Source organism: Amycolatopsis sp. NPDC104819 (assembly GCF_055583145.1).
The window spans coordinates 587,252-640,178 of the sequence record NZ_JBVJON010000007.1 but is presented as its reverse complement, the minus strand read 5'-3'; the positions used below and the strand labels follow the sequence as shown (position 1 = coordinate 640,178).

The window sequence follows — 52,927 nt, the reverse complement described above, 5'->3', positions numbered from 1 at the left end:
CGCCCGGTCCCATTCCGAACCCGGAAGCTAAGCTTGACAGCGCCGATGGTACTGCAACCGAAGGGTTGTGGGAGAGTAGGACACCGCCGAACTTAACGAACAGGTAGGCCCCGGTTGAGGACCAGTGATGGTTCTCCCGGGGCCTTTCTGTATGCCCAAAACCCGTGTCGTCCCCCCACGTACGCGTGTCGTCCACTCGGGTACGCGGGCCGGCCATCCAGGTACGCGTGTCGTCCGCCCAGGTATGGGAGCCGGCCGTGCAGGTCGGGTGTCGTCCGCTCAGGTACGCGTGTCGGCTTTCTAGGTCCGCGTGTTGACCGTCTGATCACGCGTGTCGACCCTGCAATCACGCGTGTCGACTCCCCAATCACGCGTGTCGGCGCTGCAGTCACGCGAGTTCCGCCTTCAATCACGCGAGTTCCGGCTCCAGTCACGCGAGTTCGGTCCCTGATCACGCAAGTTCCGGCTCGGATCACGCCGGCGCCGATCCGCGGCCCCAGCCTGATGCCCGCCCAATCACGCGTGATGCCCCGCCAGACACACCCGATACCCCTCGGATCACGCGTGAAGCCTCAAACCGACCCCGGCCGAGCCGGCGGCCGCCGGCGCAACGGCGATGACAACACCAACGACGTTGTCGTCTCCCCGTACCGCTGCACCTTCTCGACCAACCCCTCCAGCTCCGCCGTATCCCGGCACAGCACCCGCAGGATCCAGCACTCGTCCCCCGTGACGTGGTCCGCCGCGACGACCTGGGGGAGCGGGAGCACCGCCGTCCTGAACCTCGGGGTGTCCAAGCTCCGCACCCGGGCCCGCACCAGCGCCTCGATCGGCAGGCCCAGCTTCGTCGTGTCGACGCTCGCCGCATAACCGGTGATCACGCCGCGCTCCTCGAGGCGGCGGACGCGCTCCGTCACCGCCGAACCGGACAGCGACACCCGGCGGCCGAGCTCGGTGAAGCTCAGGCGGCCGTCGGCCTGGAGGAGCTCCAGCAGGTGCCAGTCGACGTCGTCGAGAGCGTCCACCGCGGTTCTCCAAGGTGAGCAGGGTCAACACCGGGAAATCCCCGGCCGGGCCGGGCTTCCACCCCGATTCTGCCCTGTGTCCCCGGGCCCGCCGCCAGCAGGATTTACCTCATGACCCGCATCCTCACCGTCCCCGCCCCGATGCCGGACGCCGCCCTGGAGTACTTCGGCGCCGAACTCGCCTTCGAGGTCGATCCCGACGATCTCGTCCGGGACCTCGAAGCCGGTCTCACCGACGGTTACGTCGTAGTCGAGACCCGCGCGCCCGAAGCCTTCCAGCTGGCCCGCATCCCCGGCGCGATCAACCTCCCGTACCGCGACATGACGGCCGAGAGCACTGCTCACCTCGACCGGAACCTCGTCTACGTCTGCTACTGCGAGAGCACCAACTGCAACGCCGCCACCAAGGGCGCGCTCAAACTCGCCGGGCTCGGCTTCCGCGTGAAACGGCTTTCCGGCGGCATCACCGGCTGGGCCGCGGCCGGCTACCCGGTCGAAGGCGAGACCGAAGGCGACACCGAAGGCGAAACAGCAAGCGGACCAGCCGGAATCCGCTGCGCCTGCTGACGCACCTACCCTGGAAGACGTGACACGACTGCTCATCATCCAGCCGGACGCCTCGGACCCGCTCGGCACCCTCGGCGACTGGCTGACCGACGCCGGCGCGGAGCTCGACGTCCGGCTGCTCCCCGACGCCGGCCTGCCCGCGGACCTCGACGGCTACCACGGCGTTGTCTGCCTCGGCGGCGGAATGTCGGCGGAGGACGACACGAAGCACCCGTGGCTCGCCGACGTCCGGCGGCTGCTTTCGAAGGCCGCGGCGAAGCGGCTCCCCACCCTCGGGGTCTGCCTCGGCGCGCAGCTGCTGGCCGTCGCGACCGGCGGCCGCGTCGAGGTGGGCCAGGACGGGCCCGAGGCCGGCCCTCAGCTCGTCTCGAAGAAGGATGCCGCCTGGACCGATCCGCTCTTCGCCGACCTGCCGCTCATGCAGGACGTCCTCCAGTTCCACAAGGACGTGATCACCCGGCTCCCGCCCGGCGCCGAGCTGCTCGCGTCCGCGCCGCGCTACCCGAACCAGGCCTTCCGGATCAGCCGTTGTGTCTACGGTGTCCAGTTCCACATCGAGACGACGCCCGCCGTCGTCGCGAGCTGGGCGGCCGACGAGCCCGAGATGGCGGAATTCGCCCGTCCGGGCTCACTGGAGCACGACGCGCTGGTCGCCGTGCACACCGACATCGAGGAAATCTGGCGTCCGTTCGCGCAGCGGTTCGTCCGGTTGGCCGCCGGTGAGCTCACACCCGCTGCCGACAGTCAACGGACGTTACCGCTGGCTTAACGGCGGATGTCACAAACAGCTACGGGCTCTTAACGACAAGGATCGATCTTCAGGTACCTTGCGGGAGAAGTCCCCCACAAGGGTGTTCGGAGGTCGGGGTGGATCCCTCGTTGCTGGTCGTGCTCGTCGTCGTCACCGCCCTGGTTTTCGACTTCACGAACGGGTTCCACGACACCGCGAACTCGATGGCGACGTCGATCGCCACCGGAGCCCTCAAGCCCCGGGTGGCCGTCGCGATTTCCGCGATCTTGAACCTGATCGGCGCGTTCCTGTCGGTGGAGGTCGCCAAGACGATCTCCAGCGGCCTGGTGGACGACACGAAGATCGGCCCGTCGATCGTCTTCGGCGGGCTGATCGGCGCGATCGTCTGGAACCTCGTGACGTGGTTCGTCGGCCTGCCGTCGAGCTCGTCGCACGCGCTGTTCGGCGGCCTGATCGGCGCCACCTGGGTGTCGGCAGGCGCCGACTCGGTCCACTTCGGAAAGATCGTCGAGAAGGTGCTGGTGCCGGCGGCCGCGTCCCCGGTCATCGCCGGCCTCGTGGCGATGGTCGCGACGTACCTGGTCTACCGCTTCCTCGTCCGCGAACGGCCGGCCACGCGCGGGTTCAAGGCCGGACAGATCGTCTCGGCGTCCCTGGTCTCGCTGGCCCACGGCACGAACGACGCGCAGAAGACGATGGGCGTGATCACACTCACGTTGGTCACCGCCGGTAGTCTTCCGCCGGGCGCCGCCCCGCCCGTCTGGGTGATCATCAGCGCCGCCTGCGCCCTCGCCGCGGGCACCTACCTCGGCGGCTGGCGCATCACGCACACCCTCGGCAAGGGCCTGACCGACATCGAAGGCCCACAGGGCTTCGCCGCCCAGACGAGCTCGGCGCTGGTCATCCTGGTCTCGTCGCGGCTGGGCTTCCCGCTGTCGACGACACACGTCTGCTCCGGTGGGATCGTCGGCTCCGGTGTCGGACGGCGGGAGGCGCCGGTCCGCTGGCGGATGGCGGGCCGGATGGTCGTCGCGTGGCTGTTCACGCTGCCCGCGGCCGCGATCGTCGGCGCCGTCTCCGGCAAGATCGCCTCGCTCGGCACCGCGGGCACCGTTACCGTCGGGGTGGTCGGGATCGGCGTCGGCCTCGGCATCTACCTCCTCTCGCGGCGCCACCCCGTCACCGCGCACAGCTTCCAGGTGCCCGAGCCGACGCCCGCCGACAGCGAACCGGGCCGGCTCGCCGCCTGACCGGAGCCCGCCGGGTTAAGTTGTTCGTGATGGCAGACCGCGCGCGAACGACCGCTTCGGCGGCGAGGTACGGCTTCACCGATTCCCGTGCCGAGGGTCAGCTGCGCGCGGCCGGCTGGTGGGACGACGCGGGCCCGGTCGCCGCCGCCACCGATGTCCTGACGGCGTTGTCCCGCGCCGCCGACCCGGATCTCGCGCTGCGCGGGCTCGACCGGATCCGTGAAGCCGACGACTCGGAATGGACGGCGCTCGAAGCACAACTGCGCGAAAACCGGACCTTCCGCGGGCGCTTCCTCGGCGTGCTGGGGACGTCGAGCGCGCTCGCCGACTTCGTCGCCGCGAACCCCGCGCAGTGGCGGTCGCTCACCGGCGACAAGTGCACCGACGCCGCCTGCTACCGGGAAAACCTGAGCAGCTCGCTCGTGGGGGACGACGGTTCGGTGCTCACCGGGCTCGAAGCCGAGCAGGCGCTCAAGATCGCCTACCGCGGCCAGCTGCTCGGCATCGCCGCCGCGGACCTGGGACACCTCGTCGAGGCCGGCCTGGAGCACCCGCACTACGCCGAGGTCGCGGCGCAGCTGACCGAGCTGGCCGAGGCCGCGCTCGCCGCCGGGCTCGTCGTTGCCGAAGCCGAGGTCGGCGCGTCCGCCGAGGGCACCCTCTCGATCATCGCCATGGGCAAGTGCGGCGGCCGGGAGCTCAACTACGTCAGCGACGTCGACGTCATCTTCGTCGGCGCCGAAGACCTCGGGGTCGCCACGCGGCTCGCGAGCACGATGATGCGGGTGACCGGCAAGGCGTGTTTCGACGTCGATGCGGCGCTGCGCCCGGAGGGCAAGGCCGGCGCGCTGGTCCGCACGCTGGAAAGCCACCAGGGTTACTACCGGAAGTGGGCCAAGACCTGGGAGTTCCAGGCGCTGCTCAAGGCGCGTCCGGTCGCCGGTGACGCCGAGCTCGGCCGGCAGTACGCCGAGATGGTCGCGCCGCTGGTGTGGTCGGCGGCCGACCGGGACAACTTCGTCGACGAGGTGCAGCAGATGCGCCGCCGGGTCGAAGGGCACGTGCCGTCCGAACACGCCGAGCGTGAGCTCAAGCTCGGCCGCGGTGGCCTGCGTGACGTCGAGTTCGCGGTGCAGCTGCTGCAGCTCGTCCACGGCCGGGTCGACGACAAGCTGCGGTCACCGTCCACGATGGACGCGCTTGCGGCGCTCGGCGAGGGAGGTTACGTCGGCCGTCAGGACGCCGCCGAGCTCGGGGCGTCGTACGAGTTCCTGCGGATGATCGAGCACCGGCTGCAGCTGCGCCGGCTGCGCCGCACCCACCTGTTCCCGGCGACGTCGGAGACCGCCGAGCTGCGGATCCTCGCCCGGGCGAGCGGCATCAAGGCGGCCGGCGGCAAGAGCCAGGGTGACGCGCTGCTGGCCGAGTTCCGCAAGCACGCCAAGGGCATCCGGCGGCTGCACGAGAAGATCTTCTACCGGCCGCTGCTGCAGTCCGTCGCGAACGTGCCGACCGAAGCGCTGCGCCTGACGACCAAACAGGCCGCCAGCCGGCTGGCCGCGCTCGGGTACACCGCCCCCGACGGCGCGCTGCAGCACATCAAGGCCCTCACCGCGGGCGTCTCGCGGCGCGCGGCGATCCAGCAGGCGCTGCTGCCGGTGCTGCTCGACCTGCTCGCCGACACCCCCGACCCCGACGGCGGGCTGCTGTCGTACCGGAAGGTGTCCGAGGCGCTCGAAGACACCCCGTGGTACCTGCGGGTGCTGCGCGACGAAGGCACGGTCGTCGAGAACCTGGCGGTGTTGCTCGGGACGTCCCGGCTGGTCCCCGACCTGCTGGTCCGCGCGCCGGAAGTGTTGCAGCTGCTCGGTGATCCGGCCCGGCTGCTGGGCCGCACGCCCGCCGACGTGGCGACGTCGCTGCGGGCCGCCGTCCGGCGTCAGCCCGGGTTGAACGCGGCGGTCACGGCCGCGCGTTCGCTGCGGCGGCACGAGATGCTGCGGGTCGCGTGCGCGGATCTGCTCGGCCTGCTCGACGTCCCCGCGGTGTGCGCGGCGCTGTCGAGTGTGTGGGTGGCCGTGCTCCAGGGCGCGCTGGCCTCAGCCTTCCGCCAGCGGCAGGCGGAGCTGGGCCGCACGCCGGCGCGCATCGCCGTCATCGGGATGGGCCGGCTCGGCGGCGCCGAACTGGGGTACGGCTCGGACGCCGACGTGCTCTTCGTGTGCGAGCCCGCCGAAGGCGTTTCGGACGCCGACGCGGTGAAGTTCGCTTCGTCGGTCGCGGAGACCGTCCGGAAGATGCTGGGCGCGCCGAGCTCGGACCCGGCCCTGGTGGTCGACGCCGACCTGCGGCCGGAGGGCCGGAGCGGGCCGCTCGTGCGGACACTCGAGTCGTACCGCGCGTACTACGCGCGCTGGGGCGAGGTGTGGGAGGCCCAGGCGCTGCTGCGGGCCCGGTTCATCGCGGGCGACGACGAGCTCGGCGAGCGGTTCATCACGATGATCAACCCGGTCCGCTACCCCGAGGGCGGCCTGGAGCCGACCAAGGCCCGGGAGATCCGTCGCATCAAGGCCCGCGTCGAAACCGAGCGGATGCCCCGCGGCGCGGACCCGACCCGCCACACGAAGCTCGGCCGCGGCGGCCTCGCCGACGTCGAGTGGACGGTGCAGCTGCTGCAGCTCCAGCACGCGTGTTCGGTGCCGGGCCTGCGGACGACGTCGACGCTCGACGCGCTGGCGTGCCTGCCGGAAGCGGGCCTGGCCACGGAGTCCGAAGCGGAGTCGCTGCGGGAGGCGTGGCTGCTGGCGACGCGGGTGCGCAACGCGGGGATGCTGGTGCGCGGCAAGGCCGTCGACGAGGTGCCCGGCTCGGGCCGCGACCTGGTCGCGGTGGCCCGGGTGCTCGGCCAGTCGGCGGCGGACGACCCGGGCGAGTTCCTCGACACCTACCGCCGCATCACCAGGCGGGCGCACACGGTGGTGGAGCACCTGTTCTACGAGGCCTGATTACAGTGGGCGGGTGACTGCACGAGAGCCGTTCCGGACCCGGATCAAGGTCCGCCACTACGAGCTGGACACCCTGGGCCACCTCAACCACGCCGTGTACCACTCGTACGGCGAGGTGTCCCGCCTGGAGCTCCTGGAGAAGGCGGGCGCGCTCGAAGGCCTCCCGGGCGTGGCGTCGGTGCTGCTGGAGACGCACGTGGTGTTCCGCCGCGAGCTGCGCGCGGGCGACGAGGTCGACGTGACGTGCGACGTCAAGTTCGGCAGCGGCAAGACGTTCTCGATGGACTCGAACATCTACAAGGCGGACGGCACGCTGGCCGCGGAGATCACCTGCACGCTGGGGTTGATGGACCTTTCGCTCCGGAAGCTGGTGGCAGACCCGAGGGGGGCTTTCGAGGCCGCTGGCGCGGACCTGAAGGTGCTGTCGACTTCGGAGGGCTGAGGACGGTAACACCGGTCATGATCGCCGCGTCTCCGACCGTAAACGGACACGGAGGCGGTCGACATGGCCAAGAAGAATCCCAGCGGCAGGTCGCAGCCCAGTCAGTTGCCTAATAAAGGCATCCAGAAGAGGGGCCGCGGCGACAAGGATCCCGGTTCTCCGCCGGTCAAGGGCGGGCCCACCAAGTAGCCGCCGGTGGTTCCGCAGACGATCGGTGCGGTGGTCGCGTTTCTCGCTCTCGTCGCGCCAGGCGTGGTGTATGAGCTGAACCGCGAGCACAAGCGGTCGCCGATCACCGAGTCGGGCTTTCGTGAGGCGTCGCGCGCTGCGTTGGCCAGCTTCGCGTTCACAGCGGTTTCGTGCCTGGTGATGTGGACCGTGTGGCTCACCTGGCCGTCCGGCGCGGTGGACCTCCGCGGCTGGCTGGCGCAAGGGACGCAGTACCTCCAGGGCAACCTGCTGAGAATCTTCCTCACCACACTGGGCGAGGTGGCGCTGGCGTGCCTGCTGGCGGCCGTGGTCGCCCGGGTCGTGGCGGTGCTGGCGGACGAAGGATCCTCGATCTCGAACGACACCGCCTGGCAGGTGGCGTTGCGCCGGGATCGGCCGGACCGGAAGAGCAAGGTCTGGGTGCACGTCCGGCTGCGGGACGAGACGGAGTTCTACGGCTACCTCGAGTGGTACACGGTCGGCGAGAAACCGGACGACCGGGAGATCCTGCTCGAGGGGACCGCACTGGCGCGAAGTGTGCCGGTGAAGTCCGGAGAGCCGCAGGAAGCCGAGACGATCGGCGAGACGTGGGAGAAGGTCCTGATCGCGGGGTCCCAGATCACGTACCTGCGCGTCTGCTACCAGGACGAGTTCGGCGAGCCGGTCCGGTCGAAACGGCGGCTGGGTGAGAAGACGCCCCCGCCGGCGGCAGTGGAGCAGTGACGAGAAACGCCGGCGGCGAGGGCGTTTCCGCTCCTCACCGCCGGCGTGCCCAAGGGACGCGTCAGCCGATCACACGTCGTAGTACAGGGCGAACTCGTACGGGTGCGGGCGCAGCCGCAGGGGGTCGATCTCGTTCTCGCGCTTGTACGAGATCCACGTGTCGATCACGTCCGGCGTGAACACGCCACCCTCGAGCAGGTAGTCGTGGTCGGCTTCCAGCGTGTCCAGCACCGTGCCCAGGTCGCCCGGGACCAGCTTGACGTTCTTCGCCTCTTCCGGGGGAAGCTCGTACAGGTCCTTGTCGATCGGGTCGGCCGGCTCGATCTTGTTCTTGATGCCGTCGAGGCCGGCCATCATCATCGCCGAGAACGCCAGGTACGGGTTGCCCGAGGAGTCCGGGCAGCGGAACTCGGCGCGCTTGGCCTTCGGGTTGTTGCCCGTGATCGGGATGCGGACGCACGCCGAGCGGTTGCGCTGCGAGTACACCAGCGAAACCGGGGCCTCGAAGCCCGGGACCAGGCGGTGGTAGGAGTTCACCGTCGGGTTCGTGAAGGCCAGCAGGCTCGGGGCGTGCTTGAGCAGGCCGCCGATGTAGTGGCGCGCCGTATCGGACAGGCCCGCGTAGCCGGACTCATCGTGGAACAGCGGCGTGCCGTCCTTCCACAGCGACTGGTGGCAGTGCATGCCCGAGCCGTTGTCGCCCGCGAGCGGCTTCGGCATGAACGTCGCCGTCTTGCCCGCCGCGAACACCGTGTTCTTCACGATGTACTTGAACAGCTGCAGGTCGTCGGCCGCGTGCAGCAGCGTGTTGAACTTGTAGTTGATCTCGGTCTGGCCGGCGGTGCCCACCTCGTGGTGCGCGCGCTCGATCTCGAAACCGGAGCCCGTCAGGTTGCGGACGATCTCGTCGCGCAGGTCGGCGAAGTGGTCGACCGGCGGGACGGGGAAGTAGCCGCCCTTGAACTTCGTCTTGTAACCCTGGTTGCCGCCGACCTCGTCGGCGCCGGTGTTCCACCAGCCCTCGACGGAGTCGATCTCGTGGAACGAGGCGTGCTCGGCGGAGTCGAAGCGGACCGAGTCGAAGATGTAGAACTCGGCTTCGGGGCCGAAGAACACGTTGTCGGCGACGCCGTACTCCGCGATGTACTGCTCGGCCTTGCGCGCGATGTTGCGCGGGTCGCGGCTGTACGCCTCACGGGTGAACGGGTCGTGCACGAAGAAGTTCAGCGAGAGCGTCTTCGCCTTGCGGAACGGGTCGATGCGCGCCGTCTCGGGGTCCGGGAGCAGCAGCATGTCCGATTCGTGGATCGACTGGAAGCCGCGCACCGAGGAGCCGTCGAACGCGAGTCCCTCTTCGTAGGCCTCTTCGGTGAAGGCCTTCGCGGGGACTGTGAAGTGCTGCATGACGCCCGGAAGGTCGCAGAACCTGACGTCGACGACCTCGACGTTTTCGTCGGCGATGAGGCGCTGGATGTCGTCTGGAGTAGTGGGCACCCTCGGTGACTCCTTCTCGTTCGGGCTCGTGCGGCAGTGCTCTCTTCGGCTCACGCTAAAAGCGCGGTGTTGCCCGACCGTCACCCGTATGTTTCGCCGGTGTTAACGGGTGGCCGGATGACCGGTATCCGACCAGGTGGGATGTGGTCCGCGCCACCGGCATACCCTGGACGGGTGGCGAGATGGACCGGCGAATGGCTGCCCGGCACCGGTGACGGTGGCCAGGGTACCGACCAGGAGGCCCCGCGCTGGCCGGGGGAAAGGTTCGGGTTGCCCGAATCGGGTGTCGGCTCGGCGGCGAGCGGGGGCTCGCGGCTGCTCGGGCTGGTCGTCGACCTCGTGGTCGCGGCCCTGGTCACGGCCATTTTCCTGCACCCGAGCCTGCAGGACCCGGTCGCGATGCAGAACTTCAACCTGTGGTCCGGCGGGGTGTGGGCCGTCATCTCCGTCGTGTCCGCCGGCTTCTTCGGCTTCACCCCGGGCATGGGTGCCGTGGGCATCCGCGTCGCCCGGCTCGACGGCGCCGCGCTCGTCGGCCCGCTGCGCGCGCTGGTCCGGGCGGTGCTGACATTCGTCATCATCCCGGCCGCGGTCCGCAACGCCGACGGCCGCAGCTGGCTCGACCGGCTGACCGGCACCGTCGTCGTCCGGCTGCGCTGAGCCCCCGTACGAGAAAGGCCCCGTCCACCCGGACGGGGCCTTTTTTCGTGCGAGCGTCAGCGGCGGCGGATCGTGCGCTGGACGTTGCGCATCTTCGCGCCGGCGGGCATCGGGCCCTTCGGCATCGCCGCGCCGCGGTTGCCGAGCGCGGCCAGCTTCGCCTCGAGCGCGTCGACCTGGGCCGGCTTGAGGTTGCGCGGCAGCTTCATCAGGAAGCCCTGGAGCTTCTTCAGCGGGATCTGGCCCTCTTCGTGGCCGATCGTCACGTCGTAGATCGGGGTGTCGCCGATCAGGCGGGAGACGCGCTTCTTCTCCTGGGCGAGCAGCGTCTTGACGCGGTGCGGCGCGCCTTCGGCGACCAGCACCACGCCCGGGCCGCCGAGCACCCGGTGCACGGCGTCGAGCTGGGTCGTCGCGGCGACGGTCGGGGTCACCTTCCACTTGCCGCGCAGGTTCTCCAGCGCCCACGCCGCGGCGCCGGGCTGGCCGTCGGCCTTCGAGTAGACGGTCTTCTGGACGCGCCGGCCGAAGATGATCATGGCGAGCAGCGCGCCGAGGACGATCCCGAGCGGCAGCAGTGCCCACTGCGCGTCGAAGAAGAACCCGATCCCGAACGCCACACCGGCGACGACGATGACCGAGCCGGCCATCCACGGGATGAGCCAGGGGTCTTCCTTGCGCTGCATCTTGAAGGCTTCGAAGAGCTGGCCACGGCGGGCCTTGCTCGCCGCGCGCTTCTCCTTCTTGGCCTGCTTGGCCGCTTCCTTGTCCTGCTGTCCCGCCATATGACCAGGATACGGCCGCGTGCCCCTGCCCCGATTCCCCGTCCCCCTCTGCGAGGATGCGGGACGTGACTGGCGTACTTTCCCCGAAGAGCCGCACCCGTCTGCTCGATGGTCTCGACCCCGAGCAGCGCGCCGCCGCCAGTGCCCCGCGGGGGCCGGTCTGCGTCCTCGCCGGCGCCGGCACGGGCAAGACCCGCACGATCACCCACCGCATCGCCCACCTCGTCATGTCCGGGCACGTTTCCGCTGGTCAGGTGCTTGCCGTCACGTTCACGACGCGCGCCGCGGGCGAGATGCGGACGCGGCTGCGCGGCCTCGGCGTCGAGGCCGCGCAGGCCCTGACGTTCCACGCCGCGGCCCGCCGTCAGCTGCGGTACTTCTGGCCTCGCGTGGTCGGCGACCGGCCGTGGGACCTGCTGGAGAACAAGCTGCGCTACGTCGGCCAGGCCGCGAACCGGAACAAGCTGGGCACCGAGGTCGAGGTGCTGCGCGACCTGGCGAGCGAGATCGAGTGGGCGAAGGCGTCGCTGATCAGCCCGGACGACTACCCGGCCGTCACCGCACGCGCCCAGCGGGACATCCCGGCGCCGGCCGCGCAGATCGCCGACGTCTACCGCACCTACGAAGAGCTGAAGAACGCCGCGCAGGTGCTCGACTTCGACGACCTCCTCCTGCACACGACGGCGGTGCTCGAGGAACACGGTGTCGTCGCCGAGGAGTTCCGCGACCGCTACCGCTGCTTCGTCGTCGACGAGTACCAGGACGTCACGCCGCTGCAGCAGCGCCTGCTCGGCGCGTGGCTCGGCGGCCGTGACGACCTGACCGTCGTCGGCGACGCGAACCAGACCATCTACTCCTTCGGCGGCGCGTCGCCGCGGCCGCTGCTGGAGTTCACCCGGCGCTACCCGGAGGCCACCGTCGTCCGGCTCGAGCGCGACTACCGGTCGACCCCCGAGGTCGTCTCGCTGGCGAACCGCGTCATCGGCGCCGCGCGGGGCCGGCCGGCGGGCTCACGGCTGAAGCTGATCGGCCAGCGGCCGCCCGGCCCGGAGCCGCGCTTCGCCGAGTTCGACGACGAAGCGGTCGAGGCCGGCGCTGTCGCGCGGCGCGTGCGTGAACTGCTCGACGGTGGGGTCGCGGCGAGCGAGATCGCGGTGCTCTACCGCGTCAACGCCCAGTCCGAGGCCTACGAGTCGGCGCTGGCCGAGGCCGGCATCCCGTACCTGGTCCGCGGCGGCGAGCGGTTCTTCAACCGGACGGAGGTCCGGCAGGCGATGTCCGCGCTGCGGGCCGCGAGCGACGACGTCAGCTCCGACCTGGTCACGACGGTGCGTTCGGTGCTCGCCCGGGTCGGCCTCACCGAGTCGCCGCCCGCCGGCGGCGCGGCCAAGGAGCGGTGGGACGCGCTCCTGGCGATCGTCGAGCTCGCCGAAGAGCTCGCGTCGACGGTCGCGGACGCGGACCTGCCGCGCTTCAACAGCGAGCTGGACCAGCGCGCGTCGGCCCAGCACCCGCCGACCGTCGAGGGCGTGACGCTCGCGTCGCTGCACGCGGCGAAGGGCCTTGAGTGGGACGCGGTGTTCCTCGTCGGCCTGGCCGAGGGGACGATGCCGATCCTGCACGCCGGCGACGACGAAGCGGCGATCGAGGAGGAGCGGCGGCTGTTCTATGTGGGCGTCACCCGGGCCCGGGAGCACCTGTGGCTGTCGTGGGCGCTGGCCCGCACGCCGGGCGCGCGGCGCAACCGCCGTCGCAGCCGGTTCCTCTACGGCTTGGTCCCGGAGGACCATCCGGCCGCCCGGGCGGCGCGGACGCAGAAGCCGTCGGCGCCGGTCAAGACGCGCTGCCGCGTCTGCGGCGGCCCGCTGCTGGAGACCATCGAGGTCAAGCTGGGCCGCTGCGGGCGATGCCCGTCCACAGTGGATGAGGGCCTGCTCGAGCGGCTGAAGACGTGGCGCGGCGACCGGGCGCGGGAGCTGAAGGTGCCGGCGTTCGTCGTGTTCACCGACGCGACGCTGATGGCTATCGCGGAGCAGCGCCCGGTCGACGAAGCGGCGCTGGTGTCGATCTCCGGGATCGGCGCGACCAAGCTCGAGCGGTTCGGCACGGAGATCCTCGGCGTCGTCCGCGCGTCGGCGGAGTCCTGACGCCGGACGATCTTGATGTGGCCTTGACCGCGTCGGGACCATGATCCACGCGGCGAACCCGCTGCTCAGGGGCGATCTTCGTAACTTCGAGGATTTTCCCGTAATTAAGTTGCCCCGGTGTGGTGGGGGGCAATAACCTGCCAGTACCGAGCCGGAACGGCTCGGCTGGGGATCCACGAGATGCGCCGCGCAACGCGGCCACGTGTGCAGAGTACAGACGAGGAGGTGCCGGTGAAATGACCATCTACCTGACGCTCACGAACCCGGGCACCCGTCTGTCCTGCGCCGCGGAAGTTGCGGCTGCTCAGCGCCCGGGCACCGGTGTGTCCGTGAGCGCGCACGGGATCCGTGGCATGCGGCGCGTCGAGCGTCGTGCCACTGGTGCTGTCGTCTTCGGGACCGAGGGTGTTCTCAACGCCGTCCCGCAGGCCGATCTGCCGACCATCAAGCAGTTCCGTGTTCCGTTGTCGATACGGGAGCGAAGTTCCTGACCTAGTCAGGACACGAGGCTCACGAAGGCCGCGGAACCGGTAACCCGGATCCGCGGCCTTCGTGTTTTTGGCTGCACAACCCAAGAGGAACAGCGTTGCCCAGCTCTATCTCCCAACCGAAAACCCGTACGACACAAGGAGGAACCACCATGTCTTCGGCCGTCGCCTACACCTCGGGTGAGGCAATATTCGCCGACCTGCTCGACCCCGTCGCGGTACCGGACGTGGCGCTGCCCTGCCGTTCGGGCGACGCGGACCTCTGGTTCGCGGAGTCCCCGGCCGAGCTCGAGCGCGCCAAGGCGCAGTGCGCCGACTGCCCGGTGCGTGAGGCCTGCCTGGCCGGCGCACTGGCCCGGCGCGAGCCGTGGGGCGTCTGGGGTGGCGAGATCTTCGAGCGCGGTGTGGTCATCGCGCGCAAGCGGCCCCGTGGCCGTCCGCGCAAGAACGCCGCCGTCGAGCCGGCCAAGGCCGCCGGCGATCACCGGAGCGCCGCCGCATGAGCGTCGAACCGGTTACCGCACAGGACTACGAAGCGCGGATGTGCCGTCCGCAACTGCAGTTGACGAAGACCGAGATCGAGGAGATCAGCGAGATGTTGCTTTACGAAGAACTGTCCCGGGCCCGAATACGTGACCTGGAGGAAGGGGTCCGCGCCCAGCGGGCCCGAGGTAGCGCGCGTGCCGAGCGCCGCTGGACGCGAGTAGCCCGATGGGCCACCCGCCGGGCGGCGCGGTACCAGGACCAGAGCTGAGCGCAGGGCCCCTGCCACCCCGTTTCGGGGCGGCGGGGGCCTTTGTGCTTGGCCTGTTGTGTCGCGCCGGCTGGTGTTGAATGGGGTGATGCCCGGACACACCCACGACGACATCGACTGGGCGGACCGCTTGGCCCAGCTCCGCATGGCCGACACTCTCGACGCCGAAGCGCTGACGCCCGTCGCGGCGCGCTTGGCCGCCCGGCTGCCGGAGCGACCGGTGGTGGTCGACGTCGGGTGCGGCGCCGGCGGGATGAGCGTGCTTTTCGCGCGCGAGCTCCCCCGCCGCGGCGGGGGCACGATCGTGCTCGTCGACGCCACGCCTGCCTTGCTCGCCGAAGCGCGGCGGGCGGTTTCCGAGGCCGCCACCGAGACGGTCGACGTCGTGGGTCAGCCCGGCGACCTCGCCGACCCGTCCTTGGGCGGCGCGGTGCCCGCCGCCGACCTGGTGTGGGCGTCAGGCGTCGTCCACCACGTCGGTGATCAGCAGGCCGCGCTGCGCACGTTGGCCGGGTTGCTGCGGCCGGGCGGGGTACTGGCCATCGGTGAAGGTGGGCTCGAGATGCGGTGCCTCCCTTGGGATCTTGGGGTAGGACGACCCGGGCTGGAGCAACGGCTGCTCGCCGCGCGGGGCGAGTGGTTCGCCCGGATGCGGGCCGGCATCCCGGGCAGCGTCGCCATGCCGTACGGCTGGCCGAACGCGCTTCGCACGGCGGGGCTCTCGGAGATCGAGTCGTTCGGCGCGCTCATCGACCACCCGATGCCGGGCTCGGACCTCCTCCGTGAGTACGCGGTGCACCGGGTCGGCTGGCTCGCGGAGTCGGTCGGGGAGTGGCTCGGCGCGTCCGACCGCGAGACCGTCGCGGCGTTGATCGATCCGGACGGCCCGGACTACCTCGGCAAACGCGACGACCTGTACCTGTTCGGCGCCAAGGCGATCCACTGTGGATGGTCACGGTGAGCGCGCCGGAGCCAGTGGTGTGCTCCCGCTGCGGGCGCACCCGGAGTGCTGACGACGACCCTGTTGCGGCGCTCGCCTGGGTGTCGAGCCGCGAGCGGGGTGGGGTGCGGTGGCTGTGCCCGTCCTGCGCGCGGCAGCACGTTCGGGACATCGAGGGCAAGCTGCCGGACGAGTACTGGTGATCAATCGGCGCTCCTGGGGGAGGGGTGGCGGTTGGGGTTGGACCGCAGGTTGACCTGCTGATTTGGTGCGGCCGTGGCTTGCCCGGATTGGTGGGACTCGACTCGGCCGGCTGGCCCGGGATCGGGTGCGGGTTGCCGCTCGGACTGGCGAGCCGGGCCTGGCCGGGCCGGGTCCCGGCGCGACCTGCCTGGCTTGGTTCAGATCAGCCCAGGTCGGCCCGGCTCGGCCTGACCGCCGGCTCGACTGGCCAGGCGCGGCGGATCTGCCGATCGGCCCTGATCCGGTTCCGGCTCAATCTGCCCCGGCCCGGCCCAGCCGTGCCTCGGCTGGCCCGGCCCGGTCTGTTCTGCGCGGCCGGACTCGGCGGGCCGGACCTGGTTCAGTTGGGCGTTCGGGCATAGCCGGAACCAGCCAGACCGGCTCGGCCTGGCCTGACCCTGGCCTGGCCTGAGGGAGTCGCCTCGGTCTGGCCGTCGGTGGTCGGTCATGCGTCTCTGTTCCGGCCTGGTGGGCCCTTGGGGTTGGTAGCTGTCATGCCGCGTCTCCGATTGGGGTCATCGGGACCGCTCGGACCCGGGGGCGGGGTGTGCGGGATGCGTCGCCGAACGCCAGGGCCAGCTCTTGGGCCACTTCGTCGGGGACCTGGCGTAGCTGGCGGACCGTGCAGCGGACCAGGACTATGCCCGTTGCCGCCAGGGCTAGGTGGGTGAAGCCGCCTGGTTGGCTTGGGCCGCAGCGGTACTGCCAGGCCAAGCCCAGCTCGTCCCACCATGCGTCGGCCTCGCCGATTCTGCGGCCTCGGCGGTCGCAGATCGTCACGTCCCAGCTGGGGGGTGGGAGGTGCGCCGTGTCGAGGATTCGGGTGGCCAGGCCGTGGGCCTGGATCGGGCCTTCGTCCAGTTCGCGGAGCACCTTCCGGACCGCCGACGTGCCGCGCTGGGGGCCGGCGTCCAGCTCCGTCAGCAGCTCCTGCCGATCACACAAACCCCAGTAAAGCGGCAGCGTCAGCAGATGGCGGATGCGCGCCGGGTTGGGTTCGGTGCGGGCCAGGTCGAGCGTTGCGCGGGCCGGCGGGGCGAACGGCAGTCCGTCGATCATCGCCGGCGCCGGCATCCGGGCCGTGCGTGCCGCGCGGACGCCCTCGCACGCCGTCACCCGGCAGTAGTCCGGCACCAGCAGCTGGATCTCGTCGGTCGCCGGGCACTTGACGCCGTGGGCCCGCAGCGCGTCGGCGCCGGTGATCACCACCCGGGGCCCGTACCGCACCAGCGCGGCGTGCATCAGCTGCGACCGCGTCGGGGCCGCGTTGCGCAGCAGGACAACACCGGGGTGCAGGCGGCGCCACGGCCCGCCGGGGCCGCAGAGCCGCCGGGTTCTTCGGTCGGACACTCCGGCCCTGCGTAACTGTTCGAGGTTCATCACCTCACAGCTGCCGGGATTACTGAGGGACAGCGGGTCGGTGCACTGAGTAGCAGTCATGCCTCGAGCATGACGGCTCGGCCAACCGGGTGGAACCCCGTTCCCCGCAGCTGTGGACAACTCGCCCGGATCACACCGTTCGCGGGCCGTCCTGTGGACAACTCAGGCCGCGAAACCGGGCTGCCAGCGCTCCACGATGTCGCGGGCCGGGATCTCCGCGTCGAGCTGGCAGAGGATGCCCGTCGACCCCGCCGTCACCCGGTGGATCATCAGGTACTCGGGCGGCAGGTTCAGCGAGCGGCCGACGCGGAAGTCGTTGCCGCGGCTGTCGCCGACGCGCCCCGCCTGCCGCTGCATCCACTTGCGCGTGAAGTGGAACGTCGGCTCGGCCAGCGGCTCGGTGAACGGCGCCAGGTACGCGAGCACCTCGTCCGCGGTCAGGTCGCTGTCCGGCCGGATGAACCGGTTCTCCCGCAGCAGGCGCATCAGGTCGGCGGACTCGCCGTCGAGGGCCAGCCGCGTCATCTCGCCCAGGTGACGGGGGATGCCTTCGGGCAGCCGCGCGACGCCGCCGAAGTCGATGACGCACAGCCTGTCGTCGGCCGTGATCATGAAGTTGCCCGGGTGCGGGTCCGAATGCAGCAGGTGGACGCGCTCGGGGGAGGAGTAGTGGAATTCCGTCAGCAGCCGGCCCGCCAGGTTCCGGGTCTCGCGATCGCCGTCCGCGATCACCTTCGACAACGGGGTGCCGGTCACCCACTCCGTCACGACGACCTTCGGCGCGCTGGCGACCACCCGCGGCACCAGGATGCCGGGATCACCGTCGAACGCCTTCGCGAACGCCCGCTGGTGCTGGGCCTCGGCCTGGTAATCGAGCTCCTCGTTCATCCGCTCGGCGAGCTCCGCCAGCAGCGGTTTGACCTCGGTGCCGGGCACGAACGCCTGGAACAGCCGGCTGAACCGCTGCAGCTGCCGCAGGTCGCTGCGCAGCGCCTCGTCGGCGCCCGGGTACTGCACCTTGACCGCGACCTCGCGGCCGTCGTGCCAGACCGCGCGGTGCACCTGGCCGATGCTCGCGGCCGCCGACGGCTCGTCTTCGAACGAGGTGAACCGGCCGGCCCAGGTGCGGCCCAGCTGCTCGGCGAGCACCCGGTGGGTCTGCCGGGCCGACATCGGCGGCGCGGCGGCCTGCAGCTTCGTCAGCGCCTCCCGGTACGGCTTCGCCATGTCGTCGGGCACCGCCGCCTCGAAGACGCTCAGCGCCTGGCCGAACTTCATCGCCCCGCCCTTGAGCGTGCCGAGCACCTCGAACAGCTGCTCGGCGGCCTTCGCCGAGAGCGTCGCGCTCACCTGCTCCGCGCTCTGGCCCGCTAGCCGCTTGCCCCACCCGCCGACCGCCCGCCCGGCGATCCCGAGCGGGAGACTGGCGAGCTTGGCGGTACGGGCGGCACCCTTGCGCGGCATCGCGGTGTCACGATCGGCTGGGTCGCGGAAGTCGGTCACACCGGCGATTCTGCCTTGCATCGCCGGAGCCGCGCAGCCTGCTCGCGACGTCTTAGTGGCCTACGTCTCCTGGAGTACGGCCCGCGGACCGCACCCGCAGCGCGGATGAGGTGGCCAGCCGCGGTGGCGGATGCGGCCGTCGAAGGCGTCGATTTCGAGGGTGGTGTTCCACGCCGGTGGCGCCGGTTCGGCCGGCGACAGCAGCCGCATGGCCTGGGCCACGGCCAGCGACGCGCAGGCGTGGACGGCGCCGAGGTCGGGCCGCTGGTGCCGCCCGGCGAGCTGGCCGGCGACGCGGGGCCAGCACGGGTCGAGGTCGGTCCGGTGCAGGTCGGCGCAGCGCAGGCACGAGCTGCGGCCCGGCAGCACCAGCGGCCCGACGATGCCCGTGCCGTCGCGGACGCGCGCCATCAGGTGCGGGACGCCGTCCTCCATCAGCTCGGCGACCGTCTCGGGCGCCGGCACGACGGCGTCGGTGAGCAGCGCCAGGTCCGGGTACCGATCGTGCAGCCGGGTGACGCGGACGTCCGGATCGACGCGGCGGAGCAGGTCGCCCAGCGCCTGGCGCCGGGGCCGGCCCAGGTCCGCGTCGGTGAAGCCGGAGCCGAGGTCGTGTTCGGTGACCGTGCCGGACAGCTGCAGCTCGACGTGCCCGATCCCGGCGTTCGCCAGCAGCACGGCGGCCGCGACCGCGATCCGGCCGTCACCGTGCACCGTGACGGCGGCGGCGCGCCGCCGGTCCGACAGCGCTGCGTGGTGATGATGCGCCCGCAGTGACCAGAGACCGGTTTCGCCGCGGAAACCCGGCCCGTCGGGGCGGCCGGCGTCGGTGACCAGGCCGAGCGCGGTCAGCTGCCGCAGGAGTGTCCGGAGCTGCTCGCGGTGTTCGCTCTCCGCGAGCAGGATCCGCTCCACGTGCCTGCTTCCGTCGAGCGTGCGCAGGTGCGCGACGAGGTCGGGTGGGAGGCCTTCGACGATCACGCCGTGGCGCGGGTCGAGCCCGATCTGGATCTCGCGCGAGCCGCGTTCGAGCACGGTGAGGCCCGGGAGCAGGGCGGGGTGGGCCGGCAGGAGCACCGGTGGCATGTCCGCGGTGGAGAGGATCATGTCCGCAGGATGGCACCCGGTGGACGCCGGACGGCCCCGGAAGACGCCGGATCGGTCGAGTTGTCCACAAGTGGAACCGCCTGTGGACAACTCGGGTCCGTGACCTCGACGGACTCGGAGTTGTCGGTGGTTGGCCTTACCGTTGTCGAGTGGTCGAAGCACGGATGCCCTCACTGAGAGGCCGGGGGGACACGAGCCCCCTGTCGGACACACCCGGACACAAGGTCGAAGTGCGGCGCAGCCAGCGCCGGCACCGGACGGTCACCGCGTATTGGAACGACGACACGCTCGTCGTGCTCATCCCCGCGCGGATGACCAGGGCGGAGGAGAAACACTGGGTCGCTGAGATGGAGCGCAAGCTCCAGCGCTCGGAACCACGACGCCCGGCGTCCCCGAAGACGTCGGACGAAGCCCTGCTGGCGCGCTGTGCGCTGCTGTCGGGCAAGTACCTGGGCGGCACCGCGACGCCGGCGAGCGTCCGCTGGGTGCCGCCGATGCGCACGCGGTGGGCGTCCTGCACGCCGGTCGACGCGACCATCCGCGTCAGCGACCGGCTGCGGAAGGTCCCGCCGTGGGTGCTGGACTACGTCCTGGTGCACGAGCTGGCGCACCTGCGCGAGCCCGGCCACGACGCGGCGTTCTGGGCGCTGGTGCGGAAGTACCCGAAGGCGGAACGGGCGATCGGCTACCTGGAGGGCCTGTCGGCCGCTGCCGGGTGGGGGATCTCCGAGGACGACTGATCGGGTTCCGGATGGGGCCGGGGTGATTCGCCGGGTGCGGATCACTCCGGCTGCGTTCGGGGCGGGTTGATGCGCGGGCCGGTGAGGGGTTGCTGGTCGGGCGGTGGATGCCCTGCGTGCTGGTCACGGTCGCTGCGGGTAGGCGGGCGGAGTCCGGTCGGGCTGGTTGGAGAGGTCACCGGTCGGGAGCGGCGGGTGGGCTGGCAGAGCCTGGTCGGGCGGGCTTGTGAGTTCGTCGCTCGGCTGTGGCGGGTGGGCCAGGGGCCGGGTCATGATGATCGGTGAGCTCGCCGGTCGGCTGCGACGGCAACTCGGCAAGGCGAGGTCAGCCCGGCTGAGGACCGTCGGTCGCCGTGGGCTGGACCTCGGCGGCCGCGCAAACAGAACCGGGCGCCTCGCGGATTGCGAGACGCCCGGCTTCGTACCAACTCAACTCTTACTGTCGCCGTCCTCAGGTGTCTCCTCCGAGGACGAAGACTTCTCCCGCTCTTCGCGCTCCGAACGCTCAGTGCGCTCCAGCTCGGCGATCGGGTCCAGACCTTCGAGCGAGTCCGTCTCGCCCACTCGCTGGACGAAGTCGATCGGCTCGTCCAAGTCCTCGGCCGTGGGCATCAGGTCCGGGTGGGACCAGAGGCCGTCGCGCTTCTCGACTCCGTGGCGGTCGCCCAGGAGCTTCCACAGCGATGACGCCGCTCGCATGCGGCGGGGGCGCAGCTCCAGGCCCACCAACGTTGCGAACGTCTGCTCGGCCGGGCCGCCCGTCGCGCGGCGGCGGCGCAGCGTTTCGCGCAGGGCGTCCGCTCCGGGCAGACGGTCGCCGACCGCCTCGGCCACCACCACGTCCACCCACCCCTCGACCAGGGCGAGCAGTGTCTCCAGGCGGTTCAGCGCGCCCTTCTGCTCCTCTGTCGTCTGGGGCTCCAGGAGCCCGGACGACATCGCCTCTTCGATGCTCGCGGGGTTGGCCGGGTCGATGCGGCCGGCCAGGGACTCCAGCGCCGACGTGTCCACCGAGATGCCGTGCGCGAACTCCTCGACCGTTGCCAGCAGGCGCTGCCGCAGCCACGGCACGTGCGTGAAGAGGCGCTGGTGCGCGGCCTCGCGCGCGGCCAGGAAAACCAGGATCTCGCTGCTCGGCAGCTCGAGGCCCTCGGCGAACTTCTCGATGTTCGCCGGCAGCAGCGCCGACGTCCCGGCCGGGGCCAGCGGCAGGCCGATCTCGGACGCCGTCAGCATCTCCGACGCGAGCTGGGCCAGCGCGTTGCCGAGCTGGGAGCCGAAGGCCATCCCGCCCATCTGCCCCATCATCTGGAGCAGCGGGCCGGCCGCCTCCTTGGCCTCCGCCGGCAGCGCCTCCATCCACGCGCCCGAGATCTGCCGGGCGACCGGGTCGCACAGCCGCTGCCAGGTCGGCAGGGTCCTCTCCACCCAGGTGCGCGGCGACCAGGCCACCGCGGACGTCGCGCCGGCCGGGAACTGGGTGGCCGCGTCGAGCCACAGCTCGGCCAGGTGGGCGGCGTCGCGGACGGCGGCGTTCGAGTCGTCACCACCGGAGAAACCGAGGCGGCTCTCGCCGGTGTTGCCGGCGCTGCCCAGGGTCTGGAGGGCGATCTGCTTGGCGAGGTCGTAGTTCACCGGCCCGCTGGAAGTACCGGCCTGGCTGAGCATCTGGCCCAGCTGGCTCAGCATCTGCCCGAGCTGGTTGAAGGCCTCGGCGCCCGACGGCTCCGAGGGGTCGTTCTCACCTCGTTTGTCGGGATCGGAAGGTCCGAAGCCGAACGGGGGTTTGCTCATGTGTCCACCGTACGCGGGTCGGGAAGCCTCCAGCGCGTCATGTGCGTGGCCTTCACCGAGAAGCGAACACGGTCACCGTACGCTGTCGGGCGTGACCAAGTCCTCCGAGCAGACCGCGCCCGCGAAGAGCAGCCCGGAACCCGGCGCCGAGCCCGCCGGGGAGGCCCGGCGGATGACCCGCCGCGGCTGGACGCTCGTGGTCAGCGGCTCGCTGTTCCTGATCTTCGTGGTGCTCGGCTCGGTCGTGCCGGTGCCGTTCGTGGCGATCAGCCCGGGCCCGACCTACGACACGCTGGGTCGCGACGCCGCGGGCAGCCCGGTCATCCAGGTGGCCGGTCACCAGACCTTCCCGACCACCGGCGAGCTGCGGATGACGACCGTCTCCCTGCACGACGGCGTCACGCTCTTCCAGGGCCTCGGCTTCTGGGCCAGCGGCCGCTTCGCGCTCGCGCCGCGCGAGGAGTACTTCAAGCCGGGCGAGACGAACGAGCAGGTCAAGCAGGAGAACATCCAGCAGCTGCAGGACTCGCAGTCCAACGCCCAGGTCGCCGCCCTGCGCAAGCTCGGCTACCCGATCAAGGTGCTGGCGAAGCAGATCGTCTCCGGCAGCCCGGCCGACCACGTGCTCGCCCCCGGCGACAAGCTGATCACGGTGAACGGCAAGAAGATCGTCGAAGCCGCGGACGTCCGCGCCGCGCTGGCCGGCACCCTGCCCGGCCAGACCGTGCAGATCACCTTCCAGTCCGAGGGCCAGCCCGAGCGGACCGTCCCGCTCACGCTCGCCTCGCGGCCGGACCGCAAGGAAGGCTTCATCGGCCTCACCGCGGCCGACCGCGCCGAGGCGCCCTTCACCGTGAACATCTCGCTGCAGGACGTCGGCGGCCCGTCGGCCGGGCTGATGTTCACCCTGGCGATCATCGACCGGCTCAAGGGTGAGGACATCGCGGGCGGCCGTCACATCGCCGGCACCGGCGAGATCAGCGAAACGGGCGAGGTCGGCCCGATCGGCGGGATCTCGTTCAAGGTCGTCGGCGCACGCGAGGCCGGCGCCACCGACTTCCTGGTGCCCGAGCACAACTGCGCCGAGGCCAAGACGACCGCGCCCGACGGGCTGAACCTGATCAAGGTGTCCACACTGGACGACGCGCTCGCCCAGCTGGGCAACCTGAAGGCGGGCCGGCCGACGGCGTCCTGCTAGGGCAGCAGCGTGGCCTTCAACGCCTCGAGCAGGTTCGGGGCCAGGTCGGGGCTTTCCACGAGCTCGTCCACGGTTTCGTCGGTGCCCTCGGCGGTGCCGATCCCGCGCAGCCGCATCACGCAGCCGCCTTCGCCGTCGCGCAGCACCGCGGCCACCAGCCGGGCCTCGGTCCGCCGCGGGTGGTCCGCGGCCGCGCGGCGCAGGCTGTCCGCGTCCGCCTCGGCGACGTCCGGCAGCTCCGACTCCGCGCCCGGCGGGAGCACGATGATCTCCTGGGCCAGCGCGCACCCGATCACCAGATCGGGCCACGCGATCCGGCCCAGCGCCTCGGCGAGGTCGCCTTCGGGCAGCGCTTCCTGCGCCACCGGCGTCAGCGGGTTCGCGCGGTCCAGCTGCCCGGCCAGCTCCGGCTGCTCGTCCAGCAGCGCCGCCGTCGGCACCAGCGCGAACAGCTGCGGGGGCTGGTTCCAGCCGCCCGCGGCCATGAACTCCTCGATTTCGCGGGCGAGAGCGGCCACGCCGGCCTGCTGCGGTTCCATGCGCACATCGTGTCAGGCCGGTCTCCGCGACACCGCCGCGAGTCCGGTTTGGGCGGGTCCCGGGAACTTCACCCGGCATCCGTAGAGTTAGGGAATCAGGGGGCGCACGCGCCCCTGCTCGAGTGTTGAACTAAGACAGGAGCGTGTGCCGTGGCGACTCGGCCCCCGGTGAGCCTGCCGAAGCTGTCCCGGCGGAGCCGGATCCTCCTCATCATCGCCGCGGTGATCGTGCTGGCGCTCCTGCTCGGAGCCCGCTTGCTCGACACGTACGTCGACTGGTTGTGGTTCGGGGAGGTCGGGGCGCGTTCGGTGTTCACCACCCAGGTGGTGACGCGGATCATCCTCTTCTTCGCCGTCGGGTTGCTCGTCGGCGGCGCGCTCGCGGTCAGCCTGATGATCGCCTACCGGACCCGCCCGGTGTTCGTGCCGATCTCCGGCGCCGACGACCCGCTGGCCCGCTACCGGTCCGCGATCGTCGCCCGGATCCGCCTCTTCGGCATCGGCATCCCGGTGCTGACCGGCCTGATCGCCGGGTTGTCCGCGCAGGGTGACTGGCAGGTCGTGCAGCTGTTCCTCAACGGCACCACGTTCGGCCAGACCGATCCCGAGTTCGGCAACGACGTCGGCTTCTACGCCTTCAGCCTGCCGTTCTACAACTGGCTGCTGGGCTGGCTGTTCATCACGGTCGTCATCTCCTTCTTCGGCGCGCTGATCTCGCACTACGTCTTCGGCGGCATCCGGCTGGCCGGCAAGGGCGGTCAGCTCGCCGGCCCGACCCGCGCGCAGCTCGCGATCACCGTCGGCATCTTCGTGCTGCTGAAGGCCGCGGAGTACTTCTTCGACCGGTACAACCTGCTGCTGTCCGACCGGAACATGCCGCTGTTCGTCGGCGCCACCTACACCGACCTGAACGCGGTCCTGCCCGCGAAGCTGATCCTGTTGTGCATCTCGGTGATCTGCGCGATCGCGTTCTTCGCCGGCGCCTTCCTGCGCAACCTGCAGCTGCCGGCGATCGCGCTGGTGCTGCTGATCCTGTCGAGCATCCTGGTCGGCGTCGCGTGGCCGGCCATCCTCGACCAGTTCTCGGTCAAGCCCAACGCGAACGAGAAGGAAGCGACGTCCATCCAGCGCAACATGGACGCCACGCGCAAGGCGTTCGGCCTCACCGACGTCCAGTACCAGCCGTACACCGGCAAGACCGACGCGACGCCGGCCCAGATCAAGGCCGACACCGGGACGATGTCGAACATCCGGCTGCTCGACCCGAACATCCTCTCCGACACCTTCACCCAGCGCGTCGGCCGTGAGAACTTCTACGGCTTCCCGGCCAAGCTGGACATCGACCGCTACACGGTCAACGGCGTGACGCAGGACTACATCGTCGCGGCCAAGGAGATCAAGACCGAGGGCCTCACCGGCAACCAGACCAGCTGGATCAACAAGCACCTCGTCTACACACACGGCAACGGCTTCGTGGCCGCGCCCGCGAACACGATCGACCGCGCGGTCAAGGACGCCAACTCCGACGGCGGCTACCCGATCGCGACGACCAGCGACACGCAGAACCCGACCGGCGCCGGCTCCACCGGCGGCGCCCCCGGCATCGAGGTCAAGCAGCCCCGCATCTACTACGGCGAGCTGTCCGCCGCGGACTCCGACTACGCCATCGTCGGCGGCCAGGGCGCGCCCGGCGAGTACGACACCGCCACCGACCGCTACAACTACAACGGCAGCGGCGGCGTCTCGGTCGACAACTGGTTCAACCGCCTGGCCTTCGCCGCGGAGTACGGCGAACGCAACATCCTGTTCTCCGACGCCATCGGCGACAACTCGAAGATCATGTACAACCGCGACCCGCGCGACCGCGTCAGCAAGATCGCGCCGTGGCTGACCCTCGACGGCGACCCGTACCCCGCGGTCGTCGACGGCAAGATCCAGTGGATCATCGACGGCTACACGACGATCAACAACTTCCCGTACTCGCAGCAGACGCAGCTCAACGCGGCCACGAACGACTCCCTCAACGGTGTCGCCCGGCAGGCCAACAGCTCCATCAACTACATCCGGAACTCGGTCAAGGCCACCGTCGACGCCTTCGACGGCACGGTGAACCTGTACTCGATCGACGACAAGGAACCGGTCCTCAACGCCTGGGAGAAGGTCTTCCCCGGGCTCGTGAAGCCCAGCTCCGAGATCTCCCCGGACCTGCGGGCGCACTTCCGCTACCCCGAGGACCTCTTCAAGATCCAGCGTGAGCTGCTGTCGCGCTACCACGTCAGCAACCCGCAGGAGTTCTACTCCCAGCAGGCGTTCTGGAGCGTCCCGCAGGACCCGACCGCCGAGGGCGGCGCCAACCCGGCCGCCGCCGGCGCCGCCAACCAGCCCGGTTACTACGTCCTCGCGGACACCCCGGGCCAGAGCAAACCGACGTTCCAGCTGACGAGCTCCCTCACCGGTCTCCAGCGCCAGTACCTCGCGTCCTGGATGTCGGTGTCCTCGGACCCGGCCGACTACGGCAAGATCCGCGTCCTCCAGCTACCCAGCGCGGCGACCGGGGCCACCCAGGTCGACGGCCCGGTCCAAGTCCAGAACCGGTTCCAAAGTGATCCACGCGTCGCGCAGGACCGGACGTTGTTCAACAACCCCAACGTCATCCCCATCTACGGCAACCTGATCACGCTGCCGGTCGCCGACGGGTTCCTCTACGTCGAACCCGTCTACATCCGGCAGCGCAACCAGAACAGCTACCCGCAGCTGGCCCGCGTCCTCGTCTCCTACGGACCCAAGGTCGGCTACGGCGCCACCCTCCAGGAAGCCCTCGACCAGGTCTTCGGCGCCGGCACCGGCGAAGCCACGACCACACCGCCCCAAGCCGGGCAGCCGACGACCACACCGCCCACCACCACACCCACGACCACGCCGACCACCACCCCGCCGCCCAACACCGGCGGTGGCAACACGGCGCTCGACAAGGCGGTGACGGACCTCGACGCGGCCCTCGCCAAGCTCAAGGCGGCGCAGCAGTCGGGCAACTTCACCGACCAGGGTGCGGCGCTCACCGCGCTGCAAGCAGCCGTCCAGGAGTACCAGACGGCCAAGTCCCAATCGGCCACGACCAGCAACCCACCCAGCAGCCAGCCGGGAAGGTGACCTCGGCAACGCTCATGGCACCTGCTTTGCACCCCCGCGAAACCAGGGCGTAAGGTAGGTGTCACGACGCGGGGTGGAGCAGCTCGGTAGCTCGCTGGGCTCATAACCCAGAGGTCGCAGGTTCAAATCCTGTCCCCGCTACAGAGGTTGGGAGGGGTGTGCGGACGGAATGCGTCCGCCGCCCCTCCTTCGCATTTGTCCCGGGGGTCGAACCCCCGGACCCCCGCCAGGGGGGCTTCGCCGCCCCTGGACCCCCCGGTGGGTGGTTGCGTCAGGTGGTGAGCCAGCTTTTTGTGGATCCTGTTGTGTTTGCCACGTAGCCGTCTGGGCGGACCAGGACTCTTGTTAAATCGGGCCAGGGGAGGGTTGGTACCTCGGCTACTACTACCTCTGGGTGTGGGGATTGTTCTTGCGTTTTTGTCAGTAGGACGAACTTTCCACTGTGGAACAAGGTGCTTGCGAATCCCTTGCTCAGTTTGAAGTCTGGGAGGCGGGCGCCTGCTGCTGGGTGGTTTTCGCTGCTCTTGTAGTGGATGTTGAGGCCGGAGACCATGCCTGACAGCTTGTGCTGGACCTCGGGGAGCGTTGTCAGGTCTCGGAACAGGGCTCGTAGGGCCAGTTGGTCTGGGGTCAGGGGGATCAGGGCGTTTTGGGCCGCTACGTTCTGGAGTACGTCTGATGCGACTGCGCGGCGCTCCGTTTCGTACGTGTCCAGCAGTTTTGGTGGGGCGTGGCCGTTTAGCTCTGCTGACAGTTTCCAGCCCAGGTTCATTGCGTCCTGGATGCCCAGGTTCAGGCCCTGGCCTCCGGCTGGGAAGTGGGTGTGGGCCGCGTCGCCTGCCAGGAGGACTCGGCCCACTCGGTACTTTGCCGCCAGGCGGCTGTCGTCCGAGAAGCGGGAGATCCAGCGGATCTCCTTGATCTTTGCTTCTGGGCCGAAGCGTTCTGCGATTGCTGCGTGGACTTCTTCTTCGGGGACTGGGGCTCGGAGGTTGGCTGGGCGGTTCAGGCGGTCGCCGTAGCTCAGGCGGTAGAGGTTTGGTTCGGCCAGGGGGATCAGGCCGATGAACTTGCCGGGGCTCAGGGACGTCACGATGTTGCCCATCGAGCGCCACTCCGTCGGCGCGCCTGGTGGTGTTTGGTGGAAGAGGACGTCGGCCGAGACGCCGTGGCCTCGGCCGTCGATTCCTTCGAACGGCAGGTTCAGGGCCTTGCGGACCGTGCTGCGGCCGCCGTCGCAGCCCACCAGATACGCCGCTCGGATCCGGACGTCGCCCGCCGTGACCGTCACCCCGGTGGCGTCCTGCTCGAAGCCGGTCAGTTCGTGGCCGCGCAGCACCTTCACCCCCTGCTCGGCCAGGCGCTCCTCCAGCGCCGCTTCGACCTGCGCCTGCGGGATGCCCACCTGGTACGGGTGCCGCGTGTCCCAGCCGGCGTAGCTCACCGGGATCACCGAGAAGTGTCCGTCCGCGACAGTCGCGAACGAGCGCTCCTCCGCCCGGCCGAGCAGACCGCGCAGATCCAGCATCTCCGCCGTCCGCGGCTGCAGGTTCAACGCCTTGGACAGCCCGGTGCGGCCGGGCAGCCGCTCCAGGACCACGACGTCCACCCCGGCCAGCGCCAGCTCGTTCGCCAGCATCAGCCCGGTCGGCCCCGCCCCCGCGACGACCACTCCGGCGTTCAGGTTGTCCATCCCCAGCTCCTTAACAACGTTAAATTGACCTGTCCCGAGGATGCCCTTAACATCGTTAAACTGTCAAGCGAGCACCACGAGGAGATCCGGGAACATGGCCCTGACCAGGCAGGACATCGCGCGTTCGGGGCTGAAGCTGCTCAACGAGGCCGGCCTCAACGGCCTCACGCTGCGGCTGATCGCCGCCGATCTCGGGGTCAAGGCGCCGGCGCTGTACTGGCACCTGAAGAACAAGCAGGAGCTGCTCGACGAAATGGCGACGCAGATGTACGCCGACTCCTTCGAGGACCGGCGGCCGCCGGATGCACTGGGGGAGTGGGAGGCCGTCGCGTACCGCGCGCGGGCGCTGCGCGCGATGATGCTGGCCTACCGGGACGGCGGGAAGGTCTTCGCCGGGACCTTCCTGGGCGACACAGGCCTGGTCGAGGAGAGCCCGCTGCGGCGGAGCATCGACGCCGGCCTCGACGCGCGCCGGGCGGCCCAGGCCCTGTTCACCGTGTACAGCTACGTCGTCGGCTTCACGATCGAAGAGCAGGCCGTCTACCCGGTGCCCGGGCGGCTGGACGAGCGCTACCGCACGGAGGCGGCCGGTGATCTCCTCGCCGACGTCGGGTCGCGGTTCGAGGACGGCCTGGTGATGGTCCTCAGTGGAGCGCGTCAGTGGCTCGAAGTGGGGTAATGCCTGGTCAGGGCACTATGAGACCCCCGTGTAAACCGCGTTGCCACCCCATGTAATCTATTCGAGTACCACAACGGCGCGGGGTGGAGCAGCTCGGTAGCTCGCTGGGCTCATAACCCAGAGGTCGCAGGTTCAAATCCTGTCCCCGCTACCACGAAGAGGCACGTTCTCGGAAATCCGGGAACGTGCCTCTTTTGTCATGTTCGCACGAGTTTTGCTGCCGACTTTCCCGCGAAACTGTCGAATGACCGCAGATTCCACGATGTGGACCCCGGGCCGGTGCGGTTGCGGTGCGTGTCCGGAGTCGGCCAAGCCGGGGAGGGCCGCCCGGCGAACTCACCTGCCTGGTGGTTGCCGGAGCCGTTCGCATGCGGCTGGTCGGACCAATGCGTGGCCCCGGTGGTTGCACAGCGTGTCCGCGGTCCACTGTGGACCTGCTCGCATTGGGCCGAACGAGGGGATCTCACTAGCCACAATGGACAGATCCGCTGACCACTGTGGACACAGCGGCCGATAAGTGGGAATCTAGGGGACGTGTCCGAATTGAATGCAACAGCCGCCGCCCTGCTCGGTCTGCTCCACGACGGTCCCGCCACCGGCGGGCAGCTCGTCGCGGGGGCCGGTGAGCGGTTCGGTGCCTTCTTCAGCGTCACCCGCAGCCAGGTGTACCGGGAGCTCCCGGCGCTGTCCAAGGAAGGCCTCGTCCGGCTCGGCAAGCAGGGCCCGCGCTCCAGCCAGCAGTACCTGATCACCGCGGCCGGGAAGAAGGCCTTCAAGGCCTGGCTGACCTCCGAGGCCGGCCCCGACCACCTCCGCAGCCCGCTCATCCTGCGGCTCGTGCACGCGGGGTCGCTGACTGCGAAGCAGCGTCAGACGCTGCTCGAGTCGGCGCGGACGAGCTACAGCCAGCAGCTCGACGACGCGAAGACGGCCACCAAGGCCGCCGACGGGCCGTACGAGAAGGCTGTCGCCGAGTTCGCCCAGGCGCAGGCGAAGGCCGCGCTGAAGCTGCTCGACGCCATCCCCGCGGCCTGAGGTTCGCACTCCCACGACCGGTCCTCGCAACCGGTCGTGGGTTTTGCCGTAACCTTGACAAACGTGAGTGATGAGTTCGACGCGGCACTGAAGGACCTGACCGGCAAGCTGACGCAGATCGAGTCGGTGATGGACCTGGATGCGCTGCGTGCCCAGGTGGCCGACTTGGAGCAGCAGGCTTCGAGCCCGACCCTGTGGGACGACCCGGAGGCGGCCCAGAAGGTCACCAGCCAGCTGTCCCACCGGCAGGGCGAGCTGCGGCGGGTCAGCGACCTGCGCCAGCGGCTCGACGACCTCGGCGTGCTGTACGAACTCGCCGAGGCCGAGGGTGACGCCGGCAGCATGGGCGAGGCCGAGACCGAGCTCGCCGACCTCGGCAAGGCCGTCGACGGCCTCGAGGTCCGCACCCTGCTCTCCGGGGAGTACGACGACCGCAACGCCGTCGTCACGATCCGTTCCGAGGCCGGCGGTGTCGACGCGGCCGACTTCGCCGAGATGCTCCTGCGCATGTACCTGCGCTGGGCCGAGCGCCACGGCTACCCGACCGACGTCTACGACATCTCCTACGCCGAAGAGGCGGGCATCAAGTCGGCGACGTTCAAGGTCACCGCCCCCTACGTCTACGGCACCCTCTCGGTCGAACAGGGCACCCACCGGCTCGTCCGGATCTCGCCGTTCGACAACCAGAGCCGCCGCCAGACGTCGTTCGCGCACGTCGAGGTGCTGCCGGAGGTCGAAGAGGTCGACCACGTCGACATCGCGGAGAAGGACATCCGCGTCGACGTCTACCGCTCGTCCGGCCCGGGTGGACAGAGCGTCAACACGACCGACTCCGCGGTGCGCATCACGCACCTGCCGACCGGCATCGTCGTCTCCTGCCAGAACGAGAAGTCGCAGCTGCAGAACAAGGCCGCCGCGCTGAAGGTCCTCCAGGCCCGGCTGATGCTGCGCAAGAAGGAAGAGGAGCGCGCCGAGATGGACGCGCTCAAGGACGGCGGCTCCAGCTGGGGCAACCAGATGCGCTCCTACGTCCTGCACCCGTACCAGATGGTCAAGGACCTCCGGACCGACTTCGAGGTCGGCAACCCGTCGGCGGTGCTCGACGGCGAGATCGACGGTTTCCTCGACGCCGGCATCCGCTGGCGGAAGCAGTCGGCGGCCGTTTAACGGCGCGAGGGGTGTTCGCGCGACCGCTCACCGTGCGCAAACGCCCCTTGCTCCACCCGGGTGGCCCGGGCAACCGGGGCTTCACGAGACCGGTGGGTAGTATGCCGAATCGTGATCCGGCTCGAAGAGGTTTCCAAGGTCTACAAGACCTCGACGCGGCCCGCGCTCGAGCGGGTGTCCGTCGACATCGAAAAGGGTGAGTTCGTCTTCCTCATCGGTCCCTCGGGATCGGGGAAGTCGACCTTCCTCCGGCTGCTGCTGCGCGAAGAGACGCCGAGCAAGGGCCGCGTGATGGTGTCCAACTTCGACGTCGCCAAGCTGGCCCGCCGCCGGGTCCCCCGCCTGCGGCAGACCATCGGCTGCGTCTTCCAGGACTTCCGCCTGCTGGCCAACAAGACCGTCGCCGAGAACGTGGCGTTCGCCCTCGAGGTCATCGGCAAGCCCGGCCCGACCATCAAGAAGGTCGTGCCCGAGGTGCTGGAGCTCGTCGGCCTCGACGGCAAGGCCGACCGGCTCCCCAACGAGCTCTCCGGTGGTGAGCAGCAGCGCGTCGCGATCGCGCGCGCGTTCGTGAACCGGCCGCTGGTGCTGCTCGCCGATGAGCCGACCGGGAACCTGGACCCCGACACCAGCCAGGACATCATGTTGCTGCTGGAGCGGATCAACCGCACCGGCACCACCGTCCTGATGGCGACCCACGACCACGGCATCGTGGACTCCATGCGGCGCCGCGTGGTCGAGCTGCAGCTCGGCCGGGTGATCCGCGACGACGCCCGCGGCGTCTACGGCATCGGTCGCTGACCGCCCACCTCCGCCCAGCCCCCGACCCCAAGGACCAGTCCCCGACATGCGCGCCAGTTTCGTCTTCAGCGAGGTCATCACCGGCCTGCGCCGCAACATCACGATGACCATCGCGATGATGCTGACCACGGCCGTGTCGCTCGCCATGCTCGGCGGCGGCCTCCTGGCCGTGCGAACGATCGACAAGATGAAGTCCAACTTCCTCGCCGACGTCGAGGTTTCGGTCTACCTCACCGACGACATCAGCTCGACGGACAAGAACTGCACCCAGGCGCTCTGCCAGTCGCTGCGCTCGGACCTGCAGGGCAACGACGGTGTCGAGTCCGTCGTGTTCGAGAACCGCGACCAGGCTTTCGAGCGCTTCAAGAAGATCTTCGAAAGCCAGCCCGAACTGGTCCAGCTGACCGGACCGGAGTCGCTGCCCGCGTCACTGCACGTGAAGCTGAAGGACCCGGACCGCAGCGAGTCGATCGTGCAGGAGTACTCGACCAAGCCGGGTGTGCGGAAGGTCGACGACCAGAAGAAGTTCCTCGACCGCGTCTTCAACGCCTTCAACGGTGTCCGCAACATGGCGTTCGGCGCCGCGCTCATCATGGCCATCGCGGCGCTGCTGCTGATCGCCAACACGATCCAGGTGTCGGCGTTCACGCGGCGCACCGAGGTCGGCATCATGCGGCTCGTCGGCGCGACGCGGTGGTACACGCAGCTGCCGTTCCTCCTGGAGGCGGTGGTCGCCGGCGTGGTCGGCGCGGTCCTCGGGATCATCATGCTGGTGCTGACCAAGGCGAGCTTCCTCGACTCGGTGTTCACCGGTGACGTCTTCCCGAAGATCACCATGCTGGAGCTGCTGTTCCCGGTCGCGCCGATCCTGCTGGGCGTCTCCGTGGTGATCTCCGCCATCACCGGTTACGTCACGCTGCGGCTGTACGTCCGGCACTAGGTTTAACCAGCTGCTCGTCGCTTCGAGAATCACGTAGAGTGGTCGTATGCCCAAGGAACGTGGCCAGAAGGTGATCGTGTCGAACCGCAAGGCGCGGCACGATTACTCCATTCTCGACACCTACGAGTGCGGTCTCGTGCTCGTCGGCACCGAGGTGAAGAGCCTGCGCGAGGGCAAGGCGTCCCTGGCGGACGCGTTCGCGACCGTCGACGACGGCGAAGTGTGGCTGCGCAACGTGCACATCCCGGAGTACACGCAGGGCACGTGGACCAACCACATGCCGCGGCGCACCCGGAAGCTGCTGCTGCACCGGCGCGAGATCGAGAAGCTCATCGGCAAGACCAAGGAGAGCGGGCTCTCCCTGGTGCCGCTGTCGATGTACTTCAAGGACGGCAAGGTCAAGGTCGAGATCGCGCTGGCGCAGGGCAAGAAGGCCTACGACAAGCGGCAGACGCTCGCCAAGCGCGACGCGGAGCGGGACATCAGGAAGGCCATGGGCCGCGCGCTGAAGGGCCGGTTCACGGAGTGACGGCGGGCCCGGCTTCCGACGCCGACGTCGCGCGCTGGACGGCGTCGCTGGGCCTGCCGGGCCTGGTCGACCTGCACGTCCATTTCCTGCCGAAGCCGGTGATGGACAAGGTCTGGGCGTACTTCGACCAGGCCTCGACGCACTACGGCACCGACTGGCCGGTGCACTACCGGACGTCCGAAGAGGAGCGTCTGGCGACCCTGCGCTCGCTCGGGGTGACGCGGTTCGCGCCGCTGGTCTACCCGCACAAGCCGGGGATGGCCGAGTGGCTGACGGACTGGGCGCTGGAGTTCGCCGCGCGGGTCCCGGACGCGGTGCCGACCGGCACGTTCTACCCGGAGGAAGGCGCCGGGTCCGCTGTGGACGGTGCGCTGCGGGCCGGCGCCCGGGTGTTCAAGGCGCACGTGCAGGTGGGCGCGTACGACCCGCGTGACGAGCTGCTGAAACCGGTGTGGGGCGCGCTGGCCGACGCGGGCGTGCCCGTCGTCGTCCACTGTGGACACGGTCCGTTGCGGGGCGACTTCACCGGGTTGGCGGTCTTCGAAGAGGTCCTCGCGCGGTACCCGGACCTGACGGCGGTGCTCGCGCACGCGGCGATGCCGGAGTTCGGCGCCGCTTTCGAGCTGCTCGAGAAGTACCCGCGGGTGCACCTGGACACCACGATGGTCGGGGTGCCGTTCGCGCTGAAGATGTCGCCGCTGCCACCGGACTGGACGGCGCGGCTGGCCGCGTACGCCGACCGCGTGGTGCTCGGCACGGACTTCCCGAACATCCCGTACTCCTACGCCACGCAGCTGCAGGCGATCGCCGGCTGGGCCGCCGACGATCGCCTGGGGGAGCCGTTCCTGCGGGCCGTCCTGCACGACACCCCGCTGCGCCTCGTGAGTGGTAATTAGGGTTCTAACCCGAATTACCACTCACGACCGGCTCAGCGCTTGACGGCGGCGCGCTCGCTCACCACGACCGCGCGGCCGAGCAGGTCGGTCACCGGGATCTGCTTGCCGGCCAGGAGGAACCACAGCAGCTGCGCGGCGATCGCGCTGGCGACCTGCAACGGCTGGGGCGGGACGCCCAGGCCGCGCAGGAAGTCCGGCATGACCAGCCAGACCGCCATCAGCGGCAGCACCGGGACCATCAGCCGCCGGATGCGCGCGGCGAGCCACTTCCGGGGCGAGCCGGCGCGGCTCAGCGAAATCAGGTTGGCGGCGCCGCCGGCGAAGAAGACCAAGGGCATCACTTGGCTCAGCCAGGTGACGACCCACCACCCCGGCGTCGCGAGGGCGTTCCCGGTGGCGAGGTGGCCGTCGGAGTAGGACAGCACCGGCATGACCCAGTGCTGGGCGATGACGGCGAGGATGGCCCCCGCCCGAACGACGTCGAGGAAGCGGTCCCGGCTCGTTTGCATGCCGTTGAGCTTGGTCGCTTCGACCTGGGGAAACAGCGGTGCTGACCGGCGTCTTCGAGGTCCTGTCAGCCCCCGGTGGACCCGGGGGTTCTCCCTACCGCCGGTTGTCCGGCTCGGGTTCGTGCCGGCTCGCGGCGACGCGGTACTCCCAGCCGTGCTCGGTGAGGCCGAGCTCGTACCGCGTCTCGATCTTCGGGCCGGTGTGCAGGTGGATGTGCTTGATGACGGTGCCGGGCACCGGCTCGGCGTCCCCGAGCTCCTGGACCCGGCCGTCGAGCGGGCCGCCGAAGAAGCGGACGCAGCGGATCTCGTCGGACATCTGCGCGCTCCTCTCGACGTCAGGTCCGCCCATGGTAGGTGAGCGGTGCGAGGGGTGCCGCCCGCGGAACGGGTGACCCTACGTCCACCCTACGGGACTTTTGGTCACCGTATGTGCGCTCAGCGGCCGAGATAGGTGAGGACCGCACGAACGCGACGGTGCTCCTCCGCGCTCGCCTCCAGGCCGAGCTTCGAGAAGATGTTGCCGATGTGCTTCTCCACCGCGCCGTGCGAAACCACGAGGGAGTTCGCGATCGCCGTGTTGGACAGGCCCTGGGCCATCAGGCCGAGGACCTCCGATTCGCGGGCGGTCAGCGCGTCGAGGGGGTTGCGGCGGCCGCGGGCCATCAGCTGGGCGATGACGTCCGGGTCGATCGCCGTGCCGCCGGCCGCCACGCGGCGGATCGCGTCGAGGAAGTCCGCGACGTCCGCCACGCGCTCCTTCAGCAGGTAGCCGACTCCGCCGGCGCCGCCCGACAGCAGCTCCACCGCGTACGACTCCTCGACGTACTGGGAGAGCACCAGCACCGGGAGCCCCGGGATCTCCTTGCGGGCCGCCAGTGCGGCGCGCAGACCCTCGTCGGTGAACGTCGGGGGCATTCGGACGTCCACGATCGCCAGGTCAGGGCGATGTTCCTTGACCGCGCCGAGCAGGTCGTCCCCGTTGTCGACGGCCGCGGCCGTCTCGATGCCCTCGTCGGCGAGCAGGCGCGTGACCCCCGCCCGCAGCAGGACGGCGTCTTCGGCGATGACTACCCGCATCCGGCCCCCAAGCTCGTGGATGAACGGGAGCCAGCTTATTCACCATTGGCAGGGCAGGTCAGCCCGGATCACGGTCGGCCCGCCGACGGGGCTGACCACGGTGATCACACCGTCGATCGTCGCGGCGCGGTCGGCCAGGCCGGCCAGCCCGCCGCCGGGCCGCACCTCGGCGCCGCCGTGGCCGTTGTCGGTGATCTCGACGACGACGTGGTCGTCGGTCCGCCACACCTTCACCGCCGCTTCGGACGCTCCGGAGTGCTTCGCGATGTTCGTCAGGGTCTCGCCGACGATGAAGTACGCCGTCGTCTCCACCGCGGCCGGCGGGCGCGGGTCCACGGTCACCGTCACGTCCACCGGGATCGGCGACTTCGCCGCCTGCGCCGACAGCGCCGCGTCGAGCCCGCGGTCGCCGAGGACCGCCGGGTAGATGCCGCGCGCCAGGTCGCGCAGCTCCGACACCGCGAGCTTCGCGTCCGCGTGCGCCTCGTCGATCAGGTCGCGCACACCCTGCGGGTCGTGGTCGAACTTCGACTTCGCGCGGCCCAGGCTCATCGCGACCGCGACCAGCCGCTGCTGCGCGCCGTCGTGCAGGTCACGCTCGATGCGGCGGCGTTCGGCCTCCGCCGCGTCGACGCCGCGCGCCCGTGACGCCTGCAGCCGTTCGGCCTTCTGCTCCAGCCGCTTCGTGCGGTTCGGGCCCAGCAGCGCGACACCCATCTCGCCGTGCAGCCAGCCCAGCCACGGCGTCACCCAGATCGCCATCGGCAGCAGCACGATCGACGCCAGCGCGATCCCGAGCTCCACGCAGGCCAGCGGGAACGCCGCCATCAGGTACGCGAGGTCACGCCACGTCGTCGGGTCGCTCAGCCGCGTCATCCACCGGCGGACCAGCGGCATCCCCTCGACCGCGCGCCGCTCCACCGGCGGCAGCGGCACCTGCAGCATCGACCCCAGCCAGCCCCGCTCGCGGTCCCCCGACCAGCGGACGAAGCTCGTCGTCGCGAGCAGGATCGGGAACCCGACCCACACCACGACCGTGCCCACCCCGACCGCGATCCCCGTCACGATCAGCACGAACTGCAGGATCCGGAAGACGAAGCTCACGATCATGTAGACGATCGTGCGGGCCGGGTTCGGCCGCGGGTGCTCCACCGGTTGCGCCTCGGTCATCCCGCCACCAGGTTCTTCTCTTCCGCTTCTTCCCACCAGCGCTCCATCCGACGGCGCTGCGCCACGGTCGGCCCCAGCAGCGCGTTCGCCAGCCGGGCGTGCAACCCCGCCAGCGCCTTCGTCAGCGCCACGGACAACGCGATGAACAGCACCCCCAGCGCTGCCCACGGTAGCGCTTCCACCGTCGAATCCACGCTCAGCCACCGCAGGTCGTACGACGGGAAGTAGTACGCGCCGTCCGGCAGCCACCGGAAGTAGATCGGCAGCCCCGCCAGCGCCAGGCTCGTCGACCAGAACGCCGTGACCAGCACGAACTCGACGATCCCCAGCGGGAACAGGACGAAGAAGTAGGCCAGGTCCCGCCACGTCGACAGGTCCTTCAGCCGCCCCTTCCACCGCAGCTTCTGCCCCCGCGCCGGCAAGGGCAGGTACGGCAGGTCGATGTACCGGTCCAGCAGCGCGTAGACCCGCGCCCGCTCCAGCCGGGCGGCCCCCCGCACCGCCAGCACGAGCAGCGCGAGCAGGCCCACACCCACCCACACCACCGCGGTCCCCAGCCCGGCCGCCGTCAACGACGTCAGCAACGCGAACGCCGCCACCCCCAGCGGCAGGTTCATCAGCAGGAACACCACCGAACCGCCGAACGGCGGATCCCGCCTCTCGTCACCCATGACCAGGCTCCCTTCATCCCACGATGGCTCCCAGCCTCGCGGTTCGAGGGCCCGCCCGACATGGTGCGCGCGGGCATCCTCCCGGTAGGGCTAGCCCTACCCGCGGGAAGCAAAGCAGTGGCGGCACGCGTTATGATGGACAGGTTGTGTTCCCACCAAGGGGGTGAACGGTTTCGACTTTGGACGTTGATTCAGGAGAAGCGTGCCGGTGCAGGCGAGAGACCACCGTTAAGCGTCATCGCAACCAAATAAGCGCCGACTCCAGTCAGCGCGAGTACGCCCTCGCCGCCTGAGCGAGTGCGTCTCTGTCGGCCCGGGTTCGCCTCCGGCCCGGGTACCGGCATCAGCTAGGAGGCTCAGCGGCAGTCCCGGCCACGGGGAACTGTCGTGAAGCAAACAGTGGCTGGGCTCGTCACCTCGGCTTGTTCGCGTGACCGAGGGGGCCAAGCAGAGACGTAGCGGACTGCGCACGGAGAAGTCCTGTTGATACGCCAGAGGACCCGGGTTCAATTCCCGGCACCTCCACTTCGGGAAGGCCCACGCCCCTTCGGGGCTGGGCCTTTCCTTCGTTCTCGGGTGCTTTTTTGGGGGTCGGACCCCCAAGCCCCCGCCAAGGGGCTCCGCCCCCTGGACCCCTCGGGGCTTCGCCCCGGACCCTCTTTTGGGGCTCCGCCCCTTGCCCCCGGGGCCGTGCGAGTGAGGGGGGACCTTCCGGGGTGGTATGCCGGTTACCGCTTGAAGGGGGCCGTCCGTCGACTGTGTGGTGGGGGCCACTTGTGGGTGAAGATTGTGTGAGTGTCATGCTGGGGACCCGACCATGGCTCCGCACCCGCTGGGGCCGGAAGTAGGTGGCCAGATGACCTGGGCCCGGCAAAATGGCAGCTCTACCGCCAATGACGAAGACAGCCGTATGGGTGTCATACGCGCTGAGGAGGCGGAACGGCTCGCCGAGCAGAATGACCGGGCGCTGATCACCGTGGCCGGCCACTCCTCGGATTCGAGGGAGTGCGCTGAGTTGCTGGCGATGCTCGGACTTGATGTCGGGCGGCGGCAGCGGACCTCGGCCTGATTTTTTGCGGTCAGACGTCCGGGGCCTGGACCACTCTGTTTCGGCCGGCTGACTTCGCTTCGTAGAGCGCGGTGTCTGCCGCGTCCAGGAGGCGTTGCAGGCTTGGGGCGGTTCGTGGGTAGGTGGCGACGCCTATCGAGACCGACAGGCCCGTGATCGAGGACTGTCCCAGTGGGACGGTCAGGGTGCTGATCGCTGCACGGATTCGCTCGGCGATCGAGCTCACGCCCGGGTTGTCGATCGCCGGGAGCAGGACCACGAATTCTTCGCCGCCGAAGCGTCCGACGGCGTCTTCGCGGCTGCGGACCGCCGAGGTGATCGTGCGGGCTACCGCCCGCAACACCGCGTCGCCCGCCAGGTGGCCGTGGGTGTCGTTCACCCTCTTGAAGTGATCCAGGTCCAGCATCAGCAGGCCGAACGTGCTGTTGTGGCGTTTCGCGTCGCGCAGGGTTCGTTCGGCCAGCCGGCGCCAGCCGCCCGCGTTGTGGAGACCCGTCTTGTCGTCGCGGTGCGCGGCGGTCTCCCACTGCTTCACCAGCACCGTCCGGTGGAGGAGCAGCACCTGGGGCAGCGCCAGGACCACCAGGCCCGGCAACGTCGCCACCGCGAGCGCGGTCAGGGCGCCCAGGCACAGCGTGGCCATCTCCAGTCCGTTGTCCGACCACGTGCCGAACAACGCCACCGGTGTCCGGCCCGGCTCGCGGCGGGCGGGGAGCACCAGCAGCGCGTTGACCACGAAGAACGTCGCCAGGGACGCCGCCACCGCGAACGTTCCGGGCCAGCCGCGGGTCACCGCCGCGCGGATGTCCGCGGTGCCGGTCAGGTAGAGGACCTCCTGGGCGGCGTGGCACGAGAGCAGGATGATCGCCGCGTTGCTGATCGTGCGCCACACCGGCAGCAGCCGGTACCAGCTGCGCAGCGCCAGGTGCAGGTACAGCCCGGCGGCCAGGGCCGCGAGCAGCACCGGCGGGAGCAGCAGCACCCCGGCGAACGTCCACACCGACGTCATGTTGATGTGCGGCGCCTTCGACAGCCGGCGCTGGTTCCGCTCGACCCGGCGTCCGATCTCGGCCTGGACCATCCCGAGGACCAGCAGCGTCCCGAGCGCGGCCAGCGTCCGCCGGTCGACCGGCACCGGGGACGGCCGCAGCGTCAGCACCACCGCCGCGGCCTCGCTCACCAGGCAGTAGCCGGCCACGCGGGCGCCCTGCTCCCACAGTGCCCAGCGCCGGAGCGTGCTCGTGGTGTCCATCGCCCCTGGAAACGGTAGATACCGTGCGGAGCGGAATCGAGGCGTCCGGCGCCAGTTGGGCCGTTCGCCGCAGCACGTCAGCCCGGGTGGCCGCCGATTCTCGTCGTCAGGTCGGCGGCTGTCGCCGACACTTCCGCCGCCAGGTCCGGCCAGGTTTCTTCGCAGGGTTCCGTGGTGCAGTGGTGGCGCAGCGTCACACTGATGGCCGCCATCGGGCGAGCGCCGTGGTCGAAGACCGCGCACGCCACCGAGGCGAACCCCTCGGTCACGTGGCCGTCTTCCACCGACCACCCCAGGTTCCGCTCGGCCGTCAGGGTGCGGCGCAGCTCGGCCAGCGTCCGGGGGCCGCGGTCGGTGCGGAGGACGAAGGCCGACGCCGAAGGGAACAGGGCCCGGACGTGCGGGGCGGGCAGATGGCGCAGGATGGCCCGGCCGGACGCCGTGAGCTGGCCGGGCAGGCGGACGCCCACCTCGGTGACCAGCGTTTCCGGACGGACCGGGCGTTCCTTGATCAGGTACAGCGACTCGTTGCCGTGCAGGACACCCAGGTGTGCCGTGTGGCCGGCGCGGTCGACCAGCTTGCGCAGCAGCGGGCCCGCCAGGCGTTCGAGCGGGTCGTGGCGCAGGTAGGCCGAGCCCAGCTCGAAGGCCGCGATGCCCAGGCCGTAACGGCGTTCCGCGGGCAGGTGGACAACAAAACCGGCCGCCTCCAGCTCGCTGAGCAGGTGGTACGTCGTCGAGCGGGGGAGACCCGCCTCGCGCGCGATCGCCGCCGCCGTGACCGGGCCGGGGCGCGTCGCCAGCAGGCGGAGCACCGCCAGGCCGCGGCGCAGCGCCGGCACCTCACTGCTGTCGCCCATCACCCGAGCCTAACGTCTGGGATCCCAGACACAACCACCCGTTGAGGCATCCCACCAGCGGGAAGGACGTAGTCCAATGACCCCATGCCGGAAAAAGTGCTCCTGGGTTCGGAACCCCTGACCGCCGCCCAGGTGGTCGACGTCGTCCGGGGCCACGCGCCCGTCGGGCTCGGTGACGCGGCCGAGAAGAACCTCGCCGCGACCCGCCAGCACATCGAAAACCTCGCCCACGCCGTCACGCCCACCTATGGCGTCTCGACCGGCTTCGGCGCGCTGGCCACCCGACACATCCCCGTCGAGAGCCGGACCGCGCTGCAGCGCAGCCTGATCCGCTCGCACGCCGCCGGGGCCGGGCCCGCCGTCGAGACCGAGGTGGTCCGCGGGCTCATGCTGCTGCGGCTGCGGACCCTCGCCAGTGGGTACACCGGCGTCCGGCCGGGCACCGCGCAAACGCTTGCGGCCCTGCTCAACGCCGGTATCACCCCGATCGTCCACGAGTACGGCTCGCTCGGCTGCTCCGGTGACCTCGCCCCGCTCGCCGCCGTCGCGCTCGCGCTGATGGGCGAAGGCGAAGTCGTCCACAACGGCGTGACCAAGCCCGCGGGTGACGCGCTGAAGGAAGCCGGCATCGAGCCGGTCGTCCTCGCCGAGAAGGAGGGCCTCGCCCTCACCAACGGCACCGACGGCATGCTCGGCATGCTCCTGCTCGCCGCCGCCGACCTGCACCGGCTCTTCGACGTCGCCGACCTCACCGCCGCGATGAGCGTCGAAGCCCTGCTCGGCACCGACCGCGCGTTCGCCGCCGACCTGCAGGCGCTGCGCCCGCACCCCGGCCAGGCGACGTCGGCCGCGCGGATGTGGGCGGCGCTGCAGGGGTCGAAGATCGTCGAGAGCCACCGCGGCCCGGACTGCAACCGCGTCCAGGACGCCTACTCGCTGCGCTGCGCCCCGCAGGTCCACGGCGCCGCGCGGGACAGCCTCGCGCACGCCGAGCTCGTCGGCGAGCGCGAGCTGATGTCCGCTGTGGACAATCCCGTGGTCCTGGCCGACGGCCGCGTCGAGTCCAACGGCAACTTCCACGGCGCGCCCGTCGCGTATGTGCTGGACTTCCTGGCCATCCCGGTCGCCGACGTCGCCAGCATCGCCGAGCGCCGCACCGACCGGATGCTCGACAAGGCGCGTTCGCACGGCCTGCCGCCGTTCCTCGCGCACGACCCCGGTGTCGACTCCGGCCACATGATCGCGCAGTACACGCAGGCCGCGATCGTCAGCGAGCTCAAGCGGCTCGCCGTGCCCGCGTCGGTCGACTCCATCCCGAGCAGTGCGATGCAGGAGGACCACGTCTCCATGGGCTGGTCGGCCGCGCGCAAGCTGCGCAAGGCCGTCGACGGCCTGACGACGGTCCTCGCCATCGAGCTGCTCACGGCGGCCCGCGCGCTCGACTTCCGCGCGCCGCTCGAGCCGTCTCCGGTCACCGGACGCGTCCGGGACCTGCTCCGCACCCAGGTCGCGGGCCCCGGCCCCGACCGGCACCTGGCGCCCGAGATCGCGGCCGCCGAAGAACTCGTCCGCTCCGGCGCCGTCCTCGACGCCGCCCGTCTGGAGGTCTGATGAACCACGAGTCCCGCGTAGTCCGTGCCGCCCGCGGCACCCAGCTCACCGCCAAGTCGTGGCAGACCGAAGCCGCGCTGCGGATGTTCCACAACAACCTCGACCCCGAGGTCGCCGAGCGCCCCGAGGACCTGGTCGTCTACGGCGGCACCGGCAAGGCCGCCCGCAACTGGCCCAGCTTCGACGCGATCACGCGCGAGCTGACCGCGCTGGAGGTCGACGAGACGCTGCTCGTCCAGTCCGGCAAGCCGGTCGGTGTGTTCCGCACGCACGAGTGGGCGCCGCGGGTGCTCATCGCGAACTCGAACCTGGTCGGCGACTGGGCGACCTGGCCCGAGTTCCGCCGCCTCGAGCAGCAGGGCCTCACGATGTACGGCCAGATGACGGCCGGCTCGTGGATCTACATCGGCACCCAGGGCATTCTCCAGGGCACCTATGAGACGTTCGCCGCCGTCGCAAAGAAGAAGTTCGGCGGCACCTTGCGCGGCACGCTCACCGTCACCGCCGGCCTCGGCGGCATGGGCGGCGCGCAGCCCCTCGCGGTGACCATGAACGACGGGGTCGCGCTGGTCGTCGAGTGTGACCCGCAGCGAGCGCACCGCCGGGTCGAGCACCGCTACCTCGACGAGGTCGCCGACAACCTCGACGACGCGATCGCCCGGGTCACCAAGGCGAAGCAGGAGAAGCGTCCGCTGTCCGTCGGCGTCGTCGGCAACGCGGCCGAGGTGCTGCCCGAGCTGCTGCGCCGCGGGGTCGAGGTCGACATCGTCACCGACCAGACGTCCGCGCACGACCCGCTTTCCTACCTGCCCAAGGGGGTCGACGTCGGCGACTGGCACGACTACGCGGCCAAGAAGCCCGACGAGTTCACCGACCGCTCGCGCGAGTCGATGGCCGACCACGTCGAGGCGATGCTCGGCTTCCTCGACAAGGGCGCCGAGGTCTTCGACTACGGCAACTCCCTGCGCGGCGAGGCGAAGCTCGGCGGCTGCGAGCGCGCGTTCGACTTCCCGGGATTCGTGCCCGCCTACATCCGCCCGTTGTTCTGCGAGGGCAACGGCCCGTTCCGCTGGGCCGCGCTCTCCGGTGACCCGGAGGACATCGCGGCGACCGACCGCGCGATGCTGGAACTGTTCCCGGAGAACGAATCCCTCGCCCGTTGGATCAAGCTGGCCGGCGAACGAGTTGCCTTCCAAGGACTTCCGGCCCGCATCTGCTGGCTGGGTTACGGCGAGCGGCACCTGGCCGGTCTGCGGTTCAACGAGATGGTCGCCAGCGGCGAGCTCAAGGCGCCGGTCGTCATCGGCCGGGACCACCTCGACTCCGGCAGCGTCGCCTCGCCGTACCGCGAGACCGAGGGCATGGCCGACGGCTCCGACGCGATCGCCGACTGGCCGCTGCTCAACGCGCTGGTCAACACCTCCTCGGGCGCCAGCTGGGTGTCGATCCACCACGGCGGCGGGGTCGGCATGGGCCGCTCGATCCACGCCGGCCAGGTCAGCGTCGCCGACGGGACGCCGCTGGCCGCGCAGAAGCTCGAGCGGGTGCTCACGAACGACCCGGGCATGGGTGTCATCCGGCACGTCGACGCCGGGTACGACCGCGCGGCCGAGGTCGCCGACGAACGCGGTGTGCGTATCCCGATGCGGGACGACGCGTGACGGCCTCCGGGCTGCTGGGAGAGATCGACGACGTCGGGCGCGACCCGAAGCGCGGTGGGTACTCCCGCCACGCCTTCGACGCACCCGAGCACGACCTGCGCGAGTGGTTCGTCGACCGCGCGCTCGGCCTCGGGCTGGACGTCGAGACCGACCGCAACGGCAACATCTGGGCCTGGTGGGGGCCGCCGGGCCGCAACGCCGTGGTCACCGGCAGCCACCTCGACTCGGTGCCCGGCGGCGGCGCGTTCGACGGCCCGCTCGGCGTCGTCAGCGCGCTGGCCGCTGTGGAAGCCTTGCAGGGAAAAGGCTTCCGGCCGCGCCGGCCGCTCGCCGTGGTGGTCTTCGCCGAAGAGGAGGGTGGCCGCTTCGGCGTCCCGTGCCTCGGCTCGCGGCTGCTCACCGGGACGATCGACCCCGACAAGGCACGCGGCCTGCGGGACGCCGACGGCGTGACGTTCGCCGAAGCGGCGAAGAAGGCCGGGATTGACCCGGCGCGGATCGGGCCGGACACCGAGCGGCTCGACCGGATCGGGCAGTTCCTCGAACTGCACGTCGAGCAGGGACGCGGGCTGATCGACCTCGGCGCGCCCGTGGCCGTCGGCAGCACCGTGATCGCCCACGGCCGGTGGCGGTTCTCCTTCTCCGGTCAGGGAAACCACGCCGGGGCGACGCTCCTGGCCGACCGCGTGGACCCGATGCTGCCCGCCGCGGCGACGGTCACCGCCGTCCGCCGGCTGGCCGCGAAGGTGCCGGACGCGCGGGCGACCGTCGGCCGCCTGGTCCCGACACCCGGCGGCACGAACGTCATCGCGTCCACAGTGGACCTGTGGCTCGACGCGCGGGTGCCCGGTGAAGGCACCCCGGCGCTGGTCGCGGAGATCAGCCGGGCCGCGTCGGACGCGGCGCGGGAGGAGGGCTGCCGAGTCGAGGTGACCCGGGAGTCGTACTCCGGTGACGTCGTGTTCGACGACTCCCTCCGCGACGCCCTCGGCGGCTGGCTCGGCGGGGTGCCGGAGCTGCCGACGGGAGCCGGGCACGACGCGGCGATCCTCGCCGGGTTCGTCCCGGCGGGCATGCTCTACGTGCGCAACCCGACCGGCATCAGCCACTCGCCGGAGGAGTTCGCCGAGGCGGCGGATGTCGAGGCAGGGGCGTTGGCGCTGGCGACGGCGCTGGAGGAGCTGGCGCGATGACCTACTGGTGCGAACAGGCCTGGCTGCCCGGCGGAATCGCTTCCGGGGTGCGGATCGAGGTGTCGGGACAGGAGATCACGGCGGTGACGCCGGACTCGCCGCGCACCGGTACTGTCCTGAACGGACTGACCCTGTCCGGGTTCGCGAACGGCCATTCGCACGCGTTCCACCGGGCGCTGCGCGGCCGGACGCACCACGAGCGCGGCACGTTCTGGACGTGGCGCGAGCGGATGTACTCGCTCGCGTCGCGCCTTGATCCGGACAGCTACTACCGGCTGGCGCGCGGCGTCTACGCCGAGATGGTCCTGGGCGGCTACACGAGCGTCGGGGAGTTCCACTACCTGCACCATGCGCCCGGTGGGAAGCCGTACGCCGACCCGAACGCGATGGGGGAGGCGCTGCGGCAGGCCGCGGCGGACGCCGGGATCCGGCTCACCCTGCTCGACACGTGTTACCTCGCGGGCGGCATCGGGGTGGAGCCCGACGAGGTCCAGCGGCGGTTCTCCGACGGTTCGGCGGAAAACTGGGCCGCCCGGGTCGCGGCGCTGAAGGAAGACGACCTGTTCCGGGCCGGCGCGGCGATCCACTCGGTCCGGGCCGTTCCGGCGGACCAACTGTCGCTTGTGGACAGTGTGCGCGTTGTGCACATCCACCTTTCCGAGCAGCGGGCCGAGAACGAGCAGTGCGCGGCCGCCTACGGCCGTACGCCGACCGAGCTGCTTCACGATCGCGGCGTGCTGACCGACCGGCTGGTCGCCGTGCACGCCACGCACCTGACGCCGTCGGACATCACTCACCTGGGCGGGGCCCGGGCGCGCGCGTGCTTCTGCCCGACCACCGAACGCGACCTCGGTGACGGCATCGGCCCGGCCCGCGCCCTGCTCGACGCCGGCGTGCGGCTCGGGGTCGGCAGCGACAGCAACGCCGTTGTCGACGCCTTCGAAGAGACCCGCGCGCTGGAGCTGGACGACCGCCTGGCCAGCGAGGAACGCGGCCGGTTCAGCGCGGAGGAGCTGCTCGAGGCCGGGACGGATCACACGGCCGTCGGCTGGGCCGGGGTGGGGCGGCTCGAGGCGGGCGCGGGCGCGGACCTCGTCACGGTGTCGCTGGGTTCGGTCCGCACCGCGGGGATCGAGCCGTCCGGGATCGTGTACGCCGCGTCCGGGGCCGACGTCCGGCACGTCGTCGTCGCGGGCCGCGAGGTCGTGCGAGACGGCGAACACCAGCTGATCGAACGACCGGAAACCGTGCTGGCTAAGGAGATCGAGGCACTGTGGCAGTCCTGATCACGGGAATCGGCGAGCTGACGACCAACGACCCGGAGCTGGGCCGGCTGACCGACGCGGCCCTGGTGCTCGACGGCACCCGGGTCGCCTGGGTGGGGCCGACGGCGAGCGCGCCGGACGCCGACGAGCACATCGACGTCGAAGGCCGTGCGGTGCTGCCCGGCTGGGTCGACAGCCACACCCACCTCGTCTTCGCCGGCGACCGCACCGCCGAGTTCGAAGCCCGGATGGCCGGAAAGCCTTACGCCGCAGGCGGAATCGCGACGACAGTCGGCGCGACGCGCGAGGCGTCCGACGAGCAGCTGGCGGCCAACCTCCGGCGCCACGTCGACGAAGCGGCCCGGCAGGGGACCACCTGCCTGGAGACGAAGACGGGCTACGGGCTCACCGTCGCGGACGAGGCCCGGAGCGCCCGGATCGCGGGCGAGGTGGCGGACGAGGTCACGTTCCTCGGTGCGCATCTGGTCCCGCCGGGCGCCGATGCCGAGTCCTATGTGGACCTCGTCTGCGGCGAGATGCTCGACGCCGTCGCGGAAAGCGTGCGCTGGGCGGACGTGTTCTGCGAGACCGGCGCGTTCGACGCGGCCCAGTCGGCGCGGGTGCTCAAGGCCGCGGCGGAGCGCGGGCTCGGCCTGCGGGTGCACGGCAACCAGCTCGGCGAAGGCCCTGGTGTCCGGCTCGCGGTGGAGCTGGGCGCGGCGAGCGTCGACCACTGCACGTACCTTTCGGACGCCGACGTCGAGGCCCTGGCCGGGTCGGACACCGTGGCGACGCTGCTGCCCGCGTGCGACCTGTCGACCCGCCAGTCCCTGGCCCCGGCGCGGCGGCTGCTCGACGCGGGCGCGACGGTCGCGCTGGCCAGCAACGCCAACCCGGGCAGCTCGTACACGACGTCGATGGCCTTCTGCGTCACGACCGCGGTGCTCCAGATGCGGATGACGGTCGAGGAGGCCGTGTGGGCGGCGACGGCGGGCGGCGCGAAGGCGTTGCGCCGCAACGACGTCGGCGTGCTGCGGCCGGGCGCGCGGGCGGACGTCCACGTGCTCGACGCGCCTTCGGTGACGCACCTGGCGTACCGCCCCGGCGTGCCGCTCACCAGAATGGTGTGGCGCGCGGGAGATCTCGTGCGCTAATGGCGAAGGCGAGGACGCGCGAAGACACAGTCCGGTATGGGTTGGTCCGGGCGTAGCCAGGGTCACGGCCTGCGCCGGGCCGGAATTTCGTGCCAGGTCTACGAACGCGACGACTCGCCGGAGACCCGGAAGCAGGGCTACCGGCTGCACATCGGCGAAGTCGGCGACACGGCACTGCACGACGTGCTGGGCCCGGAGCTGCACGCGCTCTTCCGCGCCACCGCGGGCCGGGCCCGGCCGCACACGAACATCTACGACGACCGGCTGCGGCTGGTCAGGCAGCTGGTGGACGACGGCGTCCACCTGAACGTCAACCGCTTCACCCTGCGGCAGATCCTGCTGCACGGCCAGGAAGTCTCCTACGGCAAGCGATTCACGCGCTACGAAACCGACGAAGACGGCGTGACAGCGCATTTCGCCGACGGGACTTCCGCCCGGGGCAGCCTGCCGGTGGGCGCGGACGGCGTCAACTCCCCGGTGCGGCGGCAGTACCTGCCGCACGCCGAGGTCGTCGACGCCGGGCTGGTGCACCTCTACGGCCGGATCCCGCTCACCGCCGGGACCCGCGCGTTGTTCGAGCCCGAGATGTTCGCGGTGTTCTCGATGATGGTCGGGCCGGACCGGACGATGGCCGGGTTCGCGCCGGTCGACTACCCGGAGCCGTACATGACCTGCTCGGTCGGGGCCCGCTGGGAAACCGTCGGTCACGACGAAGCCGGGCTCGCGGAGCTGACCCCCGGTGACCTGCAGAAGGTCGCGCTGCGGCTGGTCGACGGCTGGCACCCGCTCGCGCGGGCGATGGTCGGGCACTGGGACGTCCCGTCGACGTTCCCGCAGCCGATCCGCACGAGCGTGCCGATCGGGCCGTGGGAGCCGTCGCGGGTGACGCTGGTCGGCGACGCGATCCACGCGATGAGCCCGGCCGCGGGCGCGGGCGCCAACACCGCGTTGCGCGATGGTGCGGTGCTGGCGTCCGCGCCGGCCGGGACCTCGCTGCTCGACGCCGTGGCGGGCTACGAATCCGCGATGCGGGACTACGGGTTCGCCGCGGTGCGGGAGTCCGCCGAGAACGGGCGCCGCTACCTCGGGCAGAACCCGCTCACAACGGGAGCGTGAACGGCGTGCACTTCGGCGAGTAGCCCGGGTCGAGCGCGTGCAGGATCAGACCGGTGACGTTCGGGTCGATCGCCTGGCTGAGGTGGCCGGACGCGTCCGCGGCGCAGAAGTCCTGCAGGACGATGTCCGTCGCGCCCGGTTCGTTCAGGATGCCGCTGGTGTAGGGCGTGACGACCTCGTCGTATTTGCTCACGATGCTCGTGTATGTCGGCCCGGGCACGTGCACCCCGCCGCGGGCGAGGTCGTTCAGGAACGCCGAGGGCGCCAGGTATTCGCTGCACGCGCCGCACGCCGTGTTCAGGACCCACTGGAGGCCCGGGACCGTCGTCAGCAGGGCCTTGGCCAGCGCGTCGAGGCCCTGCAGCGTGGTGCCGCGGTAGTTCGCGCCGAAACCGACGAAGTGCGCGACCTTGGCCGCGCCGCCGCCGTACTTGAGGTAGTACGCGGGCATCGTGCTGCCTTCGGAGTGCCCGACGATGTCGACCTTCGCCGCGCCGGTGGTGGTGCGGACGCGGTCGACGAACCGGCCCAGCTGCGCGGCGCTGTCCCGCATGGACGCGAGCCCGCCGACGGTGGGGCCGAGGATGCCGGTGCCGTAGGTCAGCGAGAAGACGCAGTACCCCTGCGCGGCGATCTTCGGTGCGTGGAAGAACCAGTTGACCGTGTCGTTCGCGCCGAGGCCGTGCACCAGCACGACGGGCTCCGGATGCTGGGTCGTGGGCCGGCACGACCAGTTGTTCCAGCCGCTGCTCGGCGCCGCTTCGGCGACTGCCGGCGCGACCGCGCCGAAGGTGAGCGCCGCGGCGAGCACGGCCAGGGTTCGCTTGACACCGCCGTTGGTGACCCGCATTCCGTAACCTCCAGTTACCCGTCAGTACGTGACGCAGCTCATGATCGGTCACAGAGTGCGGGAAGCGACCTGGGACAACACTCAGAGATGGTGGTGATTCTTTGTGTCGGGTCACAATCAGGCCGTCCGGCCGCACGACCGATCATGGACTTGACTGTTCCGACGGCGTGACAGGGAGAAGACATGCGACGGCTGTGGCTCGTGGCGCTCATGATGGCCGCTCTGGTGGTTCCGCAAGCCGCGCAGGCGGCGCCGGTGACCTGGGACCAGCCGGGTCCGTTCGCCGTCGTCAGCGAAGCCCTCGACGCCACCCACACCGTCTTCCGCCCGGCCGACCTCGGCGGCGGGCGGCACCCGGTGATCGTCTGGGGCAACGGCACCGGCGCGGTCCCCGCCGTCTACGCGGGACTGCTGCGCCACCTCGCGTCCTACGGCTTCGTCGTGGCGGCTGCCGACACGGTGAACTCCGGAACCGGCCGGGAAATGCTCGACGGCGCCCGCACGCTCGTCGCGGAGAACGCCCGGCCCGGCAGCCGGTACTTCGGCCGGATCGACACCGCGCACATCGGCGCGACCGGGCACTCCCAGGGCGGCGGCGGGGCCATCGCCGCGGGCGCCGACCCGCTTGTCACCACCACCGTCCCGATCGAGCCCGGACCGCTCGGGTCGGTGCCCGCCCTGCACGGACCGGTGTTCTTCCTCGGTGGCCAGCTCGACGTCGTCGTGCTGCCGGGGTTGCTGGTGATTCCGCGCTACTACGCGGCTTCGCACGTCCCCGCGATCTACGGCGAGCTCGCCGGTGCCACCCACTTCACCCCGGCCGGCGACGGCGGCGGCTTCCGTGGCGCGATCACCGCGTGGTTCCGGTACTGGCTGGCGGGTGACCAGCAAGCGCGTGGGGTTGTCTTCGGGGCGGGTTGCACGCTCTGCGCCGATCCGGCGTGGTCGAAGGTGCTACGCAACGCCCACGCGCTCGACGTCTGACGCCTTGCGGGCGCCGACGGCGAGCCCGGTCAGTGCGACCAGGCCGCAGAGCCACGCGAACCAGTCGCCGAAGCGGGTGTACGGCGTGTGGCCCGGTCCGAGCGGGACGTCGGCGACGACCACCGAGAACGGCCGGTCGCCGGTGTGGGTGTCGGCGAGGACGTGGCCCTGGGCGTCGGCCAGCATCGGCGTGCCGCGGGCCGCGCTCCACGCGACCGAGAAACCGTTCTCGACCCCGCGGATCAGCGCCGTGCGGCTGTGGGCCCAGCCGTCGGTGTCCTCGTCGGACGCCGGGATGAGCACCAGGCCGGTGCCGGCGTCGCCGTAGTCGCCGCTGGGGTCGGCGAAGTTGACGTCCATGCACACCATCAGCCCGATCCCGGCGAGGTGCGCGGTTTCGGTGCCGGACACGATGTTCTTGGAGTCCCCGTTGTGCCACTTGTGGTATTCGACGGGCGCGCCGGTCGGCGGGACGGCGAGGGCGGCGTTGAACCGGCCCTGGGGCGTGGTGTCGTAGACGCCGGTGACGACGTCGAGGTTCTTCGCGCGGGCCACCTCGGCGAAGGCTGCGACCAGGCCCGGCCGGCTCGCCGTGTCGACGGCGAAGGCGGCTTCGGGCAGCACGACGGCCTGGACGCCGTCCGGCAGCAGGCGGATCTGGTCCACATAGGACTGGACGAGCGCCCGGCCTTCGGCGGTTGTGACGTCGACCGCCCAGTGACTCTGCCCCGGCGCTACGAGCGCGACCCGGGTGGTCTTGCCCGTGAGCGGCGGCGTGGTCCAGACCGCGAGGGCGGCCAGCCCGGCGGCGACGAAGACCAGGCCGGCGAGCCGGGTGAGGCCGCCCACCCGCGGGGCCAGCGCGGCGGCGACCGCGGCCGGGACGAACAGGACGAGGAACTCGACGCCCCAGCCGCCGGTGACCGCCGCGATCCGCAGCACGGACGGCCGGTCGGCCTGGGTGGTCATCAGGGTGTCCATCAGCCCGGTCGGGTTGAGCAGCGAGACGACGTAGAGCGCGGCCGTCCACAACGCGGGCGCGGCGAGCGCCGCGAGAAAACCGTGGCCCCGCCGGACGAGCAGCCGGAACAGCCCGACCGCCAGCGCGAACAGCAGCGCGCTGCCGCCGAGGATCGCGACCGCGGCCGGGCGCGGGATCGACAGCGAGTGCCAGAAGTAGCTCCAGTCCCGGGAGCCGCCCGCGAGGTGGGCGACGAACGCGCAGGCCATCGCGGCCGCGCCGGGCACGCGGGGTGCGAGCAGGAGGACCGGCAGTGGCGCCAGCCACGCCAGTTCGGGTACGGGATCCATCCCGGCTCCGAAGAAGAACAACACCGCCGACGCCGCCGTCGCGACCACCGCCCAGACCGGCTTGCCCATCGCGGCCCCCTCTCGTCCGGGTCCGACGGTCGCAGCCCGCGGGCGCCGGAACACTGGGACGAACCCCCGTTTCCGAGGTCGGGCTGGCCCTACCCTGTCCGGAATGTCGGGCTTGTCAGGGAAGCGCTTCCCGGTTCATTGAGAGTTCAGTCAGCCGTCACACGCTCGGGATCGGGCCGCGGGCACCCCGGAAGTAGCGTCATGACCGACTTCGGGACGGGAGACCTGGATGGACTTCTCGCTGATCGTGCTGGTGGTGATCGTGGCCGCCCTGGCCTTCGACTTCACCAACGGTTTCCACGACACAGCCAACGCGATGGCCACCTCGATCGCCACGGGCGCGCTCAAGCCGAGAATCGCGGTCGCGGTCTCCGCGGTCCTGAACCTCGTCGGCGCGTTCCTTTCGATCGAGGTGGCGAAGACGATCTCCGGCGGGATCGTGGACGACACGAAGGTGACGCCGGTGA

General features: G+C 70.6%; 49 protein-coding genes, 2 tRNA genes, 1 rRNA gene, 1 other RNA gene and 1 pseudogene (1 of these 54 only partly in view). 36 read left to right on the top strand and 18 right to left on the bottom strand.

What is annotated here, in order from left to right; all coding sequences use genetic code 11:
- Positions 1–92, top strand: a 5S ribosomal RNA gene (gene rrf / locus ACZ63E_RS25425); the annotation flags it as partial.
- Positions 93–572: 480 nt separating this feature from the next.
- Here rrf and ACZ63E_RS25420 read toward each other — a convergent pair.
- On the bottom strand, positions 573–1,025 hold the full coding sequence (locus ACZ63E_RS25420) for an Lrp/AsnC family transcriptional regulator (RefSeq protein ID WP_465311749.1): 453 nt from the start codon (positions 1,023–1,025) through the stop codon (positions 573–575).
- Positions 1,026–1,136: 111 nt separating this feature from the next.
- Between ACZ63E_RS25420 and ACZ63E_RS25415 the strand changes: the two genes are divergently transcribed.
- The 6 genes from ACZ63E_RS25415 to ACZ63E_RS25390 all read left to right on the top strand — a co-directional run bounded on the left by ACZ63E_RS25415 (position 1,137) and on the right by ACZ63E_RS25390 (position 7,973).
- Positions 1,137–1,592 (top strand): rhodanese-like domain-containing protein, encoded by a 456-nt coding sequence (locus ACZ63E_RS25415; protein ID WP_465338576.1) that lies wholly within the window; start codon positions 1,137–1,139, stop codon positions 1,590–1,592.
- Between the two features lie 19 nt (positions 1,593–1,611).
- Positions 1,612–2,361: a type 1 glutamine amidotransferase gene (locus ACZ63E_RS25410; protein WP_465338575.1), complete on the top strand. Its 750-nt coding sequence runs from the start codon at positions 1,612–1,614 to the stop codon at positions 2,359–2,361.
- A gap of 98 nt (positions 2,362–2,459) precedes the next feature.
- Entirely contained in the window at positions 2,460–3,593 is a 1,134-nt protein-coding gene (locus tag ACZ63E_RS25405; RefSeq protein WP_465338574.1) for an inorganic phosphate transporter, read from the top strand.
- 29 nt (positions 3,594–3,622) lie between these two features.
- Entirely contained in the window at positions 3,623–6,598 is a 2,976-nt protein-coding gene (locus tag ACZ63E_RS25400; protein ID WP_465338573.1) for a bifunctional [glutamine synthetase] adenylyltransferase/[glutamine synthetase]-adenylyl-L-tyrosine phosphorylase, read from the top strand.
- Positions 6,599–6,611: 13 nt separating this feature from the next.
- On the top strand, positions 6,612–7,040 hold the full coding sequence (locus ACZ63E_RS25395; RefSeq protein WP_465338572.1) for an acyl-CoA thioesterase: 429 nt from the start codon (positions 6,612–6,614) through the stop codon (positions 7,038–7,040).
- Between the two features lie 195 nt (positions 7,041–7,235).
- Complete coding sequence (locus ACZ63E_RS25390; RefSeq protein ID WP_465338571.1) at positions 7,236–7,973, top strand: DUF6338 family protein; 738 nt, start codon at positions 7,236–7,238, stop codon at positions 7,971–7,973.
- A 69-nt stretch (positions 7,974–8,042) separates the two neighbouring features.
- On the opposite strand, the gene glnA is transcribed toward ACZ63E_RS25390, so the two are convergent.
- Entirely contained in the window at positions 8,043–9,467 is a 1,425-nt protein-coding gene (gene glnA / locus ACZ63E_RS25385) for a type I glutamate--ammonia ligase (RefSeq protein ID WP_465311743.1), read from the bottom strand.
- 270 nt (positions 9,468–9,737) lie between these two features.
- Here glnA and ACZ63E_RS25380 point away from each other — a divergent pair, with 270 nt between their 5' ends.
- Entirely contained in the window at positions 9,738–10,127 is a 390-nt protein-coding gene (locus ACZ63E_RS25380; protein WP_465338596.1) for an RDD family protein, read from the top strand.
- A 56-nt stretch (positions 10,128–10,183) separates the two neighbouring features.
- Here ACZ63E_RS25380 and ACZ63E_RS25375 read toward each other — a convergent pair whose 3' ends face one another.
- Positions 10,184–10,912 (bottom strand): DUF4191 domain-containing protein, encoded by a 729-nt coding sequence (locus ACZ63E_RS25375; RefSeq protein WP_465311742.1) that lies wholly within the window; start codon positions 10,910–10,912, stop codon positions 10,184–10,186.
- 65 nt (positions 10,913–10,977) lie between these two features.
- Here ACZ63E_RS25375 and ACZ63E_RS25370 point away from each other — a divergent pair, with 65 nt between their 5' ends.
- The 6 genes from ACZ63E_RS25370 (at position 10,978) to ACZ63E_RS25345 (ending at position 15,444) form a co-directional block, all read left to right on the top strand.
- Positions 10,978–13,059 (top strand): ATP-dependent DNA helicase UvrD2, encoded by a 2,082-nt coding sequence (locus tag ACZ63E_RS25370; RefSeq protein ID WP_465338570.1) that lies wholly within the window; start codon positions 10,978–10,980, stop codon positions 13,057–13,059.
- Between the two features lie 236 nt (positions 13,060–13,295).
- Positions 13,296–13,550 (top strand): hypothetical protein, encoded by a 255-nt coding sequence (locus ACZ63E_RS25365; RefSeq protein ID WP_465311740.1) that lies wholly within the window; start codon positions 13,296–13,298, stop codon positions 13,548–13,550.
- Positions 13,551–13,699: 149 nt separating this feature from the next.
- A complete protein-coding gene (locus tag ACZ63E_RS25360) occupies positions 13,700–14,050 on the top strand; it encodes a WhiB family transcriptional regulator (protein WP_465311739.1) in 351 nt (116 codons plus the stop codon).
- Complete coding sequence (locus ACZ63E_RS25355) at positions 14,047–14,301, top strand: hypothetical protein (protein WP_465338569.1); 255 nt, start codon at positions 14,047–14,049, stop codon at positions 14,299–14,301. Before ACZ63E_RS25360 ends, ACZ63E_RS25355 begins: the two co-directional genes overlap by 4 nt.
- Positions 14,302–14,389: 88 nt before the next feature.
- Positions 14,390–15,262, top strand: a complete 873-nt coding sequence (locus tag ACZ63E_RS25350) for a class I SAM-dependent methyltransferase (protein ID WP_465338568.1) — start codon at positions 14,390–14,392, stop codon at positions 15,260–15,262.
- The gene (locus tag ACZ63E_RS25345) at positions 15,259–15,444 is read left to right on the top strand and encodes a hypothetical protein (RefSeq protein ID WP_465338595.1); all 186 of its coding nucleotides are present in this window, start codon (positions 15,259–15,261) and stop codon (positions 15,442–15,444) included. The genes ACZ63E_RS25350 and ACZ63E_RS25345 overlap by 4 nt, the downstream gene beginning before the upstream one ends.
- Before the next feature lie 532 nt (positions 15,445–15,976).
- On the opposite strand, the gene ACZ63E_RS25340 is transcribed toward ACZ63E_RS25345, so the two are convergent.
- The 3 genes from ACZ63E_RS25340 to ACZ63E_RS25330 form a co-directional block, all read right to left on the bottom strand.
- Positions 15,977–16,864: a hypothetical protein gene (locus ACZ63E_RS25340; RefSeq protein ID WP_465338594.1), complete on the bottom strand. Its 888-nt coding sequence runs from the start codon at positions 16,862–16,864 to the stop codon at positions 15,977–15,979.
- Positions 16,865–17,026: 162 nt separating this feature from the next.
- Positions 17,027–18,367: an ABC1 kinase family protein gene (locus ACZ63E_RS25335; protein ID WP_465338567.1), complete on the bottom strand. Its 1,341-nt coding sequence runs from the start codon at positions 18,365–18,367 to the stop codon at positions 17,027–17,029.
- 60 nt (positions 18,368–18,427) lie between these two features.
- Positions 18,428–19,474, bottom strand: a complete 1,047-nt coding sequence (locus ACZ63E_RS25330; RefSeq protein ID WP_465338566.1) for a ThiF family adenylyltransferase — start codon at positions 19,472–19,474, stop codon at positions 18,428–18,430.
- 230 nt (positions 19,475–19,704) lie between these two features.
- Between ACZ63E_RS25330 and ACZ63E_RS25325 the strand changes: the two genes are divergently transcribed.
- On the top strand, positions 19,705–20,214 hold the full coding sequence (locus ACZ63E_RS25325; protein WP_465311733.1) for a M48 metallopeptidase family protein: 510 nt from the start codon (positions 19,705–19,707) through the stop codon (positions 20,212–20,214).
- 429 nt (positions 20,215–20,643) lie between these two features.
- Here the strand turns inward: ACZ63E_RS25325 and ACZ63E_RS25320 are convergent, their stop codons facing one another.
- The gene (locus ACZ63E_RS25320; protein WP_465338565.1) at positions 20,644–22,008 is read right to left on the bottom strand and encodes a zinc-dependent metalloprotease; all 1,365 of its coding nucleotides are present in this window, start codon (positions 22,006–22,008) and stop codon (positions 20,644–20,646) included.
- A gap of 172 nt (positions 22,009–22,180) precedes the next feature.
- Here ACZ63E_RS25320 and ACZ63E_RS25315 point away from each other — a divergent pair, with 172 nt between their 5' ends.
- Complete coding sequence (locus tag ACZ63E_RS25315; RefSeq protein ID WP_465311762.1) at positions 22,181–23,206, top strand: YlbL family protein; 1,026 nt, start codon at positions 22,181–22,183, stop codon at positions 23,204–23,206.
- On the opposite strand, the gene ACZ63E_RS25310 is transcribed toward ACZ63E_RS25315, so the two are convergent.
- The gene (locus ACZ63E_RS25310) at positions 23,203–23,745 is read right to left on the bottom strand and encodes a PPA1309 family protein (RefSeq protein WP_465311731.1); all 543 of its coding nucleotides are present in this window, start codon (positions 23,743–23,745) and stop codon (positions 23,203–23,205) included. The genes ACZ63E_RS25315 and ACZ63E_RS25310 overlap by 4 nt on opposite strands.
- 150 nt (positions 23,746–23,895) lie before the next feature.
- Here ACZ63E_RS25310 and ACZ63E_RS25305 point away from each other — a divergent pair, with 150 nt between their 5' ends.
- On the top strand, positions 23,896–26,895 hold the full coding sequence (locus ACZ63E_RS25305) for a UPF0182 family protein (protein ID WP_465338564.1): 3,000 nt from the start codon (positions 23,896–23,898) through the stop codon (positions 26,893–26,895).
- Between the two features lie 67 nt (positions 26,896–26,962).
- Positions 26,963–27,036, top strand: a tRNA-Met gene (locus ACZ63E_RS25300).
- Between the two features lie 130 nt (positions 27,037–27,166).
- On the opposite strand, the gene ACZ63E_RS25295 is transcribed toward ACZ63E_RS25300, so the two are convergent.
- A complete protein-coding gene (locus ACZ63E_RS25295) occupies positions 27,167–28,588 on the bottom strand; it encodes an FAD-dependent monooxygenase (protein ID WP_465338563.1) in 1,422 nt (473 codons plus the stop codon).
- A gap of 94 nt (positions 28,589–28,682) precedes the next feature.
- On the opposite strand from ACZ63E_RS25295, the gene ACZ63E_RS25290 reads away from it, so the two are divergent.
- The 8 genes from ACZ63E_RS25290 (at position 28,683) to ACZ63E_RS25255 (ending at position 34,635) form a co-directional block, all read left to right on the top strand.
- Positions 28,683–29,267: a TetR/AcrR family transcriptional regulator C-terminal domain-containing protein gene (locus ACZ63E_RS25290; protein WP_465338562.1), complete on the top strand. Its 585-nt coding sequence runs from the start codon at positions 28,683–28,685 to the stop codon at positions 29,265–29,267.
- A gap of 77 nt (positions 29,268–29,344) precedes the next feature.
- Positions 29,345–29,421, top strand: a tRNA-Met gene (locus ACZ63E_RS25285).
- Between the two features lie 380 nt (positions 29,422–29,801).
- Positions 29,802–30,302 carry a PadR family transcriptional regulator gene (locus ACZ63E_RS25280; protein ID WP_465311727.1) on the top strand — a complete coding sequence of 167 codons (501 nt, stop codon included), beginning with the start codon at positions 29,802–29,804 and terminating at the stop codon, positions 30,300–30,302.
- Between the two features lie 63 nt (positions 30,303–30,365).
- A complete protein-coding gene (prfB, locus tag ACZ63E_RS25275) occupies positions 30,366–31,469 on the top strand; it encodes a peptide chain release factor 2 (RefSeq protein WP_465311726.1) in 1,104 nt (367 codons plus the stop codon).
- 111 nt (positions 31,470–31,580) lie between these two features.
- Positions 31,581–32,270 (top strand): cell division ATP-binding protein FtsE, encoded by a 690-nt coding sequence (ftsE, locus tag ACZ63E_RS25270; protein ID WP_155544587.1) that lies wholly within the window; start codon positions 31,581–31,583, stop codon positions 32,268–32,270.
- 46 nt (positions 32,271–32,316) lie between these two features.
- On the top strand, positions 32,317–33,210 hold the full coding sequence (gene ftsX, locus ACZ63E_RS25265) for a permease-like cell division protein FtsX (protein ID WP_465311725.1): 894 nt from the start codon (positions 32,317–32,319) through the stop codon (positions 33,208–33,210).
- Positions 33,211–33,256: 46 nt separating this feature from the next.
- The gene (smpB, locus tag ACZ63E_RS25260) at positions 33,257–33,739 is read left to right on the top strand and encodes an SsrA-binding protein SmpB (RefSeq protein ID WP_043776590.1); all 483 of its coding nucleotides are present in this window, start codon (positions 33,257–33,259) and stop codon (positions 33,737–33,739) included.
- Positions 33,736–34,635, top strand: coding sequence for an amidohydrolase family protein (locus ACZ63E_RS25255; RefSeq protein WP_465338561.1), 900 nt, complete (start codon positions 33,736–33,738; stop codon positions 34,633–34,635). The genes smpB and ACZ63E_RS25255 overlap by 4 nt, the downstream gene beginning before the upstream one ends.
- Positions 34,636–34,748: 113 nt before the next feature.
- On the opposite strand, the pseudogene ACZ63E_RS25250 reads toward ACZ63E_RS25255, so the two are convergent.
- From ACZ63E_RS25250 to ACZ63E_RS25230, 5 genes and pseudogenes are all read right to left on the bottom strand, one after another.
- Positions 34,749–35,144, bottom strand: a pseudogene (locus ACZ63E_RS25250) (acyltransferase family protein); the annotation flags it as partial.
- A 94-nt stretch (positions 35,145–35,238) separates the two neighbouring features.
- Positions 35,239–35,463 carry a hypothetical protein gene (locus ACZ63E_RS25245; protein WP_465311722.1) on the bottom strand — a complete coding sequence of 75 codons (225 nt, stop codon included), beginning with the start codon at positions 35,461–35,463 and terminating at the stop codon, positions 35,239–35,241.
- A gap of 119 nt (positions 35,464–35,582) precedes the next feature.
- Positions 35,583–36,224 (bottom strand): response regulator transcription factor, encoded by a 642-nt coding sequence (locus ACZ63E_RS25240; RefSeq protein WP_465338560.1) that lies wholly within the window; start codon positions 36,222–36,224, stop codon positions 35,583–35,585.
- Positions 36,225–36,263: 39 nt separating this feature from the next.
- Positions 36,264–37,394, bottom strand: a complete 1,131-nt coding sequence (locus tag ACZ63E_RS25235; RefSeq protein ID WP_465338559.1) for a sensor histidine kinase — start codon at positions 37,392–37,394, stop codon at positions 36,264–36,266.
- Positions 37,391–38,065, bottom strand: coding sequence for a sensor domain-containing protein (locus tag ACZ63E_RS25230; RefSeq protein WP_465338558.1), 675 nt, complete (start codon positions 38,063–38,065; stop codon positions 37,391–37,393). The genes ACZ63E_RS25235 and ACZ63E_RS25230 overlap by 4 nt, the downstream gene beginning before the upstream one ends.
- A gap of 159 nt (positions 38,066–38,224) precedes the next feature.
- On the opposite strand from ACZ63E_RS25230, the gene ssrA reads away from it, so the two are divergent.
- Together ssrA and ACZ63E_RS25220 are read left to right on the top strand one after the other, a co-directional pair.
- Positions 38,225–38,593: a transfer-messenger RNA gene (gene ssrA / locus ACZ63E_RS25225) on the top strand.
- 328 nt (positions 38,594–38,921) lie between these two features.
- The gene (locus ACZ63E_RS25220) at positions 38,922–39,134 is read left to right on the top strand and encodes a hypothetical protein (protein ID WP_465311718.1); all 213 of its coding nucleotides are present in this window, start codon (positions 38,922–38,924) and stop codon (positions 39,132–39,134) included.
- A 10-nt stretch (positions 39,135–39,144) separates the two neighbouring features.
- Here the strand turns inward: ACZ63E_RS25220 and ACZ63E_RS25215 are convergent, their stop codons facing one another.
- Entirely contained in the window at positions 39,145–40,386 is a 1,242-nt protein-coding gene (locus ACZ63E_RS25215; protein ID WP_465338557.1) for a GGDEF domain-containing protein, read from the bottom strand.
- 77 nt (positions 40,387–40,463) lie between these two features.
- Positions 40,464–41,246 carry an IclR family transcriptional regulator gene (locus ACZ63E_RS25210; RefSeq protein ID WP_465338556.1) on the bottom strand — a complete coding sequence of 261 codons (783 nt, stop codon included), beginning with the start codon at positions 41,244–41,246 and terminating at the stop codon, positions 40,464–40,466.
- An 84-nt stretch (positions 41,247–41,330) separates the two neighbouring features.
- On the opposite strand from ACZ63E_RS25210, the gene hutH reads away from it, so the two are divergent.
- The 6 genes from hutH to ACZ63E_RS25180 are packed head-to-tail and all read left to right on the top strand — an operon-like array spanning position 41,331 to position 49,246.
- A complete protein-coding gene (gene hutH / locus ACZ63E_RS25205) occupies positions 41,331–42,857 on the top strand; it encodes a histidine ammonia-lyase (RefSeq protein WP_465338555.1) in 1,527 nt (508 codons plus the stop codon).
- A complete protein-coding gene (gene hutU / locus ACZ63E_RS25200; RefSeq protein ID WP_465338554.1) occupies positions 42,857–44,518 on the top strand; it encodes a urocanate hydratase in 1,662 nt (553 codons plus the stop codon). Before hutH ends, hutU begins: the two co-directional genes overlap by 1 nt.
- Positions 44,515–45,711, top strand: a complete 1,197-nt coding sequence (locus ACZ63E_RS25195; RefSeq protein ID WP_465338553.1) for an allantoate amidohydrolase — start codon at positions 44,515–44,517, stop codon at positions 45,709–45,711. Before hutU ends, ACZ63E_RS25195 begins: the two co-directional genes overlap by 4 nt.
- Positions 45,708–46,997, top strand: coding sequence for a formimidoylglutamate deiminase (locus ACZ63E_RS25190; protein ID WP_465338552.1), 1,290 nt, complete (start codon positions 45,708–45,710; stop codon positions 46,995–46,997). The genes ACZ63E_RS25195 and ACZ63E_RS25190 overlap by 4 nt, the downstream gene beginning before the upstream one ends.
- Complete coding sequence (gene hutI / locus ACZ63E_RS25185) at positions 46,985–48,130, top strand: imidazolonepropionase (RefSeq protein ID WP_465338551.1); 1,146 nt, start codon at positions 46,985–46,987, stop codon at positions 48,128–48,130. Before ACZ63E_RS25190 ends, hutI begins: the two co-directional genes overlap by 13 nt.
- A gap of 36 nt (positions 48,131–48,166) precedes the next feature.
- Positions 48,167–49,246: an FAD-dependent oxidoreductase gene (locus tag ACZ63E_RS25180; protein ID WP_465338550.1), complete on the top strand. Its 1,080-nt coding sequence runs from the start codon at positions 48,167–48,169 to the stop codon at positions 49,244–49,246.
- On the opposite strand, the gene ACZ63E_RS25175 is transcribed toward ACZ63E_RS25180, so the two are convergent.
- Entirely contained in the window at positions 49,230–50,096 is an 867-nt protein-coding gene (locus ACZ63E_RS25175) for an esterase/lipase family protein (protein WP_465338549.1), read from the bottom strand. The genes ACZ63E_RS25180 and ACZ63E_RS25175 overlap by 17 nt on opposite strands.
- A gap of 183 nt (positions 50,097–50,279) precedes the next feature.
- Here ACZ63E_RS25175 and ACZ63E_RS25170 point away from each other — a divergent pair, with 183 nt between their 5' ends.
- Positions 50,280–51,080 (top strand): poly(ethylene terephthalate) hydrolase family protein, encoded by an 801-nt coding sequence (locus tag ACZ63E_RS25170; protein ID WP_465338548.1) that lies wholly within the window; start codon positions 50,280–50,282, stop codon positions 51,078–51,080.
- Here ACZ63E_RS25170 and ACZ63E_RS25165 read toward each other — a convergent pair.
- Positions 51,051–52,460, bottom strand: coding sequence for an acyltransferase (locus ACZ63E_RS25165; RefSeq protein ID WP_465338547.1), 1,410 nt, complete (start codon positions 52,458–52,460; stop codon positions 51,051–51,053). The genes ACZ63E_RS25170 and ACZ63E_RS25165 overlap by 30 nt on opposite strands.
- 229 nt (positions 52,461–52,689) lie before the next feature.
- Here ACZ63E_RS25165 and ACZ63E_RS25160 point away from each other — a divergent pair, with 229 nt between their 5' ends.
- Positions 52,690–52,927: the 5' end (the start) of an inorganic phosphate transporter gene (locus ACZ63E_RS25160; RefSeq protein ID WP_465338546.1), read on the top strand. Its footprint extends 890 nt past the window's final position; the window shows 238 of its 1,128 coding nt (coding positions 1–238); it begins with the start codon at positions 52,690–52,692; its stop codon lies beyond the right edge, outside the window.

Coding starts and splice junctions, on each gene's coding strand:
- ACZ63E_RS25415 (WP_465338576.1), top strand. CDS start 1,137: ATGACCCGCATCCTCACCGTCCCCGCCCCGATGCCGGACGCCGCCCTG.
- ACZ63E_RS25315 (WP_465311762.1), top strand. CDS start 22,181: ATGACCCGCCGCGGCTGGACGCTCGTGGTCAGCGGCTCGCTGTTCCTG.
- ACZ63E_RS25400 (WP_465338573.1), top strand. CDS start 3,623: ATGGCAGACCGCGCGCGAACGACCGCTTCGGCGGCGAGGTACGGCTTC.
- ACZ63E_RS25310 (WP_465311731.1), bottom strand. CDS start 23,745: ATGGAACCGCAGCAGGCCGGCGTGGCCGCTCTCGCCCGCGAAATCGAG.
- ACZ63E_RS25355 (WP_465338569.1), top strand. CDS start 14,047: ATGAGCGTCGAACCGGTTACCGCACAGGACTACGAAGCGCGGATGTGC.
- ACZ63E_RS25365 (WP_465311740.1), top strand. CDS start 13,296: ATGACCATCTACCTGACGCTCACGAACCCGGGCACCCGTCTGTCCTGC.
- ACZ63E_RS25330 (WP_465338566.1), bottom strand. CDS start 19,474: ATGATCCTCTCCACCGCGGACATGCCACCGGTGCTCCTGCCGGCCCAC.
- smpB (WP_043776590.1), top strand. CDS start 33,257: ATGCCCAAGGAACGTGGCCAGAAGGTGATCGTGTCGAACCGCAAGGCG.
- ACZ63E_RS25190 (WP_465338552.1), top strand. CDS start 45,708: ATGACCTACTGGTGCGAACAGGCCTGGCTGCCCGGCGGAATCGCTTCC.
- ACZ63E_RS25170 (WP_465338548.1), top strand. CDS start 50,280: ATGCGACGGCTGTGGCTCGTGGCGCTCATGATGGCCGCTCTGGTGGTT.
- ACZ63E_RS25290 (WP_465338562.1), top strand. CDS start 28,683: ATGGCCCTGACCAGGCAGGACATCGCGCGTTCGGGGCTGAAGCTGCTC.
- ACZ63E_RS25240 (WP_465338560.1), bottom strand. CDS start 36,224: ATGCGGGTAGTCATCGCCGAAGACGCCGTCCTGCTGCGGGCGGGGGTC.
- ACZ63E_RS25235 (WP_465338559.1), bottom strand. CDS start 37,394: ATGACCGAGGCGCAACCGGTGGAGCACCCGCGGCCGAACCCGGCCCGC.
- ACZ63E_RS25350 (WP_465338568.1), top strand. CDS start 14,390: ATGCCCGGACACACCCACGACGACATCGACTGGGCGGACCGCTTGGCC.
- ACZ63E_RS25175 (WP_465338549.1), bottom strand. CDS start 50,096: ATGCGGGTCACCAACGGCGGTGTCAAGCGAACCCTGGCCGTGCTCGCC.
- ACZ63E_RS25340 (WP_465338594.1), bottom strand. CDS start 16,864: ATGAACCTCGAACAGTTACGCAGGGCCGGAGTGTCCGACCGAAGAACC.
- ACZ63E_RS25210 (WP_465338556.1), bottom strand. CDS start 41,246: ATGGGCGACAGCAGTGAGGTGCCGGCGCTGCGCCGCGGCCTGGCGGTG.
- hutU (WP_465338554.1), top strand. CDS start 42,857: ATGAACCACGAGTCCCGCGTAGTCCGTGCCGCCCGCGGCACCCAGCTC.
- hutH (WP_465338555.1), top strand. CDS start 41,331: ATGCCGGAAAAAGTGCTCCTGGGTTCGGAACCCCTGACCGCCGCCCAG.
- ACZ63E_RS25180 (WP_465338550.1), top strand. CDS start 48,167: ATGGGTTGGTCCGGGCGTAGCCAGGGTCACGGCCTGCGCCGGGCCGGA.
- ACZ63E_RS25360 (WP_465311739.1), top strand. CDS start 13,700: ATGTCTTCGGCCGTCGCCTACACCTCGGGTGAGGCAATATTCGCCGAC.
- ACZ63E_RS25220 (WP_465311718.1), top strand. CDS start 38,922: ATGACCTGGGCCCGGCAAAATGGCAGCTCTACCGCCAATGACGAAGAC.
- ACZ63E_RS25320 (WP_465338565.1), bottom strand. CDS start 22,008: ATGAGCAAACCCCCGTTCGGCTTCGGACCTTCCGATCCCGACAAACGA.
- ACZ63E_RS25295 (WP_465338563.1), bottom strand. CDS start 28,588: ATGGACAACCTGAACGCCGGAGTGGTCGTCGCGGGGGCGGGGCCGACC.
- ACZ63E_RS25375 (WP_465311742.1), bottom strand. CDS start 10,912: ATGGCGGGACAGCAGGACAAGGAAGCGGCCAAGCAGGCCAAGAAGGAG.
- ACZ63E_RS25165 (WP_465338547.1), bottom strand. CDS start 52,460: ATGGGCAAGCCGGTCTGGGCGGTGGTCGCGACGGCGGCGTCGGCGGTG.
- ftsX (WP_465311725.1), top strand. CDS start 32,317: ATGCGCGCCAGTTTCGTCTTCAGCGAGGTCATCACCGGCCTGCGCCGC.
- ACZ63E_RS25230 (WP_465338558.1), bottom strand. CDS start 38,065: ATGGGTGACGAGAGGCGGGATCCGCCGTTCGGCGGTTCGGTGGTGTTC.
- ACZ63E_RS25215 (WP_465338557.1), bottom strand. CDS start 40,386: ATGGACACCACGAGCACGCTCCGGCGCTGGGCACTGTGGGAGCAGGGC.
- ACZ63E_RS25245 (WP_465311722.1), bottom strand. CDS start 35,463: ATGTCCGACGAGATCCGCTGCGTCCGCTTCTTCGGCGGCCCGCTCGAC.